Genomic DNA, 57,671 nt, shown 5'->3' with positions numbered 1-57,671 from the left:
GTCGCTGGGCTGGAAGAAAAGCTCAGAACTCCAGAAATGGCAGATTCCGTCCTGTGTACGTCGAAAGACGTTCAGGATGGGCAATTGGCTTCCGTTTTCGGCTTCGGCCAGATAGTCGCGCTGGTACTCGGTGCCCAGCGCGGACAATAGCGGCAGTTCATGCCAACCGATCTTTGCTTGTAGGGCTGTTAGCTTTTCCGGTGTATTCTGGGCAACCACGGCAAAACTGATCTTCTTTGAAAGGTGCGCAATCTGCCCGTTCAGCCCGTCCAGAAAGGCCGAGCACATCGGGCAGGGTAACTCTGCATTTGGGCCGTACATCAACGAATAAATCGCAAGCGTATCATGTGAACCAAAGAGCGAGGACAAAGGCGCATCATCGCCCTGAAGGTTTCGGAACGCGTAATCCTGCGGAATCTGGCCACCCGATGGAAGTTTGCGGCGCAGATTGGCGACATCTTCTATCTTGGCGCGCAATTCTACTTCGGCGGCCAGCAGGCGGTTTCGCGCCTCGCGATACGCGGGGCTTTCGTTGGGCAAGGAAACGGTCATGGCACCCTCCTGACTCAATAATTTAACTTATATGTTAAATAATGGATGATTTGAAATCAAGGTCGGGTTTTCTTTGCGGGGAAAGCCGGTGATTTTTCCCTTTGTTCAATTCCGTCTGCCCATTACCGTGATTGGGGTGATGGGGAATTTGAAATCTACCCAAATCAGGAGATGACTATGGGAAAGCGCGATGAGCTGATTACCAAGTATGCAGAGGACCTGAAATCCAAATGCGGCATGGACGCGGATATGGATTTGCTGACCAAAGTCACCATCGGTTGTGGACCGGCGATCTATGACGCTGATGCGTCAACGGTTGCGGCCACTCAGGAAGGTGAGCTTGAAACGGTCAAGAACAACTTTTTGATCAAGAAACTGGGTTTGTCCGACGGTCCAGAACTGATGGACGCGATCAATAAGGCCCTGGACACCTATGGCCAGTCCGAGCGCAATAAATATCGCGCAGTCGTCTATTACATGCTGACCAAGCATTTCGGGAAAGAGTCGGTTTACGGGTAAGCGTCCGCGCCGCGGTCGCGCCCGCCGTACTAAAAGGGCGACTTAAATTTTAGATACTTGAGGTTTGAACTGCGCCCAAACCTTCGGCTAATGTCAGGGTGTGACCAGGACGGTCAGAACCAGACATTTCCATACGCGTGTGGTGAGTAGGGAGCACGCGGGGTAGGGAAGGTTCTGCATCCGTCAGAGCCTTCCCTTTAATTATTCCGCTTGCGTCTGACCCAGATCGCAGATCACTTGCCATTCCGCCTCGGTGACCGGTTGAACGGACAGTCGCGAGTTCTTGACCAAAACCATATCGCCCAGACGCTCATCCGCTTTGATGTCGTCCAAGGTCACCTGCGCCGTGAATGGACGTACCGCCTTGATGTCCACACATTCCCAGCGGTCATCATCCGTGGTGCTGTCGGGATGGGCCTCGGCGCAGACTTCGACGATGCCAACGATCGCCTTGTCTTTTTGCGAGTGGTAGAAGAACCCCCTGTCGCCAACCACCATCTGGCGCATGAAGTTTCGCGCCTGATAGTTGCGCACGCCGTCCCATTCTTCACCTGCGCCCCCTTTGGCGACCTGCTGGTCCCAACTCCAGGTCGAGGGTTCGGATTTGAACAGCCAATACGCCATCAGCCCACGACCTTTTTCCACGCGATCAGGTCAACCGACTGGAACAGACCGGCCTTGGCATATGGGTCATTGTCTGCCCAGGCTTGGGCGACAGCCATGTCCTCGACCTCGAGAATGATCAATGAACCGATCATCGCGTCACCGTCCAGCAAGGGCCCAGCCTGTGCGACAACGCCGGTTTCCTCGATATAGCCGAGATGCGCGGCGCGGTTGTCCAAACGGGTTTGTAGGGCGCCGTCCTTGTCGCGGGCGATAAGGGCAATGAGCATATTATTCCTCCTTCAGGGGTCGGTTTAGCAGGGATTGAATGGCCTCGGGCACACTGTAAGCGCCACGGCTCAAGTCTGCCACTGTTGCGCTTATGGGCATATCCAGCCCTTCTTGTGTCGCGATGTCGGACATCGCACGCGCTGTAGCGACGCCTTCGACTGTGGTCGCAGTGTCGAAAGGCAGATTTCGACCCAAAGACAGGCCAAAACGGTAATTTCTGGACAATTCGGACGAGCAGGTCAGGACCAGATCACCCAAACCAGACAGCCCCATCAGCGTGTCGACCTGCGCGCCTCGCATAAGCGCAAATCGCTGCATTTCAGCAAAGCCCCGCGTCAAAAGGGCGGCACGGGCGCTGTCACCCAGTCCCGCACCGATGGTGGCGCCGCATCCGATGGCTATCACATTTTTTAATGCTCCGCCCAGTTCGGCTCCGGTGACGTCTGTTGTGCGATACAGGCGCAGGTTGGCCGTTGTCAGGGCGTGCTGCAATTGTTGGCTCAGATTTTGATCGGCACAGGCCAGCGTCAGGGCGGTCGGCAGCCCGCGCGCGATGTCGTCGGCGAAACTCGGGCCGGTCAGCAAGGCCGGACGCGCATCTGGAACAACCTGTTGAATGACCGAGATCGGCCCAAGCCCAGTTGATAATTCAATGCCTTTACAACAGGCCACCAAAGTCTTGCCCACAAAAGAAGAGGCGTGATCCAAAAGGGCGCTGCGTAGTTTCTGCATGGGCACGGAAACCAGCAGAATCTCGTTCGTTGCTGCCTCTGCGATGTCAGAGGTAACGGTGATCGCGCTGGGCAAGGACACGTTGGGCAACCGCGCCGTGTTTTCGCGGTCTCTTTGCATCGAACGCGCTTGATCCACGTCGCGTGCCCAAAGTGTGACTGGCCCGTTCCCGGCTAATGAAATCGCCAACGCTGTCCCAAAGGCACCGGAACCCAGAACGGAAATACTCATGCCTTGGCACCTTTCTTACCGCTGCCCAGCATGGCAGGGCTGGTTTGGTCCAGAGGCCAGCGCGGACGTGCGGTCAGGTCCAGTCCGTCGCGGGCACCGGTGCGAAACCGCTCGATCCCGGCGTAGGCGATCATTGCGGCATTGTCGGTACAAAAACGCAGCGGAGGTGCGGTAAAGCGGGCCCCGTTTTCGGCCGCAACAGTCTCTAACGCGGATCGAATGGCAGAATTGGCCGCGACCCCGCCCGCAACGGCGATGACGGGATCAGGCGGGCTTTGTTGCAGATACAAGTCGATGGCCCTGCGGGTCTTCTCAGCCAGCGTGTCCACGACCGCTTGTTGAAACCCGGCGCACAGGTCCGCCCGATCCTGACGGGTAAACCCACCTTTTTCCGCGGCGATCTGGTCACGCATACGCATAAGGGCCGTTTTCAAGCCAGAAAAGGACAAGTCACAACCGGGCCGATCCAGCAAGGGCCGGGGAAAACGGAACCGTTTCGGGTCACCTTTACGCGCTTCGGCTTCGACCGAAGGGCCGCCGGGCTGCGGCAGACCCAAAAGCCGCGCGGTTTTGTCGAACGCTTCGCCGGGTGCATCGTCAATCGTACCGCCCAGCCGCGTGAACTTTTCCGGTCCATGGGCGATCAGATACTGACAATGCCCACCCGACACGAGCAGCATCAGATAAGGAAACGCGATCCCGTCTGTCATCCGAGGGGTCAGCGCGTGACCGGCCAGATGGTTCACTCCGATCAGGGGCAGGCCGGTTGCAGCGCTGATGCCCTTGGCGCACATGACACCGGACATGACCCCGCCGATCAGACCCGGACCTGCGGTAACGGCAACGGCGTCGACGTCATCCAGGGTCATCCCAGCGGATTCGAGTGCCTGCAACACGCAGGTATCCAGTTTTTCGGCATGGGCGCGGGCGGCGATCTCGGGGACGACGCCGCCAAAGGCGCTGTGCAGATCCGTCTGGCCAAAAACAACCGATGACAGCACCTCGGCCCCGGCGCCATCACGTTGGCGCACGACTGCGGCGGCTGTGTCGTCACAACTGCTTTCCAGCCCGAGGACAGTAAGTGTTTGCACCATTGGCCTGATCCGTTACACCTTGATTGCAAAGCGGGGTATCACCCTGCGCGGATGCAAACAATCCCAAGGCCAGGGGCACCGCCGTTGTATTTGTTGATGACCCGCCCTCGCGCCGCCTCGGAAAGGTTCGTTGCGCAATTGCCAACCCGGGTCAGGTCACGGGTTCAGGTCATCTATTCCCCGATCCTCGAGATCAAGCCCTTGCCGGTTCAGGTAAACGACACGGATGTGCGCGGTCTGATATTTACGTCGGCCAATGCGGTTAATGCCGCGGCGTCTATGGGCGTGGATCGCGCTCTGCCTGCTTATTGTGTTGGCCCTGCAACCACTGGAACGGCCAAAGGTGCAGGATGGCAGGCGCAGATGGTGGGCCAGACTGCCGAAGAACTGGTTGCCGCCCTGCTGCAAGCCAGACCCGACAGCCCGCTTCTGCATCTGCGCGGAGAACACACGCGTGGAAGTGTCGCTGAACGGCTGACCGAATCCGGCCTGACTGTGCGCGAACTGCCCGTGTATCAGCAGCGATTGTTACCGCTGACATCCGAAGCCGAGGCCGCCGCGTTCGAAAAAGAGCCCGTAATTGCCCCTATTTTTTCACCCCGAACAGCGCGACATTTTGCCGACATCTGGCATGGAACGGCACCCTTGATGCTGGCTGCAATCAGCGCTGCCACAGCCGAACCCCTTTATTCCTTGGGCTCTGAACGCCTGAAGATTGCCAAGGAACCGACTCCGAAGAAAATGCGGAAAGCCATTAAAAAGCTTGTGAAACATGCGTTGCGGGTTGAGGGCGACGAGGCCACAGATTAACTTAGTTGGGTCTGTAGTTCAGGTCATTTCGGATTCGATAAAGGGAATATTGCGTTGGCTGGTAGTAAGAAAACCGATCAAAAGCCGGTGGATGACCCCAAGGTCGACGACGTAGCCGATGCTGCTGCGACGGCCGAGGAAACACCGGTTGACGAGGTTAAGCTCGTAGAAGAACCGGTTTCCGAAGCCGAAGCCGAAGCCGAAGCCGAAGCCGAAGCCGAAGCCGAAGCCGAAGCCGAAGCCGAAGCCGAAGCCGAAGCCAAGCTTGAACGGTTCAAGGAAAAAATTGCTGAGCGCAACACCAAGAAGCGTGGTGGGTTTTTGCCCGCGTTGCTGGGCGGCGTATTGGCCGCAGCCATCGGGTTTACGGTTGGTGACAGCAACATGTTCTCATCCGACGGGTCAGATCAGATCGCGGCGTTGGAGGCCAAGCTAGCCGAACAGGCCAGCCAGATTGAATCCCTGACCAAGTCGGTTTCCGGTGGCTCGGAACTTGCCTCAAAAGTCGATGCGTTAACTGGGCAACTGGCCCCTATCACCGCTGATCTGGATACCGTTAAGTCCAGTCTGGCGGGATTGGCCGAGAAGATTGAGCCGCTGACCGCCCGGTTGGGTGAGATTGAAAGCGGGGCCTTGACGCAGGGCGCGTCACCCGAAGCAACGGCTGCGTTTGAAGCAGAGTTGAAGAAATTACAGGATTCTCTGGCCGCCCAACGTGCAGAAGTTGAAAAGATGGTGGCAGACGCGCAGGCGCTTGAGGCGAAAGCCTCGGCCGAGGCGATGGCCGCAACAAATGCCGCGATTCTTTCAAAGCTGCGCGGTGAGCTGGACTCGGGCCAGCCTTACCCGGACCTGATTGCCGAACTCTCGGCCGGTGGTGTTGACGTGCCCGAGGCTTTGAGCGCCGCGGCGGATAAGGGTGTCGCAACACTTGCGGAGCTGCGCGAGTCGTTTGAACCATCTGCGCGCGCGGCGCTTGCTGACGCACGAGAGGCTGACAAAGGCGTCGGACTGGTTGCCTTCCTGCAGCGCCAGACAGGCGCGCGTTCTGTGACGCCGCAGGATGGGGATGGCCCGGATGCAGTACTGTCCCGTGCGCAGGCCGCGTTGTCAGACGGTGACCTGTCCGGCGCGTTGAATGAACTCAAGTCCCTGCCAGAGGCGGCAAAAGCTGCGATGGCCGATTGGGAACAGGCGGCACAAACGCGGGTTGCCGCGGTCGACGCCGCAGATGCGCTATCCTCTGGCGCGAACTCGAACTGAAGGACCTGCCATGCTGTGGTCACTTTTTAAGATTCTTGTTTTTGTAGCGATCGTCGGCTTGCTGGCTGTGGGCGCGGGCTTCCTGATGGAAACCAGCGGTGGCGTGCAGATCACCGCAGGTGGAATGGAATATACGCTGGGACCGTTGCAGTCGGTCATCGCGCTGGGCGTGATGGTTGTTGCGATCTGGCTGTTCTTCAAGCTGCTGACCCTGTTGATTGCCACGCTGAAATTTCTCAACGGTGATGAAACCGCGTTGTCGCGGTATTTCGACCGCAGCCGGGAACAGCGCGGGTATCAGGCATTGGCTGACGGGTTGATGGCGTTGGCCTCGGGTGAAGGCCGCGTTGCCATGAACAAGGCGACCAAGGCTGAAAAACTGCTGAACAAACCTGAACTGACGAACTTGCTGGTGGCGCAGGCCGCCGAGATGAACGGCGACACCAAGAAAGCGTCCGAGACCTATCGCAAGCTGGTCACAAATAACGCCACGCGCTTTGTGGGTGTGCGCGGTATCCTGAAACAGAAGCTGGCCGAAGGCGATGATGACACCGCCCGCAAGCTTGCGGAAAAGGCACTGGCGATCAAGCCGCGGCATCAGGAAACACAGGATATTCTACTGGGTCTTCAGACCAAGTCGCAGGATTGGGCAGGGGCCCGGTCTACCCTGACCGCCAAGCTGAAGGCCGGTCATTTGCCGCGCGACGTGTACAAGCGTCGCGATGCGGTGCTGGCACTGTCCGAAGCCAAAGGGATTCTGGACGAATCCGCAACGGTTGAACAACGCGAACACGCGATTGAAGCCAACCGTTTGTCCCCTGATCTGGTACCAGCGGCAGCAATGGCCGCGCGCGCGTATATCGAAAAGGGCAAACCACGTTCGGCAACCAAGATCCTGAAAAAAGCGTGGGAGGTTCAGCCCCATCCAGATCTGGCCCATGCCTTCGCCGAGATCGTTCCGGATGAAACCTCAGACGAGCGCATCAAGCGCTTTACCGCGCTGACCCGTGTGCACCCCGAAGATATTGAAACTCGCCTGATCCTGGCTGAATTGAACATCGTGGCCGAGGATTTCCCCGAAGCCCGGCGTGCGCTGGGTGATGTGGTCGAAAAGCAGGGGGATGCGCGGGCCTATACTCTGATGGCCGCAATTGAACGCGGCGAGGGCGCATCGGACGCGGTTGTGCAGGGGTGGCTGGCCAAAGCCCTGAATGCGCCGCGCGGACCGCAATGGGTCTGTGACAACTGCCATGACATTCAGCCCGAGTGGGCCCCTGTCTGTCAGAACTGCCACAGCTTTGACACGCTCAGTTGGCAAACACCACAAACGCCCGAGATCGCCTCGGCCACCGGGGTTCACATGTTGCCGCTGATCGTGGGTGCGCTTGAGGACAAACCCGAGCTAGAGGTTGACGAACCGGAAGCAGAGGCTGAGTCCGAGGTGATTGAAATGGAGGCTGAACCCGTGCGCCCAGATATCGAGCCTGCAATCGAAGAAAAGGTCTGAGAGCGCGGTTCAAAAGACCCTTTAGAACCCTGTTACCCTTCAAGTGTCGTTGGGCCGATACGTCCAGCGGTACTTTGGTGGGGTCGGACCCTTGTTTCGGCCACCCTGCTGAGTTTGCTCCCAAGCGTGTGCCAGAATGCCGACAGATCGGGACAGGCAAAAAAGGCCGCGCGCCAGCGGTGCGTCAAAACCAAGCTCGGCATAGATCACCGCTGTGGCACCGTCGATATTCATCGGAACGGGCTTGCCTTTGCGCCGGGCCAGGTCCTCTTCGATGTCATGCGCTACGGACTTGTAGCGCCCGTCACAGGCACCTGCCTCAATCGCTTCGTCCACAAGATGCATTAAACGCGGGGCGCGCGGATCGGTTGGGGTGTGAAAACGGTGGCCAAACCCGGGCAGAATTTTCCCCTGCGCGGCGATCCAGTCATCCAGTGCCGGGCCAACGGCGGATGAGTGCGCGTTGACGAACTGATACAGGTTCACCGCTTGCTCACCAGCACCGCCGTGAACGTCACCCAGCATATTCACCGCGCTTGCCATGGCGTTGTTGAGCGGCAGACCGCACGTCACCGCCATACGCGCCGTAGCAATTGAAGGGGCTTGCGGCCCGTGATCCACGGCAGCAACCAGCGCGGCCTCGAACAATTTCAACTGTGCGGGGGATGGTCTGTCGCCGCGCACCAAGAACCAGATCATTTCCGCAAAACCAAGGGTGCCGATAAGGTCCTGAATGGGTGTGCCCCGCAGGTCTATTCGTCCGGGTTCCATGTCGATGATGGATGTTGTCCACCAGTCGGCGACATCGCTCATATGACCCCCTCCTTCACCAATGCGTTGATTTCATCACGAGTCAGGCCAAGCTCTGACCAGATCGCGACATTATCCGCCCCTAATTCCGGTGGCGAGGTCTGGGGCATTCTGCGTTGACCGTCCATTACGACAGGGTTGCCGGTCAGTTTCAGTTCTTCGTTCTGAACCGGCAGAGTGCCAATCAATCCGCGGCCTGCAAGCTGTTCGTCGTCCAGCGCCTCGGGCACGGTCATTACCTGCCCGGTCGGGACGCCTAAGGCGTTCAGCTCACCAACCCACTCCCCGGCGTGTCGGGTGCGCAGAGTGGCTTCCAGATCGTCCTTTAGGGTGTGGCGGTTCCTCTTGCGATCTTCGCGCGTGGCATAGTTAGGGTTGTTCAGCAAATCGTCCCGCCCAAGGTGCCGGGCAAGCGCCTGCCATTGTTCGTCGCGGTTGGCCGCGATGTTGATCGGATTATCCGCTGTGGCAAAAGTTCCTGACGGGGCAGACGTGGTGTTTTCGTTTCCATGCGCCCCCGGCGTGACGCCCCCGATCAGGTAGTTCGACACCACCCAACCCATAGTGGAGACCACGGCCTCGGACATTGCGATATCCAAAAACGCGCCGCGCGGCCTCGCGTTCAGGGCGGCACTGATTGCAAAGGCAGCCGTCAGCCCTCCGACGGTATCGGCCAGCGGGTAACCGACGCGATAGGGCGCTGTATCGGCTGCTCCGGTGATCGACATGACACCGCTGATACCCTGCACGATCTGGTCGTAGGCCGGGTCATTTTTGCGAGGACCGTCCTGCCCAAAACCGCTGATTGCGCAATAGATCAGGTTGGCATTTTCAGCGCGCAGAACGTCATAGCCAAGGCCAAGCCGGTCCATTACACCGGGCCGGAAATTTTCGACCAGCACGTCGGCGGTTTGCACCAGCTTCTTCAGCAAGGCTTTGCCTTTGGCGGATTTCATATTCAGTGTGACGGATTTCTTATCCGCGTTTTGTGCAAGAAAGCTGATCCCCATCCCGGCCGTGTTTCGATCCGGGTCAGCCCCCAACACCCGAGCAAGGTCGCCACCCTGGGGACGTTCGACCTTGATCACTTCGGCGCCCATCAGGGCAAGTTGATAGCAGCAATACGGGCCTGCCAGAACATTCGTCAGGTCAAGAACCCGTATCGCTGCCAGAGGCTCAGTCGCCATCAGCGATACCGGCAGCCCGTGCCCGCGCGCGGCGCGCGCGATAGCTGGGCAGCAGCACCAGCAGCGCGGCGATGACCAGCAGGCCCAGCGTCATGGGACGTTCCCAGATAAACGCGATTCCGTCATAGAGCTGCATGGACCTTGCAAAGTTGTCCTCCATCATTCCGCCGAGGATGAACCCAATCAGAAGCGGGGCCAGCGGATAGTCGGCAAACTTCAAAGCCGTGGCGCAGACGCCGAAGCCAACAAGGATCAACAGCTCGGTCGCATTGTTCTGCCCGATATAGGCCCCCATCAGGGTAAAGAACAAAATGAACGGGATCAGGTAGTTGCGGGGAACCGACAGCACCTTGGCGATGTAGGGGATCAGCGGCAGGTTCAGGATCAGCAGAACAAGGTTACCGATGAACATCGACATAATCACCGCCCAGAAGATCTGCGGTTCGTCCAGCATCAAGCGTGGTCCGGGTGTCACGTTCAAGGCAATCAGCGCGCCCAGCAGGATCGCAGTTGTGCCGGAACCGGGAATACCCAGCGTCAGCAGCGGAACGAATGATCCGGTACAGGCGGCGTTGTTTGCTGTTTCCGGGGCTGCCAGACCCTTGATCGAGCCTTTGCCGAATTCTTCCTGTTCCTCTTTCGGGGCAATGTTGCGCTCAACAGCGTAGCCAAGGAAGCTGGCGATTGTCGCGCCCGCGCCGGGAAGAACACCGATGAAGAAACCTTGTACGGACTGCCGTCCCACAACTGGCGCAATTGCCTTGGCTTCTGCCTTGGTGATGCGCAGGTCTTTGATCTCGCCATCATCACCTTTCAGATCTTTTGGCTTCAGGACCAGAAACAGCGCCTCGGGCAGGGCGAACATGGCCATGGCCAGCGTGATGAACCCAAAACCGGATTGCAGGTCCATAATCCCCATGGTGAAACGGGGTAGGTTGAACAATGCGCCTTCGCCTACGGTTGCCATGATCAGCCCAAGAACGGTCATGATGACGGCCTTGGCGACTTGCCCGCTTCCAGCAAAGGCAGCGATGGCCGACAGACCGACAACCATCAGCGCGAAATACTCGGCTGAATGGAACAAAAGCGCCACTGATGAAAGGGCAGGGGCAAACACCATCAACAGCACGGCACCCAGCGTGCCGCCTGCGAAACTGGCGATCGCGGCGATTGTCAGCGCCTTGCCTGCTTTGCCTTGTCGCGCCATCGGGTAACCATCGAAACTTGAGGCCACCGTCCCCGCGACCCCCGGCGCGTTGAGCAGGATCGAGGATGTCGAGCCACCAAAGATCGCGCCATAGTAAACCCCGGCCAGCAGGATCAGCGCGGCGGACGGGTCGCCCATCGAGATCGCAACCGGGATCATGATAGCGATGATCGACATGGGTCCAAGACCGGGCAACATCCCGATGAATGTGCCGATCAGACATCCCGCGATGACCATCAGAAGGTTTTGGATTGAGAATGCCGTTTGCAGGCCGATCAGAAGTCCTTCAAGCATGTCAGCCTCCGAAAAAGCCCGGCAGCGGGCGCATGTAGATGCCAAGAACTTCCTGGACCAGATACCAGACAGCACCCGTCGCAATGAAGGCAACAGGCAGCATGATGTGCCACTTGCGCTCGCCCAGAATGAATGAGCCAAGGATCAGGAATGCCGACGTCGAAATCAGGAAACCGACAGGACGCAGGCACAGGGCATAGATCACCATCAAAGCCAGCAGCATCAGCGCCTGATCCAGGTGGTATTCGCCCAGACGCCGATAGTCGATATCGGCCTCTTTCACCTCGGACTTTTCAAAGCCCAGCAGGATGATCGTTGTGGTGATGATCCCCAGAATGGACAGCACTTTGGGAAAGGTGCTTGGCCAGATGGGATTTCGTTGCATGAAAGGGGGAAGGCTACTGTCCATCGTGAACCAGGCGGCGTAGCCATATGTTAAACAAACACCCAGCAGAACGAGCGCAATCCAGCGATCCAACGCCATGATGCCCCCTCCTATTTTGTTGTCTTTGGGGAAGGCAGAGCGGCGGTCCGCTCTGCCAGTTTTCAGTTAGAGGAAGCCCAGCTTCTTCATCAGATCACCGATCTGCTGTTCCTGCTGCTCAAGGAACGTCTGGAAGTCAGCGCCCGAGTTATGGATGTTCACCCATCCGTTGCGCGCCCGAACCTCTTCCCATTCAGGAGTGTCGTACATCTTGGCGATTGCGTCTTGATATGCCGCCAGCTTGTCTTCCGGCAGGCCGGGTGCTGCGAAGAAACCGCGCCAGTTGACGAAGGTGGTATCAATACCCTGTTCCATCATGGTCATCGCATCAGGAGCGGCGTCAACGCGTTCTTCCGCGGTTACGCCGATGATCTTGACCTCACCTGCATTTGCCAGATCGACGGCTTCCGAGAAACCGGTCGACAGCGCCGCAATCTCACCGGACAGCAGGGCTGCCATGGCTTTGCCACCTGCGTCATAGGGGATGTATTTCACGGCCAGAGCGTCTTTGCCCGCCGCTTCCATCACCATAGCCGCCACCAGATGGTCCATACCACCCGGAACCGAGCCACCGCCGATTGCCGTCCCTGCGGGGTCAGCGTCAAAGGCAGCCAGCAGATCGTCCATCGAGTTGATGGGGCTGTCCTTGCCCACAACAATCGCCGCATAGTCGCCGATTGTGCCGGAAACCAGAGTCAGGTCGCGGAAGTTATGCGGGAACACGCCGGTCAGCGAACGGATCACGATGGGGGTCGAGTTGACCATCAGCGTGCCGTGATTGCTGTCGGCGTTTTCGATTAGAAAGCCGATGGCTTTGCCGCCGCCGCCACCTGACATGTTTTCGTAGGATGCGGTTCCGACCAGACCTGCGTTCGTCAGCGCTTCGCCCGTGCCACGGGCCGTGCCGTCCCAGCCGCCGCCAGCGCCACCGGGAATCAGAAAGTGGATACTGTCTACGACCTGATCTTCGGCCAGCGCCGGACCGGTCAGGCCGATAGCGGCCACAGCTGCGATTAGGGCGCGACGGCCCAGTTTGAATGTCGTCATGGTTTCCTCCCGTTTGACAACCGGCCGCATGGCGGCTCAGATTGGACGGAACAAAAACACACCAACCTGACATCAACCTGTCACGCGGCAAAATACTGTTTGGGCCCGATGAAATTTCTGCTTGTCGAAGACAATCTGGATCTCGCGAATGCGGTCAGTTCGCGCATGCGGCTGGACGGCCATGTCATTGATCATGCATCGAATTTGGAAGACGCCACTGCCTTTGTCGAAACCGAAGAATACGACCTGATTCTGTTGGACATCATGCTGCCGGATGGGGATGGCCGGGACTTTCTGAAACGGCACCGGGCCAGCCGTCTGGACACGCCGGTGATCGTTTTGACTGCGCGCAGTCAGGTTTCGGATCGAATCGGTTCACTTGATCTGGGGGCGGATGACTACGTGACCAAGCCGTTTGATCATGCCGAGCTTGAGGCCCGCTGCCGCGCCGTCCTGCGCCGGAAATCCGGCAGCGCCAAATCCACGATCGAGATCGGCGGTGTCGTGTTTGATCCTGTGGCCGGTCATTTAACCGTGGCCGGGGAAACCCTTTCGCTGCGCAATCGGGAACTGCGCATGATGGAGTTGTTCATCAATGCGCCCGGCCACGTGTTTTCGAAACAGAAACTCGCTGACAGGCTGTTTTCTTATGATGACAGCGTGACGGATAACGCGATTGAGGTTTATGTAGGTCGCCTGCGCAAACATCTTGAGCCTTCGGACTTGAAGATAACCACGCTGCGTGGTCTGGGGTACAGGTTGGACCATGACCACTAATCCCAACGTTTCAGGGTCGCTCAGAAACAGGCTTGTTCTGACCCTGATCGGCGGTGCAGCGGTTCTGGCCGTGTTGTTGTTCTTTGCGGTTCGGAACTATGCCGCACAGGTGGCCCAACAAGGTCAGGACAACATCCTCGAGGCGTCCGTGACGTCCATTCTTGATGCCGCCGCGCTGCGGGATGGGGTGCTGGAGGTGGATATTCCCTATGCCGCGTTCTCGATGCTGACTACCCCAACTGATGATAGGGTGTTTTATGCCATTTATCAGGACGGTGTGTTTCTGTCCGGCTACGAAGATTTGCGGCTGGCAGCGGCCCCAGCCCAAAGCGATTGGTCCTTTACATCCGGTGAATTGCGCGGCGAACGCATTCGACAGGTCAGCGCAAGCCGAACGCTTGTGGGGCTGGGCCGGCAGACTGAAATCGAAGTTGTACTTGGTCAGACGCAGGACGCACTTTCACGGACCCTCGACCAGATCTCGCGCAATGCCGCATTTCTGGGGCTGGGGTTCTTTCTTTTGACGGCGGCGCTGTCTTTCTGGATCACGTCGACCACGATCGGACAGCTTAACAAACTGACGACATCCGTCACGCGGCGGGGTCCTCAGGACCTGAGCCCTTTCAAAAAGCCGGTGCCACGTGAAATGGCACCTTTGGTCATGTCTCTGAACTCTCTGATGGGGCGCTTGGATCAATCGCTCAGCCAGTCCGAGGATTTCATCGCTGAGGCCGCACATCGTGTGCGCACCCCATTGGCAACCGTGCGGTCTTATGCCGAAGCGACGCTGCACCGTGTTGAGCGCAAGGAAAACCGCGAGGCGCTGCGGGCGATGGTGAGGGCAATCGACGAAAGCTCGCGCGCGGCGGGGCAGCTTTTGGATCATGCCATGATTACATTCCGCACGGACCACCTTGTGCGAGAGGATGTGGATTTGGTCGAATTGATCCGTGACCTTGTTCAAAGACTGACACCAATCGCGGAAATGAAGGAGCTGTCTTTGTCCATGACAGGTGATCCTACGGTCCCCTATTCCGGCGATCCTATTCTGATCCAGAACGCGGTGCGAAACATGATCGACAACGCGTTGAAATACGCTCCGTTGGACAGCACGGTCGAGATTGAGATTACCGGAAAGCCCGAAATCAAGGTGAGCGATTCCGGCCCCGGTTTTCTTCCTGAAGAGATTGAGACACTGACCCGCAGGTTCGAACGCGGCAAAAACGCGGCCGGAACAATCGGCTCGGGTCTGGGGCTGACAATCGCTCAGGACGTGGCGATTGCACATGGCGGCACGCTTGTTCTGACAAATCAGCCATCGGGGGGTGCATGCGTTATCTTATCGCTTTAGTTCTGCTTGTCCTGCCTGGACTCGGATGGGCCCACGATTGGGAAGATCAATTGATCTTCAACGAAGGTGCAGACGGTCCGCGCCTGCGCGTCATTTCCAGCACGGACACGGTATTGTTCGCCCCTTTGATTGATGGATTTGTCGCACAGAACCCCAATATCAGTGTCGAATACCTTGTTTCGGGGACTGCCGATATCAATCAACGCGTCCGCGCCACGCCGGATGCCTTTGATATTGTCGTTTCAAGCGCGATGGACCTGCAGTTAAAGTTGGCAAATGACGGGTTTGCCCTGCCATTAAAGGATATCGAGACACCATCGTGGGCCCAGTGGCACCAAAGCCTGTTTGCCTTTACGACCGAACCCGCGGCCATCGTGATCAACCGCGCAGCGTTCGAGGGTCAGGACATTCCGCAGACGCGTCAGGGCCTGATCGAAGCGCTGCGCAAGCGGCCCGAAGAGTTTCGGGGCAGGATCGGAACCTATGATGTGCGCGACTCGGGTCTTGGCTACCTTTTTGCAACTCAGGACGCACGTGCGTCCGAGACATTTTGGCGCTTGATGGAGGTCATGGGTGGCCTTGATGTGCGCCTGTATTGCTGTTCCGGCGAGATGATCAACGATCTTGCCGATGGTACAATTCTGGTGGCCTACAATGTCCTTGGCAGCTATGCCGCCGTTCGCGCCGAGCGCAAGGATGCCCTTGAAGTGATTTTTCCGACCGACTTCCAAACGATCATGATGCGCACCGCGCTAGTGTCCAGGGCGACACAGCAACCGGACGCGGCCGAGGCTTTTATCCAGTACCTTGTCGAAGAAAAGCCAGTGGCGCAGGGCAGCCAGTTATCTCTTCCTCCGCTCATGTCTCAGGGTGAGTCAACGGATCATGAGACAATCGGGTTGAATCCGGCCTTGCTGACATTTCTGGATGATTTGAAACGAAAAAAGTTTCTGTCTGCGTGGGAAAATGCGGTCATCCAGTAGGCGCGCCGTTGTAACCATGACGTGCGCATGAATGGTTTGTTTTCCACCTTTCAGCCAATTGTCCCAATCAAATCCGTTTGCTAACGTCGCCCTCGCGTCGAGGAGGGCGCGTAAACCGAAATGCTGGACTATTCGCATAACGCCTGGCTTGTGGCGGCGTCGTTGGCCGTGGCGCTGATGGCGGGCTTCACTGGCCTATACCTTACGCACGGCGCGTCCAAGTTGGATGATCAGAGGCGCAAGATTGTTGTCGCTCTGGCTGCGGTTGTTCTGGGTGGCGGGATTTGGTCGATGCATTTCGTGGCCATGCTGGGCCTGCAATTGCCTATCCTATTCTATTATGATGCGCTGATCACACTGATCTCGGCTTTGGTGGCGATCCTTATGGTCGGCCTGGCGCTGTTGCTGCTGCATTTCAGGCCACGCTCGGTGCAAACGATTGTTGGCGCGGGCGTCATCGTCGGCCTTGGCATCGTGGTGATGCACTATATTGGCATGGCTGGGATGGAGCTGTGCCGCCCGGTCTATAACGCCTGGGATGTTGCGATCTCGACCTTGGCCTCGGTGGGGCTGTCGGTGGTGGCAATCTGGGTAGCTTATGACAACCGCACCCAGCGCAATATCCTGCTTGGTACGGCTTGTTTTGGGCTGGCCGTGTTTTCAATGCATTTCGTAGCCACCGGCCTCACGGACTTTGTTGCCAGTGACAGCGCCGGCGGTGCAGGTCCCGCGCTGAACAATCAGGTTCTGGCGATGGGCGTGACCGTCGCCGTGTTCCTGATCTGCGGTGCCTTCCTGCTGACCGGCGTCAGTTTCCTTGAGCCGGCTGTGGCGGAGCCTGCGCCTGCCCCAACCCCGGAACCCGAGCCTGCGGTGCTTCGGGCGGGGGTTCCGTTTGAACGGGAAGGCCAGACCTTTTTCGCCGAACCCGCCCGTATCGCCGCCATCCGTGCCGAAGGGCATTACACCGTCTTGTACATGGGTGCGGAAAAGCTGTTCTGCCCGTGGTCGATCACCGAAGCAGAATCCCGACTTGCGCCCGACGGCTTTCTGCGCGCCCACCGCAGTTATCTGGTGAACCCCAAACATGTCTCAAGTTTCGAGCGGCACAAGGACAACGGCACCTGTTACTTTGACGATGTTGATGCTTTGACCAAGGTCCCTGTCAGCCGATCGCGACTTTCTGATATTCGCGACGCGCTGGGCCTTTGATCGCAACTCGTGCAGCCCATTCGCATTTCGTGAAACAACCTGCGCGCCCCGTTCCCCTTAACTGGAACGGCTGATGTGACCGTTCTTTCCTTACCCTAGGTCCCCCAAGGCATATCGCTTCGGACCCAGGGAGGAAAAACATGATACCAGCCGGTTTTGAGTATCACCGGCCAGGCGACATCGCCTCGGCCATCGGCATTCTACAGGAACACGGAGACGAGGCGCGGGTGATCGCGGGCGGGCACAGCCTGATCCCGATGATGAAGCTGCGTATGGCAGAGATGGGCCACTTGGTCGACCTTCAGGCCATTGATGAGCTGAAGGGCATCCAGATCGGGTCCGACACCGTCACGTTGGGCGCGATGGTCACGCAGCATGAGCTGATCACCCATGACGGTCTTGCCGCCGCTATTCCGCTGATCCGCGAGGCGGCGTTGCAGATCGCCGATCCGCAGGTGCGGTATATGGGCACTGTCGGTGGCAACGTGGCCAATGGCGATCCGGGCAATGACATGCCGGGGTTGATGCAGTGTCTGAACGCGACGTTTGAACTGTCCGGTCCCGATGGCAACCGCAGCGTGGCTGCGCGCGAATTCTATGAGGCCGCGTATTTCACAGCGCGCGAGGATGAGGAAATCCTGACACGTATCTCGATCCCGGTTCCGGGCGCTGGCGTCGGTCAGGCATATGAAAAGCAAAAGCGCAAGATCGGGGATTATGCGACGGCTGCGGCTGCGGTGATGGTGGGCAACGGAACGGCGTCGGCCGCGATGACCAACCTGGCTGACACGCCGATCTGGTCCGAAAGCGCAAGCGCCGCGTTGGCGGACGGTGATGTAAACGGGTGCGTCGCGGCGATGCTGGATGCGATTGAACCTGTGGCCGACAACCGCGGCCCCGTCGAATTCAAGAAACATGTGGCCGCTGTGATGCTGCGCCGCGCCATCGACCGCGCGCAAAACCGCGCGGGTTGAGGAGGGGATAACATGTCAAAAATGCACGTCAAACTCACCGTGAACGGGCGCGAGGTCGAAGGTCTGGCCGAGCCGCGCACGTTGCTGATCCATTTCCTGCGGGAAGATCTGAAAATCACCGGCCCCCATATCGGTTGCGAGACCAGCCATTGCGGCGCTTGCACCGTTGATATCGATGGCAAGTCCGTCAAGTCCTGCACCACCTTTGTGGCGCAGGTGAACGGGTCCGATATCACTACCGTCGAAGGGCTCACTAACGACGATGGCAGCCTTGGTGTCTTGCAGGAAATGTTCCGCGAACATCATGGTCTGCAATGCGGCTTCTGCACGCCGGGCATGATCACCCGCGCGCATCGCCTGCTTCAGGAAAACCCCAACCCAACCGAAGAAGAAATTCGTTTCGGGATGGCAGGGAACCTGTGCCGCTGCACCGGGTATCAGAACATCGTCAAGGCAATCTCGGCCTCGGCTGACATGCTGAACGCTCAGAAGGAGGCCGCGGAATGAACGACCAAACAATGACCCCCGAAGAACGCGCCGCCAACCTCAAGGGCATGGGCAGCTCGCGCAAACGCGTCGAGGATGTGCGCTTTACCCAAGGCAAGGGCAATTATGTCGATGACATCAAGCTGGATGGAATGCTGTTCGGCGACTTTGTGCGCTCCCCCTACGCACATGCCCGCGTTGTCAGCGTGAACAAAGAGGCCGCCTTGGCGCTGCCCGGTGTGATCGCTGTTCTGACGGCCGAAGATCTGGCCCCGCTGGGCCTGCATTGGATGCCAACGCTGGCCGGTGACAAACAAATGGTTCTGGCCGACGGAAAGGTGCTGTTCCAAGGACAGGAAGTAGCCTTTGTCGTGGCCGAGGATCGCTATATCGCGGCGGATGCTGCGGAACTGGTTGAGGTCGAATACGAAGAACTGCCCGTTCTGACCGACCCATTCGAGGCGCTGAAGTCCGATGTGGTCCTGCGCGAAGACCTTGAGGGTCAGACCGAAGGTGCGCACGGGCCGCGCAAGCACCACAATCATATCTTCACCTGGGAGCAGGGCGACAAAGAGGCGACCGAGGCCATTCTGGCCGAGGCCGACGTAGTCGCTGAAGAGATGGTCTATTACCACCGCACCCATCCTTGCCCGCTGGAGACCTGCGGGTCGGTCGCGAGCATGGACAAGGTAACCGGCAAGCTGACGCTCTACGGTACGTTTCAGGCCCCGCACGCGATCCGGACGGTTGTGTCGCTGATCTCGGGCATTGCCGAGCATAATATCCGCGTCATCAGCCCGGATATTGGCGGTGGCTTTGGTAACAAGGTTGGGGCTTATGCTGGCTATGTCTGCTCGGTCGTGGCCTCAATTGTCACTGGCAAGCCGGTGAAATGGGTCGAGGACCGGATGGAAAACCTGATGTCCACCGCCTTTGCCCGCGATTACTGGATGCAGGGCAAGATCGCCGCCACCAAGGACGGCAAGATCACCGGTCTGTGGTGCCACACCACGGCGGACCATGGCGGGTTCGACGCCTGTGCTGATCCAACCAAGTTCCCGGCGGGGTTCATGAATATCTGCACAGGGTCTTATGACATCCCGACCGCCTATCTGGCCGTGGATGGGGTCTATACCAACAAGGCTCCGGGCGGGGTGGCTTATCGCTGTTCCTTCCGTGTGACCGAGGCGGCCTATTTCATCGAACGCATGATCGAGGTTCTGGCGATTAAGCTGAACATGGACGCGGCTGAACTGCGCCGGATCAACTTCATCAAGGCCGATCAGTTCCCATATCAGTCGGCGCTGGGCTGGGAATATGACTCGGGCGATTATCACACCGCTTGGGATAAGGCGCTGAAGGCCGTGGACTATGAAGGTTTGCGTGCGGAACAGGCGCAGCGGGTTGAGGACTTCAAGGCAGGTAAAACCCGCAAGCTGATCGGTATTGGACTGACGCATTTCACCGAGATCGTAGGCGCTGGTCCGGTGAAGAACTGTGATATCCTTGGGCTTGGCATGTTCGACTCGTGCGAAATCCGCATCCACCCGACGGGTTCGGCCATCGCGCGGCTGGGGACGATCTCTCAGGGTCAGGGCCACGCCACGACCTTTGCGCAGATCATTGCCAGTGAGATCGGCCTGCCTGCGGATGACATTACGTTGGAGGAAGGCGACACTGACACCGCGCCTTATGGTCTTGGGACTTATGGGTCTCGGTCGACACCGGTTGCCGGGGCGGCAACGGCAATGGCAGCGCGCAAAATCCGCGCCAAGGCGCAGATGATCGCGGCTTATTTGCTTGAGGTCCATGACGACGACGTTGAGTGGGATGTGGATCGGTTCTCGGTCAAGGGCGCGCCCGAGCGGTTCAAGACGATGAAAGAAATCGCCTTCGCCGCCTATAATCAGGCGATCCCAGGGCTGGAGCCGGGTCTGGAGGCCGTCAGCTACTATGACCCGCCGAACATGACTTACCCGTTCGGGGCCTATATCTGCGTCATGGAGATCGACGTGGACACCGGCGAATGGGACGTTCGGAAGTTCTATGCGCTGGACGATTGCGGCACCCGGATCAACCCGATGATCATCGACGGGCAGGTTCATGGCGGCGTAACCGAGGCGTTGGCTATCGCGATGGGGCAAGAGATTGCCTATGACGAGATGGGTAACGTTAAGACTGGCACGCTGATGGATTTCTTCCTGCCGACCGCGTGGGAGACGCCGAACTATATCACCGACTATACGGTGACGCCGTCTCCGCACCATCCAATCGGTGCAAAAGGCGTCGGAGAAAGTCCGAATGTTGGGGGCGTGCCTTGTTTCTCGAACGCGGTGCATGATGCGTTCCGGCCCTTTGGGTTGGTGCAGAGCCATATGCCGCATGACCATTGGCGGATCTGGAAGATCGCCAATGGGTTGGGGATGCATGGGTGATTGGGTTCGGACCGGCCTGGGCCGGTCCGACCGGACGGAGGGGGCCAGCCCCCTCCGAACCTCCCCCGGGATATTTTTAGCCAGATGAAGAATGGATCCTGGTTTTGACTTTGAGTGATGTGCAGAACGGATTGGCCGCGCAGGGCTATGTTGCTGATAATCGGTTGGCAATGGCGCTGCACTTGGCGCAGGCGTTGGGGCGACCATTATTGCTGGAAGGGCCAGCAGGGGTTGGCAAGACCGAGGTCGCCAAGGCGATGGCCGCATGGCGGGACACGCGTCTTATTCGGTTGCAGTGTTACGAAGGGCTGGACGCCAGTCATGCCATCTATGAATGGAACTATCAGCGTCAGTTATTGGCCATTCGCGCGAGTGAAGCGCAGGGCGGAGCCAGCGAAGCACAATTATTTTCGGACGAGTATCTGCTGAAAAGACCTTTGTTAGAGGCTATTGGGGAAGAAAAACCACCGGTTTTGCTGATTGACGAAATTGACCGGGCGGATGAGGAATTCGAAGCTTATCTATTGGAAATCCTATCTGACTTTCAGATCACGATTCCGGAATTGGGAACGATTAAGGCGCGGGTTCGGCCAATCGTAATCCTGACGGCAAACGGCACGCGCGACTTGTCGGACGCGTTGCGTCGGAGGTGCCTATATAGCTTCCTTGATTATCCGTCACGCGAGACGGAACTGGCGATTTTGCAGGCTCGGATGCCTGAGATCGAGGGTGCTTTGGCGCGGCAGATCATTGGTGTGGTGCAGGCGCTTCGGAAAGAAGACCTTGAGAAGACGCCTGGCATTGCCGAAATGCTGGATTGGTCTGCGGCTTTGGCCGGATTGGGCGTGAATGATCTGGCCCAGGCGCGTGATGAGGTTCAGGCAACGCTTGTCTGCCTGCTGAAAACAGCCGCTGACTATGATGCGGCCCCGCCCGAGGTGATGGATCGCTTGATTGGAAAGGTTGCGTAATGCAGGTCACGCGGTTTCCTTCCCGTGCTTCTGGATTTGCGGATCGCATGTCCGGCTTTGTGGCGCATCTGAGGATGAATGGGATGCGGGTAGGGCCAAAGGAAACAGCGGGCGCTTTGAACGCGTTGTCTTTGATTGACGCGACGAATGCGGGTCAGGCCCGGCGTGCTTTGTGCGCCGTGCTTGCAGGAGATGCCGAAGATTGGCGTCGGTTTGATGACTTGTTTGACTCGTATTGGTTCAACGCCGGGAAGCAACGGGAAGGGTCGGCCAAGTCTGCTCATGTTCGCGTCCAGTCGGCCAAACCGATGATCTGGCAGCAACAGGACAAGGCGCAGGACGCTGCGCAATCCGGAACAGATCAACCCACCACGCCGGATCCGGGTGAGGGAGAGGCAGAGGGTATGGACGGCAGGCTGATCGCGACCCGAACGGCGAATCTGTCGCGTCGGGACTTGCGAGAGTTGATGGATGATGAGGCTCTGAATAAGGCCGAAAGGACCGCAACGTCGCTTGCCCGTGCTATCCGTGACCGCCGGTCGCGCAGGCGCAAGCAGGCGTCGAAGGGGCCGGCGCTGGACCTGAGGCGGATACAGCGCGCCAGTCTTGCACGGGGCGGAGAGCCGATTGACCTGTACCGTCGCACCCGCCCACCGCGTCCGATGCGCATTGTTGCGTTATGCGATGTCAGCGGGTCCATGACTGTCTATTCCCGCGTATTCTTGGCATTTTTAAAGGGTTTGATCGGCAGCGGCACGGAGGCGGACGCCTATTTGTTTCACACGCGTCTGATGCGCGTCACCGATGCTCTGCGCGATCACGATAGCCTGCGTGCAGCGGGGCGGCTTTCGCTGATGGCAGAGGGGTTCGGGGGCGGTACCGATATCTCGGGCAGCTTGGAGCGGTTCGTGTCAGGCTATGGTGCACGCGCGCTGAACGGTCGAACGATCGTGTTGATCCTGTCTGACGGGTATTGCAGTTCGGACCCGCAGGCGCTGGGCGCGGCTCTGGCGCGCATCCGGCGAAAGGCGCGGCGGATCGTCTGGCTGAACCCGTTGAAAGGGTGGGAAAACTACCAACCCATCGCGGCTGCAATGCAGGCGGCCGAGCCCTATCTGGACGCCCACCTCCCAGCCAATACGCTTGAAGCGCTTGCAGCGCTTGAACCGCAATTCCGGAAATTGTGAAAGGAGCCCCATGGCAAATTTCGACATATTCGACACGATAGAAGAGCTTCGCCGGACAGGCGACGCGTTTTGCGTGGCAACGGTTTTACGAACGGCAGATGCGACCTCGGCCAAGGCGGGCGGCAAGGCGGCGATCACACGGGATGGGCAGATACTGGGCCATTTGGGTGGCGCGTGCGTTCAGCGGGCCGTCAGGACATCGGCGCAGGATGCATTGTCCAGCGGTGCGCCGCAGATGATCCGTATCAAACCTTCGGACAAGGTGGTGAGCATGACGGACCCGGATGGTGTGCAGACATTCAAAAGCGGCTGCCCCTCGGGTGGAACGGTTGATCTGTTGGTGGAGCCTTATCAACATGCGCCACGTTTGGTGATTTTCGGAGGGTCGCCAATTGCGTCCGCTCTTGCCGATCACGCGGCGCTGGCCGGGTTTCGGGTTTGCGTTACCGAAACGGGCGGGGCACATGCACAGTTCGAACCGGATTTTGTCGGCGATCTTGGATTGGAGGCGCGGGATTTTGTTGTTGTGGCGTCTCAGGGGCGCGGTGATGCTGTGGCGCTTGAGGCCGCACTGAACACACCGGCGCGGCGCGTTTCCATGGTGGCCAGCCGTCGCAAAGCGGACACGCTGATCGACAAGCTGGTGGCAAATGGGCTGGATCCGGCGCGTGCAGGTCAACTGAAGTCCCCGGCCGGTTTGGATATTCACGCTATTGATCCGCATGAGATCGCCCTGTCGATCCTGGCCGAAGTTGTGATGTGGCGGAACACGGACAAGACAAGAGAGGTGTCTGAGGATGAAAAGCTTGCTTAAACGCGTGCGGTCCCTGTGGCCGGCACGCGTCGAACAAACCCCCAAACAAGCGACGGAAACCGCACTTTTGGTTTTCCCGAGATGTTGTTGAACAAAGGAAGTATAAATGGAACTGTCTGACGAAATCCGCATCGCGGCCCCACGTGATGTCGTATACAAGGCGTTGAACACGCCCGAGATTCTGCAGGAATGTATTCCCGGTTGCGAAGAACTGATCCAGCATTCCCCCGAGGAGCTTGAGGCCAAAGTTGTCCTGAAAATCGGACCGGTCAAAGCGCGCTTTGCCGGGCAGGTCACGTTGGATAAATCGAACGCGCCCGGTGGATTTTCTTTGACCGGTGAAGGCAAAGGGGGCGCCGCTGGCTTTGCAAAGGGCGGGGCCGAAGTGACATTGACCGAAGACGGGGCCGAAACTGTGCTGGCTTATACCGCCAAGGTCGATGTTGGTGGCAAGATCGCCCAGCTTGGCAGCCGGCTGATTGCTGGCACGGCCAAAAAGCTATCAGGCAAGTTCTTCACCAAGTTTGGTGAGGTCGTATCGGAACAGGCCGTTTCCTGACGGAATTGGGTTGGTCGGGTCAATTGCCCGGCCAATTCGGACGCAATTCAGTTGACCGTAGGCGCATTCGGCGCAATCACCGTAGTCATGGGCGTGATGCCTGTGGCAGGAGGCTTTGGTGAAAAACAGCGCGGTGCTGGAACAATTGGAAAACTGGATTGCAGTCCGCCCGAATGACTTGCAGGCGATCCGCCGTCTGGTCACACTTTTGGACATGTCAAATAGCGCGCAGGGTGTTTCCGGTGCATTTGGACGGGCCCAATCCAAGCTTGCATCTACACTGCCCAAAGACTGGCAACAGGCGTTTTTGGATCCGTCGGAATGTGCTCTGGCGTACAAAGGATGGCTAAATGTCCTGAAATCCGCAGGCATCAAACACGCGGTGCCGGTCGCTCAGGTATTTTCAGGTCAGGTCCTGAAGGTTCAGGGCAAAGTTCCTTATTGCGACGCGCGTTTGAAGTTCTTTGCAGAAACCAAGGTAATCCCGGCGTTGTGCCACGGTTGTTACAAGGTGCAGATTTTACCCGAATCGCTGGAAAAGATGATCCAGGCGTATCTGGTGCTGTTGAACCTCGACCTTCCCGGTGACAACACCAGAAAGTGCATGATCGAACTTCGTGACGGGATCAAATACCCGTACAAAGGCTACATCTATTGCAACAGCGCGGATGAGGCCAAAGCCTGTCTTGCCGCCTTTGAGGTCAAGTTGGCGGAGTTCGGTGTGTCTGGCCTTCATCAGAAGATCTCTCACGGCTGTTCGGAATACGGGCTTGAGTATCCGGCGTTCAAGTATTCGGAAGACGCAGAGCAGACCGAATTTGAAGCGCCGAAGGATTGGGCCGCAATCGAAGAACAGTACTTCAAGGGCACGAAGTTCCCCAAGCCGCAAATCAAAGCCTACACAAAGCCATTTATCAGTTTGCGTGACGTGTTCGTCTTTCGAACCTGGGCAAAATATGCCCAGTTGATCGGGGATGAAACGGTAACCCCCTACATCGCGCAGGGCGGTCCTGATTTACCAGCTCAGTTCGTGAAACGGGTCAAGGCGCAATCGGCGACACGAAACGCCGAACTGACTGAGCTTGCCGCGATGTCTCAAGGGGCGGCAGGCTGATCCAGAAAGGCAATACGGCCGCCTGATATAGTGGGGTTTTCAAATTTCGGGGGATTTGGTGCCCAGGAGAGGACTCGAACCTCCACGTCCATACGGACACTAGCACCTGAAGCTAGCGCGTCTACCAATTCCGCCACCTGGGCAGGTGTCGTGGAGGGGCGTTTAAGCCTACTGGCGGTGGGCGTCAACCAGATTCGGGAAGTTTTTTGAAAGTTTTTTGACGGACGCCCAAGGTCTGTGGAACAGGGCGCGGATATCCTGAATGCGCGGCGTTATTGCGCCTTGTTTGCTTGGGATTTGAGGGGTAGATCCTGTATGACCCATCAGCAGGAGCCCTCGCATGTCCAAACTGGTCACGATTTTTGGCGGATCCGGATTTGTTGGCCGATACGTCGCCCGGCGTATGGCAGGTGAAGGGTGGCGCGTCCGCGTGGCCGTGCGGCGCCCGAATGAGGCCATGTTCGTCAAAACTTATGGTGTTGTGGGGCAAGTCGAGCCCATATTGTGTAATATCCGCGACGACGCCTCGGTTGCGCTGGCGATGCAAGGCGCTGATGCCGTGGTCAACTGCGTGGGTGTGCTGAATGAGCTGGGCAAGAATGAGTTTGACGCAGTGCAGGCCGAAGGCGCCGAGCGCATTGCGCGGCTGGCAGCGCAGCAGGGGATAGCGCAGATGGTGCATATCTCTGCGATCGGCGCGGATGCGGTATCAGACAGCCAGTATTCGCGGACCAAGGCGCAGGGTGAAGCTGGGGTTCTGGAGCATATGCCGGGCGCGGTCATCCTGCGCCCTTCGGTCATATTCGGGACCGAAGATCAGTTCTTCAACCGCTTTGCCGGTATGACCCGGATAAATCCGTTCCTGCCTTTGGTGGGTGCTGAGACTAAATTCCAACCCGTTTTCGTGGACGACGTGGCCCAAGCCGCCGTGAAAGGTGTTCTGGGACGGGCTCCGGCTGGCGTGTACGAATTGGGCGGACCAGAGGTAAAGACGTTTCGTGCGTTGATGCAGCAGATGCTGGACGTGATTCACCGGCGCCGGGTCATAATTGGAATGCCGTTCTGGGTGGCGCGGATCATGGCCGGAGTGCTGGACATCGTGAAGTTCGTGAGCTTCCAGCTTTTCCCCAATAACATCCTGACCCGTGATCAGCTTAAGAACCTGCGGCGCGACAATGTTGTGTCAGAAGGTGCGATGGGATTTGCCGATCTGGCGATTGAGCCATCGACTTTGGAATCGGTGTTGCCGGAATACCTGTGGAAGTTCCGCCCCTCGGGTCAGTATGACGACATTCAAAACTCGGCGAAGAACCTGAAGATCTGATCAGCTATAGGCGATGATCAGTAATGCTGCGCCCAGAATGACCCGGTAGATCACGTAGGGTGTGAAGCTGACGCTTCGCAACAGGCGCATCATCAGGGTCAGGGCGAGCAGCGCTGCAATGAAGGAAAAGAAGGCAGCGATAGCCCCGTCAATGGCCAGTTGCGCATCAGCTTCGCGGATCACATCGACCGACAGCAAAATCCCCGAAGCCAGAATTGTCGGGATCGACATTAGCATGGCGATCCGGGCACCGTCCTCTCTGGTATAGCCCAGATGCCGCGCGCCCGTGATGGTGATCCCTGACCGCGACGTGCCGGGTATAAGCGCCAATGCTTGCCAAAGGCCCATAATGGCCGCATCCCTGATGCCCCAGTCGCCGGCCTTTTTCGTCTGCGGTCCCTTCTGATCCATCCAGTAAAGCAACAGACCAAATCCCAGCATCGTCCACCCGATTACCGTCATTGAGCGCAGCGATTGGCTGAGGCCCGTCTTGAACAGGATCGCACCGACGATGATTGTGGGAATCGTCGCGATGATAAGGCCCATAGCCAGACGCGCTTCGGCAGAATCGATACGCCCCGTCAGGGCGCGCGGCAGGCCGGAGACCGCCTTCTTGACCTCGGACCAAAAATACAAAACCACAGCACCCAAGGTGCCGACATGGACAGCGACGTCTATGGCGAGACCCTGATCATCTAAACCCGTCAGGCTGGGCAAAAGGATCAGATGACCAGAAGATGAGATCGGCAGGAATTCAGTGATACCCTGAACTATTGCCGTGAGAATCAATTGAAAAAGGCTCATCGAATTGCCCGTGCCACCGTCACGTTTTTATTATGCTCACTGGGTATAAGTGTGATGCGGAAAAGAAAAGAACACAATTAGGTCCGAATCGGAACTAAAAAGGTAAAGTTTTTTCACTCGGATGACTCCCAGCGGCAAAAATTTTCAAAATAGGTCAGTACAATTGACTTTTCATCCGATCATGTATCTCTTAAAGAAGGTCGACCAAGCCAATTCATGGAGTCTGACGCGTGGCCAAGCAACCGATGCTGAAATTTGTGCAAGTCGATCGCGCCATGCCCGAAAAGCGTGCCGCGGACACGCGCAAGGAAGACTTTGACGAAATCTATGCCGAGTTTGCCTCAGCCAAGGCCGAAGAACAGGCCAGCCGCTGCAGCCAGTGTGGTGTGCCTTATTGTCAGTCGCATTGTCCGCTGCACAACAACATCCCAGACTGGCTGCGCCTAACCGCGACGGGCCGCTTGGAAGAGGCGTATCAGACCAGTCAGGCAACCAACACCTTCCCCGAAATCTGTGGCCGGATCTGCCCGCAAGACCGTTTGTGCGAAGGTAATTGCGTGATCGAACAGTCGGGCCACGGTACTGTGACCATCGGCACGATCGAAAAATACATCACCGACACCGCGTGGGACAAAGGCTGGGTCAAGCCTGTTGTACCGGGTGCGGAGCGTAGCGAAAGCGTGGGTATCATCGGCGCGGGTCCGGGCGGACTGGCCGCGGCGGACATGCTGCGCCGTGCAGGTATTCAGGTGACGGTTTATGACCGTTACGACCGTGCAGGTGGCCTGCTGATGTACGGCATTCCCGGCTTTAAGCTGGAAAAAGACATCGTACAGCGCCGCAACGATTTGCTGGCCGACGGTGGCGTAACGTTTGAGCTGAATTGCGACGTCGATGCCGCAAAGTTCGAAGAAATCCGTGGTCAGCACGACGCGGTGATAATCGCAACCGGCGTTTACAAATCGCGCGACCTGTCCATGCCGGGCAGCGGTCTGGGTGGCATCGAAAAGGCCATCGACTTCCTGACTGCCTCAAACCGCAAGAGCTTTGGTGACGATGTCGAAGATTTCGACAATGGCCGCCTGAACGCCGCTGGCAAAAAGGTTGTCGTGATCGGCGGCGGGGATACCGCGATGGATTGCGTTCGCACCTCGATCCGTCAGGGTGCGACCTCGGTCAAATGTCTGTATCGCCGCGACCGCGCTAATATGCCCGGTTCGCAGCGTGAAACCCAAAATGCCGAGGAAGAAGGCGTGGTCTTCGAGTGGCTCAGCGCGCCCAAGGGCTTTGCCGGCGACGACGAAGTCACAGGCGTGATGGTGCAGAAGATGCGCTTGGGCCAGCCCGACGCAACCGGCCGTCAGGCCCCCGAGGTGATCGAAGGCGCGGACTATGTCGAAGACGCCGATTTGGTGATCAAGGCTCTTGGCTTTGAGCCCGAAGACCTGCCCAGCCTGTTCGGCCAGCCCGACCTGCCGGTGACACGCTGGGGTACCGTCAAGGCCGCCTTCCAGACCGGCGAGACCGAAATGGACGGCGTCTATGCCATCGGTGACATCGTGCGCGGGGCCTCTTTGGTCGTGTGGGCGATCCGCGACGGGCGCGATTGTGCCGATGCGATCATCGACCGGTTCAACGCCAAGGCTGCAGTCGCAGCCGAATAGACCCAGCGATCAGGAGCCTCGAAATGCCCGAGTTGCAAGGCCAATGCATGTGTGGCGCGGTCACGGTGACCGCTACGCCCGCGCGCGATGCGCTGGGCGCGTGCCATTGCGACCAATGCCGACGCTGGACAAGTTCGATGCTGGTTACTTTTCAGGCCGAAGAAGGCTACGCCGCGCTTGGGCCGGTCAAGACCTTCACCTCGTCCGATTGGGCCGAGCGCGCCTTCTGCGCCGACTGCGGCTCGGCACTGTGGTACCGGATCACGCTTCCCGGTGAGATGCACGGACACACGCAAATCGCCGCAGGCCTGTTCCCAGATACCGGCCACACGCTGAAACTGGAACTTTATTTCGACAAAAAGCCCGAAGGGTACGCGTTCGCAGGTGAACGCCAGCAAATGACCAAAGCCGAGGTCGAGGCCATGTACGCCCCCTCGGAAGAAGGAGACAGCCAATGACCAAATACGATGCCGATTGGGTGCGCGCCGAAGAAGCCAAACGTCAGTGGATGGCCGAAAACGGTCTCTATTCCGAGGAGGAAGAACATTCATCCTGCGGCGTAGGCCTTGTCGTGTCTGTCGACGGTAAGCCGTCGCGTAAGGTTGTTGATGCAGGTATTGATGCGCTCAAGGCGATCTGGCACCGCGGCGCGGTGGACGCGGATGGCAAGACAGGCGACGGCGCGGGTATACATGTGCAGATACCCGTTCCGTTCTTCTATGACCAAATCCGCCGCACCGGGCACGAACCCAATCTGGATGAGCTGATCGCCGTGGGTCAGGTCTTCCTGCCCCGCACCGATTTTGGCGCGCAGGAAAGCTGTCGGACCATCGTGGAAACCGAAGTGCTGCGCATGGGCTATTACATCTATGGCTGGCGCCACGTGCCGGTTGATGTGACCTGTCTGGGCGAAAAAGCAAACGCGACCCGGCCCGAGATCGAGCAAATTCTGATCTCGAACTCCAAAGGCGTGGATGAAGAGACTTTTGAGCGTGAGCTGTACGTAATCCGCCGCCGGATCGAAAAGGCCGCCGCAGCTTCGGGCATCTCTGACCTTTACTTGGCTTCGCTTAGCTGTCGTTCGATTATCTACAAGGGCATGATGCTGGCCGAGCAGGTTGCGGTCTTCTACCCCGACCTGATGGACGAACGGTTTGAATCGGCTTTTGCGATATATCACCAGCGTTATTCGACCAACACCTTCCCGCAATGGTGGCTGGCCCAACCCTTCCGTATGTTGGCCCATAATGGCGAGATCAACACGCTGAAGGGCAACGTCAACTGGATGAAAAGCCACGAGATCCGCATGGCCTCGGGCACCTTTGGTGACTATGCCGAGGATATCAAACCGATCATCGCTGGTGGGTCGTCGGATTCGGCTGCATTAGACTCGGTTTTCGAGGTTCTGGTGCGCGCGGGCCGCTCGGCCCCGATGGCGAAAACCATGTTGGTGCCGGAAAGCTGGTCCAAGCAAGCGGTCGAGCTGCCTCAGGCCTGGCGCGACATGTATTCCTACTGCAACTCGGTGATGGAACCGTGGGACGGCCCTGCCGCGCTGGCGATGACCGACGGCCGCTGGGTCTGTGCCGGTCTGGACCGGAACGGGTTGCGCCCGATGCGTTATGTGGTGACCGGTGACGGTCTGGTGATCGCAGGGTCCGAGGCCGGAATGGTGCCGATTGATGAGGCCAGCGTTACCGAAAAAGGCGCGCTGGGTCCGGGGCAAATGCTGGCCGTGGATATGAAAAAGGGCAAGCTGTTCCGCGACACTCAAATCAAGGACAAGCTGGCCCGTGCGCTGCCATTTGGCGAGTGGGTCGGCAAAATCAACGATCTGGATGAAACGCTGTCGGACGTGACCGAAAGCGCGAAGTTCAGCGGCGAAGAACTGCGCAAGCGCCAAATTGCTGCCGGTTATTCGGTTGAAGAACTGGAACAAATCCTTGCGCCCATGGCCGAGGATGGCAAGGAATCCATCGCCTCGATGGGCGACGACACTCCGTCTGCGGTTCTGTCCAAACAATACCGCCCACTCAGCCATTTTTTCCGTCAGAACTTTAGTCAGGTTACGAACCCACCCATCGACAGCTTGCGCGAATACCGGGTGATGTCGCTGAAAACTCGGTTCGGAAACCTGAAAAACGTGCTGGACGAAGACAGCAGCCAGACCGAGATCATCACTCTGGGCAGCCCCTTTGTGGGCAACGCCCAGTGGGACAAGCTGGCAGAAAGCTTTGGTTCGCCGCTGGCCGAGATCGATTGTAGCTTTGAACCAGGTCGGGGCGCACTGAATGCCGCTTTGGCCCGCATCAGAGCCGAAGCAGAAGAGGCCGTGCGCTCGGGCGCGGGGCATCTGGTGCTGTCCGACATGAACTCGGGCGAGGGTCGCGTGGCGATGCCGATGATCCTGGCGACAAGTGCCGTGCATTCGCATCTGACCCGTCAGGGGCTGCGGACCTTCTGTTCGTTGAACGTGCGCTCGGCCGAATGTGTCGATCCGCATTACTTTGCCGTACTGATCGGTTGCGGCGCGACCGTTGTGAACGCTTATCTGGCTGAAGATTCACTGGCCGACCGCATTGATCGCGGCCTGCTGGACGGCACGCTGACTGAAAACGTCGCGCGCTATCGCGAGGCGATTGATCAGGGCCTGCTGAAGATCATGGCCAAGATGGGGATTTCGGTGATTTCGTCCTATCGCGGCGGCCTGAACTTTGAGGCCGTGGGCCTGAGTCGTGCCATGGTGGCCGAGTATTTCCCGGGCATGACCAGCCGGATTTCCGGCATCGGTGTCACGGGCATTCAGGCCAAGGCCGAGGAAATCCACGCCAAAGGCTGGGACAGCGGACTGGACGTTCTGCCCATCGGTGGTTTCTACAAATCGCGCAAATCGGGAGAGACCCACGCGTGGGAAGCGACCTCGATGCATATGATGCAGATGGCGTGTAACCGGGCATCCTATGAGCTGTGGAAGCAGTATTCCGCCAAGATGCAATCGAACCCTCCGATCCACTTGCGCGACCTGATGGACTTCAAGCCGCTGGGCAATCCGGTGCCGATTGAAGAGGTCGAGTCGATCACGTCGATCCGCAAACGCTTTGTCACGCCGGGCATGTCGCTGGGCGCCCTGTCGCCAGAGGCGCACAAAACGCTGAACGTGGCGATGAACCGGATTGGCGCGAAGTCCGACTCGGGTGAGGGTGGCGAAGACCCGGCGCATTTCGTGCCGGAGCCGAATGGCGATAACCCGTCGGCCAAGATCAAACAGGTGGCCTCGGGCCGCTTTGGTGTGACCGCCGAGTACCTGAACCAGTGTGAAGAGCTTGAGATCAAAGTCGCCCAGGGTGCAAAACCGGGTGAGGGTGGTCAGCTGCCGGGCATGAAGGTCACCGACCTGATCGCGCGTCTGCGGCACTCGACCAAAGGCGTGACGCTGATCTCGCCGCCGCCGCACCACGACATCTACTCGATCGAGGATCTGGCGCAGCTGATCTATGACCTGAAACAGATCAACCCGCGCTGTAAGGTGACGGTCAAGCTGGTGGCGTCCTCAGGCGTGGGCACGATTGCCGCCGGTGTGGCCAAGGCCAAAGCGGATATTATCCTTATTTCGGGTCACAACGGCGGCACGGGCGCCTCGCCCGCGACCAGCATCAAATATGCCGGTCTGCCGTGGGAAATGGGCCTGACCGAGGCGCATCAGGTTCTGGCAATGAACAACCTGCGCGACCGCGTGACCCTGCGGACCGACGGTGGTTTGCGCACCGGGCGCGATATTGTGATGGCCGCGATGATGGGGGCCGAGGAATACGGCATCGGCACCGCTGCCCTGATCGCGATGGGCTGTATTATGGTGCGCCAGTGCCAGTCGAACACCTGCCCGGTTGGTGTGTGCACGCAGGACGAATCCCTGCGTGCCAAGTTCACCGGCAACGCGGACAAAGTCGTCAACCTGATCACCTTCTACGCGCAAGAAGTACGCGAGCTGCTGGCCAGCCTTGGCGCGCGCTCGATTGATGAGATCATCGGTCGCGCCGATCTGCTGGCGCAGGTCAGCCGGGGTTCGGCGCATCTGGACGATCTGGACCTGAATCCGCTGCTGATCACCGTCGATGGCGCGCAGGACATCGTCTATAACCGCGGTAAGGATCGCAACGCAGTGCCCGATACGCTGGACGCTGAAATCGTGCGCGATGCGGCGCGGTTCCTGAAAGACGGTGAGAAGATGCAGCTGTCTTACGCGGTGCAGAACACGCACCGCACAGTGGGCACACGGGTTTCCAGCCATATCGTTCAGAATTTCGGGATGCGAAACACATTCCAGGACGACCACCTGCATGTGAAACTGCAGGGGTCTGCCGGTCAGTCGCTGGGGGCCTTTGCTGCTCCGGGGCTCAAGCTGGAAGTGTCGGGTGACGCCAACGACTATGTGGGTAAGGGTCTGTCGGGCGGCATGATCGTTGTGCGTCCGCCGCAGGTCAGCCCGCTGAAGGCAGATGACAACACCATTATCGGCAACACGGTTCTGTACGGCGCTACCGATGGGCACCTGTTTGCAGCAGGCCGCGCGGGCGAGCGGTTCGCAGTCCGCAACTCGGGTGCCAAAGTGGTGATCGAAGGCTGTGGCTCGAACGGATGTGAATACATGACCGGCGGAGTGGCGGTGATTTTGGGCAGCATCGGTGCCAACTTCGGCGCGGGCATGACTGGAGGCATGGCCTATCTGTACGACCCCGACGGTAAGGCGCAGGCGCTGATGAACATGGAAACGCTGGTGACATGCCCGGTCACGGTGGATCATTGGGAAGACCAGCTCAAAACGCTGATCGAAACCCATCAGGCAGAAACCTTCAGCCGCAAGGCCGCCGATATTCTGCAGCATTGGGATGTGGAAAAGGCCAACTTCCTGCAGGTCTGCCCCAAAGAGATGCTGAACAACCTCAGCCATCCTCTGACCCACGAGGCGGAAGCGGTTCCGGCGGAATAATTCGCAAGCATAGACAAACGAAGCCCGCGCGCCCTGTCGGCGTGCGGGTTTTCTTATGCTGGTGACGCCCCAGCCGTTTCAAACCGCGATCACTCGTCGTATAGCTGGGATATGGCAAAGAAAGCAGTCCGCAAGAAAAGCGGTAAGAAAAAGAAGGCGTCTAAGGCTAAAACGCCGATCCTGATGCAGATTCGCCGCTGGGTTTTACGCGGTGCTTTGGGCTGTGTGGTGTTTGTGGTTGCGCTGGTCGCGCTGTATTCGGTGGTGAACCCGCCAGTGACACATACGATATGGTCGGAATGGCGCAGGTTGGGCAAGGTTGAACGCGATTGGGTGCCGATCGAAGAGATCTCGCCCATTATGGCACGGTCGGTCGTGGCGGCCGAAGATGCGAATTTCTGCCTGCATTGGGGCTTTGACGTCGAAGCGATCCGCGACGCGCTGGAGGATGGCGGATCACGCGGGGCCTCGACCCTGTCACAGCAGGTGGTCAAGAACGTGTTCCTGTGGCAGGGGCGTAGCTGGGTGCGCAAGGCGTTAGAGACTTCGATTACGCCGGTGGTCGAAATATTCTGGAGCAAACAGCGTATTCTTGAGGTTTACCTGAACGTGGCCGAGACCGGGAATGGAGTTTTCGGGGTCGAAGCAGCAGCCCAGCGCAATTTCAACATTCCAGCGTCAAAACTGTCCTCGGTGCAGGCCGCGCGGATTGCGGCGATCCTGCCGTCGCCGCGCAATCGCTCGGTAACCGATCCCTCGGTGCGTACACGCAGGCGGGCGGCCTCGATCCTAGATGGAGCGGCCACCATCCGCGCAGATGGTCGCGCGGATTGTTTCGAGGATTGAAAAACAAACCCTCTCGGCGCTAAAGCTGGAGGGTATTCACTGGTTCGATTGGAAGATCATGGCGCGTCTGTTTCACGTTCCCCTGTCCCCGTATTGCCGCAAGGTCCGGTTGTCGCTGGCAGAAAAGAAGATTGAGGTTGAACTGGTGGAAGAGAGATACTGGGAACAAGACCCGGATTTCCTGCGCCGTAACCCTGCGGGAAAAGTCCCGGTTCTTCGGCTGGATGGAAAGACCTTATCCGAGAGCACAGCCATCTGCGAGTATATCGAAGAGACCCGCCCAGAACCCGCGCTTTTGCCGAAAACACCGGAAGACAGGTACGAGGTTCGGCGTCTGGTGGCGTGGTTTGATGACAAGTTTCATCAAGAGGTCACCTCGAAGCTATTGTATGAACGGGTGAACAAGAAAATCACTGGCGAGGGCTATCCGGACAGTAAGAACGTCAAGGAAGGTGCCAAGGCAATCAAGTACCATCTGGATTACATGGCCTGGCTGCTGGATCATCGTCGTTGGTTGGCCGGGGATCAGATGACGCTGGCGGATTTTGCAGCGGCTGCGCACCTTTCGGCTTTGGATTATATCTCGGACGTGGATTGGAATCGATCGGCGGCGGTGAAGGATTGGTATGCCAAGATCAAGTCGCGCCCTGCGTTCCGGTCGATACTGGCGGATCAGGTGCCGGGGTTTCGGCCTCCGCCTCATTACGCTGATCTGGATTTCTGATAGGGTAGCAGGGGGGCTGTCTGCCCCCCATCGCGCCGGGGCGCGATTCCCCCCGAGGATATTTTTAGCCAGATGAAGAGCGGATCGGGTTTGAAGGAGAGGTTGGTGGCGCAGGCCCTGAACAAGGGGTTTGTGTCCTGCCGTGTGTGCCGTCCGTGGGACGTGCCAGCGGTGCCCGCGCGGCTGGAGGCGTTCTTGCAGGCCGGGTACCACGGACAGATGGGCTGGATGGCCGAGCGAACCCATTGGCGTGGTGATCCGGCGGCTTTGTGGCCCGACGCGCGATCGGTGATCATGCTGGCTGAGAGTTACGCGCCGGACCATGATCCGACCGAGGTTTTACGGCACGCGGAACGCGGGGCGATCTCTGTTTATGCCCAGAACAAGGATTACCATGATCTGGTCAAAAAACGCCTCAAACGGTTAGCACGGTGGCTGATCGCCGAAGCCGGAGGAGAGGTGAAGGTGTTCGTCGATACCGCACCTGTGCCGGAAAAGGCGTTGGGCCATGCGGCCGGGTTGGGGTGGCAGGGGAAGCATACCAATCTGGTTAGCCGGGACTGGGGGAATTGGGCTTTTATAGGGTCTGTTTTTACTACTTTGGATCTTCCATCAGATATGTCGGAGGTTGATCATTGCGGATCATGTCGGGCTTGTCTGGACGTGTGCCCGACCGATGCCTTTCCGAGGCCTTACCAGTTGGATGCCCGGCGATGCATTTCTTATCTGACCATTGAACACAAGGGTCCGGTAGATGAAGAACTGCGAGGGAAAATGGGGAACCGGATTTACGGCTGCGACGATTGTCTGGCCGCGTGCCCCTGGAACAAGTTTGCCGTCGCCGCAAGTGATCTGAGATATGCGGCGCGTCCCGAGTTGAAGTCTCCGCCCCTGGCGGAACTGGCCGGTTTGGATGACGCGGCATTTCGCGAAAAGTTTTCGGGGTCGCCCATCAAGCGGATCGGGCGGGATCGCTTTGTGCGAAATGTTCTTTATGCGATCGGGAATTCCGGGCTGCCGGAACTGAGGCCGATTGCGGCGCGACTGGTCGACGATCCTGATCCGGCTGTGGCCGATGCCGCGCGCTGGGCGGTGAAACAACTGGCTTGAGTGCCGCAAACGGGGTGGACGTGTCGCTGCGAACCGCTACACCGATCTTCAGCGAACAGTGAGGAGGTCCCGATGGCGTTGGCTTTGGGGGTAGATACAGGCGGAACTTATACGGATGCAGTCCTTGTTCGGGATGAAAAGGACGTAATAGCATCGGCCAAGTCCCTGACCACACGGGCGGATTTGGCGATTGGTGTGGGCAAAGCTATTTCCACGGTGTTGCAGCGGGCGCAGGTATCGCCCGATCAGATCTCGATGGCGTCGCTGTCGACGACGTTGGCCACAAATGCGCTGGTCGAAGGGCAGGGTGGGCGTGTCGCACTGGTGTATATCGGGTTCAAACAGGCGGATCTGGACAGGCACGGGCTGAAGGATGCCTTGAAGGGTGATCCGGCCGTTGTGTTAAGCGGGGGTCACACGCATGCAGGCGCTGAGGCGGCCCCGCTGGATATTGAGGCGCTTTTATCCTTTTTAGACTCACATTCGGGCGTGTCAGGGTTTGCAGTGGCGGCGCAGTTTGCGACGCGCAACCCGGCTCACGAACTGGAAGCTGCCCGGATCATCGCAGAAAAGACAGGCGCGCCGGTTACGTGTTCGCATCATTTGTCTGCCAAGTTGAATGGCCCAAAACGCGCCGTGACCGCCGTGTTGAATGCTCGGCTGATTGGAATGATCGACCGATTGATCGGGCGTGCGCAGGATCAACTGCTCGACCTTGGTATTTCGGCGCCGATGATGGTTGTGCGCGGTGATGGCGCCTTGATGAGCGCAGAGCAGGCCCGGGATCGGCCGATCGAAACCATTCTGAGCGGGCCTGCCGCATCGATTGTAGGGGCAAGTTGGCTAACCGGGGCTGAAAACGCGTTGGTTTCGGACATCGGGGGCACGACCACGGACATAGCGTTGATCCGGGATGGAAAGCCAGCGATTGATCCGGCTGGCGCGCAGGTGGGCGGGTTTCGCACGATGGTCGAGGCCGTGGCCATGCGAACGCATGGGCTGGGCGGTGACAGTCAGGTGCACGTAAAGACTGAAGGCCTAGCAGGCGGTGTATTCCTTGGGCCGCGGCGGGTTTTGCCTGTCTCTCTGATAGCGGCAGAGCATCCCGAAATTGTTCATCCGGTACTTGACGCGCAACTCCGTGCGACAACGGTGGGAGAGCATGATACGCGCTTCGCGCGTCGCGTGCCTGGCCTTCCTGCCGAAGGACTGGGGCCGCGGGAGGACGCGTTGTTGGACAGGCTCGGGGATCGGGTTGCACCACTGTCTGAGCTGCTGAAAACCCGAATGGAAAGCGGCGCACTGACACGGCTTGTGGATCGCGGGATCGTTCAAGTCAGTGGCGTCACCCCGTCTGATGCGTCCCATGTGCTTGGGCGACTGACTTCGTGGGACAGTGAAGCGGCGCGTAAAGCGCTGGAGCTGGTGGCGCGCAAGCGTGTTGGTACCGGGGATGTTCTGGCTGCAACGCCCGAAGCATTGGCCGAGATGATCGTCGCTCAGTTGACCGAGCAAACCGCATTGACCTTGTTAGAGACTGCTTTTGCGGAAGAAATTGAGGATTTTGGGCTGTCTGCCACAGATCTGGCCCGCCATGTTATGACGCAAAAAGGGCTGGATCGGCACCGCGGTTTGCTGGCACTGGATGCAGCCCTGAATGTGGATGTGATCGGCCTTGGGGCGTCGGCGCCCAGTTACTACCCAGCGGTGGGTGAGCGACTGCATTGCAATATGATCCTGCCCGAACATACCGGTGTAGCCAATGCGATTGGAGCTGTTGTGGGCCGCCTGACCTTGCGCCGATCGGGGACTGTAACGTCACCGTCAGAGGGGCGCTATAGGGTACATCTTGAGAGCGGGCCACAGGACTTTACCGAACCTGAAGAGGCATTGGAGCTTTTACAGACAGCCCTGAAAGATGAGGCCGAAGGCGAAGTCCGTCAGGCGGGTGCCGAAGACATCCGGGTGATTGTCAGCCGCGATATTAGGACCGCACGAATTGAGGCGCAGGACGTTTTTGTCGAAGCGACCGTAACGGTCGAGGCCAGCGGTCGCCCGAGGGTGGCGTCAGGTTAGCCCCAGGCTTGGGGCTATCCATTATTCGGCAGCATCGCGTTTGGGCAGAACCCAGTCAGAGCGCGGGAAATGGCAGGTATAGCCGTTGGGGATACGCTCAAGATAGTCCTGATGTTCCGGTTCAGCGTCCCAGAAATCGCCAACGGGTTCGATTTCGGTAACGACCTTGCCGGGCCAGATGCCACTGGCATTCACGTCGGCAATCGTATCCAGCGCGATCTGTTTCTGGGCATCATCCACATAATAGATTGCGGATCGGTAACTCATGCCGACGTCGTTGCCCTGCCGGTTGACGGTGGTCGGGTCGTGGATCTGGAAAAAGAACTCCAACAGGTCGCGATAGGTGATCTGCGTAGGGTCAAAGAAGATCTCAATCCCTTCGGCATGGGTTCCATGATTGCGATAGGTGGCGTTTGGTACGTCACCGCCCGTGTATCCGACGCGGGTGCGCGATACGCCGGGCAATTTGCGGATCAGGTCCTGCATGCCCCAAAAGCAGCCACCGGCAAGAACGGCGCGTTGTTCGGTCATTGGATATCCTCCACATGGATCAGGTATTCTGCATAGCCTTCATCCTCCATGTCATCGCGATGGATAAACCGCAAGGAGGCCGAATTGATGCAATAGCGCAGCCCGCCATGTTCGCGCGGGCCGTCTGGGAACACGTGCCCCAAGTGGCTGTCCCCGTGTTTCGAGCGGACCTCGGTCCGGATCATGCCCAGCGTGCGGTCGGTGAACTCTTCCACATGTTCGTGCACGATGGGCTTGGTAAAGCTGGGCCAGCCGCAACCGGATTCATATTTATGGGTCGAGGCAAACAGCGGCTCGCCCGAAACAATGTCGACATAAATCCCCGGTTCCTTGTTGTTTAGAAGCTTGCCAGTGCCCGGGCGTTCCGTCCCGCTGTTTTGCGTGACGTGGTATTCCTCGGGTGACAGGGCAGCAATCGCCTCGGGGTCTTTGGTGTATCGGGTCATTGGTCCTCGGGACGTGTGGAAACTGGTCTGACCTAATAAATGGGGTTTGAGCGGCGAAAGCAAAGGGGGTTTTGCCTTCCTCGCGCAGATGTGCGGGTATCAGCCGGGTTTCAACGCGGGCTGTCGGGAAAGCTGAACGGCCAGAATTCCCAATGTGGTCACACCAACGCCGACCGCATCCAGTGGTCCAAGTTTCTCACCAAGTAAGATTGCGGCGATTGTGACGCCGAAGACCGGGTTGAGGAAATGAAACGTGGCAGCCCGTGTTGCTCCGATCCTGTCCAGCAACAGGAACCATATGAAGGTCGCCAGCAGGCCGGGGAAAAGGGTTGTATAGGTAAAGGCCAGCGCCAGTGGGACCGTCGGGTGGATATAGATGGTTTCAAACAGCGGTGCGGCGGCAAACAGAACTGTGGATCCCACCAGCATTTGCAGGCCAACAATCATCATGAAATTCCCGCCCGAGGTTGCCCCGCGTACTGCCAGCGTCGCAAAGGCCAGTGCCAGCGCCCCAATGCCACAAAGCATCACGCCGAACATGTCGACCCCAGCGCTGATGCGGCTGCTCATGATCAACGCGACGCCGGCGAACCCTGCAAACAGACCAAGCACCCCCATTGGACGCAACCTGTCGCCCAGAAACAGCCAACTGGCCAGCGCCACCAGAAGGGGCATGGTCGAGGCGATGATCGCTGCAACCGAGGCTTCGACAGTCTGCATGGCATAAAAATTCAGACCCAAATACAGGGCATTTTGGCAAATACCGAATAGAATGGTTGCGTACCACTGTGATCGGGTCAGCCGCCAGCTTTGGCCCATGGCCCATGCGATCGCGACCCCAATCAGACCAGAGATCAGAAACCGAAGGGCCAAAGAAAACAAAGGTGAGGCATCCGCCACGATAATGCGTGCCGAGGTAAAGGCCGACGACCAGATAAACGCAAATGTCAGCCCCATGGCCATGGCACGCAGATCCACCGCCACTCTCCTTCGTTGATTTCGGGCACTGTTCCTTAAATCGGTAAGGGTCGCAAGATGTTGGGGCCAATCCTCGACCGCCAAGTTCGTACTAATGCGCTGTCTTGGTCTAAACGCTTAGAAGATCAAGCCTATGATGCTGGGGTTCTCTTTCGACAAAACCCAATCACACCTAAGTTTTTCACTGTCTCTTGTTTGCGACGCAGGCAACAAAGCACCGAAATTTTGCATCTGGAAACTTGTGCGAGAAAAAAACGTGTGTCTTGCCCGGACCAGATTTCACAAATTGCATATCTCTGCTGGTTATTTGATGATTGCGAATTCTGGTCTCTGGTCTGTTTGCAAACAGGCTGGCCCAGCCCGGAGTAGTTGGCAACTCTGCGGTTTTACTCGCTCCGTCTTGATAAATACGACAGGCGATTAGTTGACCAAATGCGGTGTTCGGGATTTTGATTTCATAAGGATGCGCCATAATGCGAGGATAAGATTTGACTTCGAAATCGTAAATTTCCTCATATGTGATTTCTGCTTGCAAGCTGTAGGGGTTTGAACGGCTACATTCTGCAACTGCGGAAGAGGGAAGCACAGACAGCAGGCAAAACAACAGCGTGGCGCAGGAAAAAGTTCGGAATAGCATTTGTTGATTTCATGGGTTCGGTTGTTGAAACTGAACCAAGTATAAGCCCGTACTTTGACAGCATTTTGGCGCGACGAAATTAGAAAACACCTGTTGAAGCTGATACGAATTTCTTAATTGTGGAAATATGTGGGAAAAGAAAAAGGGCCCCCGAACGGCGGCCCTTGATCATTTCGCAGTGAAAGCTGGGTTCAGCCGTTTACGCTGTCCTTCAGAGCTTTCGCAATGGTCATCTTGACCACCTTGTCGGCCTCTTTCTTGAACTGCTCACCGGTGGCGGGGTTGCGCACCATGCGCTCGGGGCGCTCGCGGCAGTAGATTTTGCCAACGCCGGGCAGGGTCACTGCACCACCGGCGGATACTTCGCGGGTAATCAGGCCGGTGATGGCCTCAAGCGCGCTGTTGGCGGCTTTCTTGTCTGTCCCCATTTCCTCAGCGAGAGCAGCAACCAGCTGAGTCTTTGTCATAGGCTTTGCCATTTCTTGGTCTCCTTAACGTGCCCGATAAATAGGGCCTCACCGCGTAACTGTAACGGGATATTGTGGCCGAACACAACGAATAGTAGCGCCGAAAACCCTAAAAATATGGGGAAAACGTTGCTTTTTTGCTTCAGAGAAAGGCCGTTTCGTCGAAAGAACGCAATTTCCGGCTGTGCAGGCGCTCTAACGGCATGCCGCGCAGATGTTCCATTGCACGTATTCCGATCGCCAAATGGCGGCTGACCTGCGTGGTATAGAACGCCGAAGCCATACCCGGCAACTTCAATTCCCCGTGCAGCGGTTTGTCTGATACGCATAGCAAGGTGCCATAAGGGACGCGAAACCGATATCCATTCGCCGCTATGGTGGCGCTTTCCATATCCAACGCTATGGCGCGTGACTGGCTGAGGCGTTGCACGGGTCCGGACTGGTCGCGCAACTCCCAGTTGCGGTTGTCGACCGAGGCGACGGTGCCCGTGCGCATGATCCGCTTCAGCTCATACCCCTCTAGTTCCGTGACCTCGGCGACGGCCTGTTCCAAGGCCACCTGAACCTCGGCCAGCGGAGGGATCGGCACCCAGACCGGCAGGTCATCGTCCAGTACCTTGTCTTCGCGCAGATAGGCATGCGCCAGAACAAAATCGCCCAACGCCTGCGTGTTGCGCAGACCAGCACAGTGACCGACCATCAGCCATGCATGAGGCCGCAGAACCGCGATATGATCAGTGGCGGTTTTGGCATTCGAAGGCCCGACCCCGATATTGACCAGCGTAATGCCCGACCCATCCGCGCGCTTCAGGTGATAGGTCGGCATCTGCGGCAGCTTCAACGGTTGTTCCAGAGTTCCATCCGCCGTGGTGATCTGCACATTTCCGGTCGATACGAAGCTGATGTAGCCGCTATCGGGATCGGCCAGTTGTTCGCGCGCGTAGTTTTCGAACTCGGACACATAGAACTGGTAGTTGGTGAACAGCACGTGGTTCTGAAAATGGCTGGGATCGGTTGCCGTATAATGGGCCAGACGCGCCAGTGAATAATCGACTCGTTGGGCGGTAAACAAGGCCAGCGGGCCATCTTCGTCTTCGTGATCGTGAACGCCATTTACAATGTCGTCATTTGTGGTGGTCAGGTCAGGAACATCAAAGACATCACGCAGCGTGAAACCGGCCGCACCCTGATGGGGAACAACCAGATCCGGATTGTTCGCCACCGCGAAATGAACCGGGATCGGCGTATCTGAGGCTCCGATCGTCACCGGTTGTTCGTGGTTCTTGATCAGCAGCGCGATTTGCTGGGTCAGGTAGGACCGGAACAGATCAGGCCGCGTGACGGTGGTTGCGTGCATTCCGGGCTCGGAAACATGGCCAAAGCTCAGACGGCTGTCGACCTGCGCATAAGACGAGGTCTTGATCCGAATCTCCGGGTAAAAGGACCTGTATCGTTCGGTCGGGGTGCCTTGTTCCATCGCCTGGGCAAAGCTGTCGCACAGAAAGCGCGTTGCTTGTTCGTACAGTTGTTCCAGCCGTTCAACGGCAGCAGCCGGATCGGTAAATTTCTCGGCGCTGGGCACGTCGGGTGTTTTTATTATTGTCATGCAAGTGGTTCCAGAAGGTCAATTTTTTCAAATGTACGCACGTCGATCAGGCCGAGGTCGGAAATCCGTAACTCGGGGATCACGACAAGGGCCAAAAGCGAGTGCTGCATATACGCATTGTTAAGGTCACAGCCGCAGGCCTGCATCGCCTCGACCATGCGTTCGGCCTTGGTTGCCACGTCAGATGCAGGACTGTCGGACATCAGTCCGGCAATGGGCAACTCGACCAAGGCCAGTTCCGCGCCATCGCGGAAAATGGTGATCCCTCCCCCGACCTCGGCCAGTCGATTTGCGGCCAAGGCCATCTGCTCGCGGTCAGTTCCCACAACGATCATGTGGTGGCTGTCATGCGCCACGGTAGATGCCATAGCCATCTTGCCCTGATAGCCAAACCCTGAGACAAAGGCGTTCGTGACCCCTCCGGTCGCGCGGTGGCGCTCGACAAGCGCGATCTGGCAAACCTCACCTTCGCCTTCCACCAACCCTTCGATGATCGGCAGCTCGGCCTTGAGCGCCTTGGTCGGCGCCTGATTTTCAACCACTCCAATCACGTTGGCCTGTACGCGATTGGCTCCGGCGGGCGCTGTGATCTCAAAATCAGCAGCGGCGAGCGTATGCCCCAGATGGACGGTGTTCCGTGCGGTCTCGGGCCAGTCAAGATGTGGGCAATTCACCGTGATTGCCCCGCCTTCGGCCACAACCTGACCGCGGGCGATGACCGTTTCAATCGGCAGTTCGGTCAGGTCTGAGCTGAGAATGATATCGGCCCGCCGCCCCGGTGTGATCGAGCCGATCTCACGTTCAAGTCCGAAATGGGTCGCTGTGTTGATCGTGGCCATTTGCAATGCGATCAACGGATCGCACCCGCAGGCGATCGCATGTCTCACGACCCGGTTCATATGACCATCATTGACCAACGTCCCCGAGTGGCAATCATCCGTGCAAAGGATGAAGTTCCTTGGGTCCAGCCCTTTCTCGGTAACGGCCGTGATTTGGCTTTCCACGTCGAACCATGCCGACCCCAACCGCATCATGGATCGCATACCTTGTCGAACCCGCGCGATTGCGTCGGCTTCGCAGGTTCCTTCGTGATCGTCTGCCGGTCCGCCTGCCACGTATGCCGCAAAATCAGGCCCTAAATCAGGCGAAGCGTAGTGTCCGCCTACTGTTTTTCCCGCATTTTGCGTTGCTGCGATCTCGGCAAGCATCTTGGGGTCGCCATTGATCACACCCGGGAAGTTCATCATCTCGCCCAGTCCGATTATGCCGGGCCAGGACATCGCTTCGGAAACGTCCTGTGCGGTGATTTCGTATCCCGTTGTTTCAAGGCCGGGCGCAGACGGTGCGCAGGATGGCATCTGGGTGTAGATGTTCACGGGCTGCATCAACGCTTCGTCATGCATCATCCGCACGCCGTCTAACCCCAGCACGTTGGCGATTTCATGCGGGTCGGTGAACATGCTGGTGGTTCCATGTGGAATGACCGCGCGGGCGAACTCGGCCGGTGTCAGCATCCCCGATTCGATATGCATATGGGCATCGCACAAGCCGGGCAGCATGAAGCGACCGTTTGCTTCGATGATCCGGGTGTCTGGCCCGACGCAATGCGACGCATTTGGTCCCACAAAGGCAATGCGCCCGGATGCAATGGCAATATCGTGACCTGGCAGAACTTCGCGGCTGTGCACATTTACCCACGACCCGCCGCGGATAACCAGATCTGCGGCTTCGCGTCCTGCAGCGACAGCGATCAAACGGGGGGCGACTTCGGGCCAACTTGGGAAAGGTGTGTATTCCATGGCCCAACTTTCCTGAATGCTGGGAAAGGTTCAACCCCTGCTGAACAGCTATCATGAAACCGTCACGCAGCGCGTCAGCGCTGCCCGGCCCAACCAGAGAAGATGCCCCTTGGGCATCGCCGATGGGCGGGAGTGTTCCGCTATGCCTGCAAATCGCTTTCAATCTCGCGGCGCACCCAATCGGCAAAGGCCAAAGCTCCGGGTGTTTCTTCGGCCTGAGGCGACAGCAGTAGGTAGTAAGCTTCGGGCATTGCCGCGCGATGATCGAAAGGCGCGATGAGTTTGCCCTCGTCAATTAACCTGCGGGCGATGGTGTCATGTGTCAGGCACAGCCCACCGCCTGCCATCGCCACCGAGAGGCTGACCAGATAGGTCGTCGAGTAAGTGATGGGCGGTTTTTCCCAAATTAGACCCTGTTCTTCGACCCAGCTCTCCCAATTCGACAGCAGGTTGGAGCAATCGAACAACGGATGTTGCTGCAAAGTTTCCAGGGTAACCTGATACCCCGGCGCGCAGACTGGATAATAATGATCGGTCCTTAATAACTCGGTGCGTACCGTATCTGAGGGACGCAGAGAGTACCGGATCTCGACCGCAGCGCCTTCGGCCATTTCCCGCGGTTCCCAGAGTTCTGTGAAGATATTCAACTGAACCTCCGGGTGTTGTGCCCGAAATTTCGGAAGTCGCGGGGCAAGCCAGTTCACGGCGAAAGATATGTTGCTTTGGACCTGTACTGCGTTCTGCTGCGTCCCGGTGACGGCCTGTGTGCCCCGAACCAGAGTTCGAAACGCATCTCGCACAACCGGCAGGTAAGTAATTCCGGCTTCCGTCAGTTCCAGTGCGCGGGGCCTACGCAAGAATAAGGGCTGACCCAGATACCCCTCCAGCGATTTGATTTGCTGACTGACCGCGCTTTGCGTCATGTTCAGGTCCCGCGCGGCACCGGTGAACGAAAGATGGCGTGCCGCGGCCTCGAACGTGCGCAGCCACCCCAGCGGAGGAAGAGATTTCTGCATTGGCATAACTCAAGCATAAGTTTGACTAATGCATTACTTGCGTTTTTTTCGTTGGTCAAACATCCCCGGCGAAGGCAGGCTTTTTGTAGTTCGAATTCACCCGACAGGAGCCTGACATGAGCGTCACCAATCTGCGGCCCAATATCGACCACTGGTCCGAGCGCGTGAACCTTGCCGCGACTTTCCGGTGGACGGAACGGTTGAACATGCATGAGGGCGTGGCCAACCATTTCAGCTTGGCGGTCAATCCGGAAGGAACGCAATTCCTGATGAACGCCAACCAGATGCATTTTGCGCGGATCAAGGCGTCAAACCTGTTGCTTTTGGACGCGAATGATCCTGATGTGATGGCCCAACCCGGCGCTCCGGACCCGACAGCATGGGGTTTGCATGGGTCTATCCACCGGCGCTGCCCTCATGCGCGCTGTGTGATGCATGTACATTCCATTTTTGCGACAGTTCTCGCCTCGCTTGCTGACAGCACCCTGCCGCCGATCGACCAGAACACGGCAACCTTTTACGACCGATATGTGGTAGATGAGGAATTTGGCGGACTGGCCTTTGAAAGCGAAGGTGAGCGTTGCGCGGCCATGCTTTCAGACCCGAAAAAGAAGGTCATGATCATGGGTAATCACGGGGTGTTGGTCATCGGCAGCGACCCGGCAGATGCCTTTAATAGGCTCTATTATTTCGAACGGGCGGCCGAAACATATATTCGCGCGCTTCAGACCGGTCAGCCCTTGCGCGTGTTATCGGACGAGGTTGCCGAAAAGACCGCGCAAGAACTGGACGACTATCCCGATCAGGCCGAAGCACATCTGCGAGAGATCAAATCTCTGCTGGATGCCGAAGGCTCAGACTACGCCACATAAGCAGGAGGCCGCGATGACAAACGCGTCTCAGGACCCCGAAGCCGCCCGCTGGCACTACCATCCTGACGGGCCGGTGGGATTGAACCCATTGTTCAACTGGCCACCACGCCCCGCAGCCGTTTTGAAGTGGTACAGCGGCGCTTGGTTGCAGATCACGTCGCTGACGCTTTGCATGGTTCTGGCGGTGATGGCTTACGTGTTTTTCTTTCCTGCGTTGGAAACGATGCAGAGCTTCGCGCCCGGCTGGATGTTCCGCATCTGGTTGCTGAACATGGTGCCGCAGATCCTGGTCGCCGGCGGGCTTCATTGGTGGCTGTACATGCGCAAAGGGCAGGGCATGTACAAGAAATTCGATCGCCGGGACCTGACTCGCGACAACGGCAACTTCACATTCCGCAATCAGGTCTGGGATAACATCTGGTGGACGCTGGGCAGCGCGATGACGGTCGCCACCGTTTATCAATGGGTGATCTACTGGGCGATGGCGAACGGATATGTGCCGACCGTGTCATGGGCCAGCGCGCCGGTCTGGTGCGTGGTGTGGATGCTGTTCATCCCGATGTGGTCAGGGCTGCATTTCTACTGGGTTCACCGGCTGGAACATCATCCGAACCTTTATAAACACGTCCACGCGGTTCACCACCGCAACGTGAACATCGGGCCATGGTCGGGCATTTCGAACCACTGGTACGAGAACCTTTTGTACTTCACGACCTATTTCATTCACCTGATCGTGCCGTCGCACCCGCTGCACCTGCTGTTTCATACCTATTTCCAGCAGATCAGCCCGGTGCTGTCGCATTCGGGGTTCGAAAAACTCAGGGCAGGCGAGACGGATGCTGCCCGTGCCGGGGATTTCTTTCACCAACTCCACCACCGGTATTTTGAATGCAACTATGGCACGTCCGAAATCCCGTTCGACAAGTGGTTTGGCACGTATCACGATGGATCGGCTGACGCGACGACCCGAACGCGTGCCTTCAAGAAACAGATGTATACCTAACCGGCCCGCAACGTGCGTGGCGTAACGCCGAATTCGGCCCGGAATGCACGGGTCAGCGCGCTGGGATCGTCATAGCCTGACCGCAAGGCGACCTCTGCAATCGTCAGGTCGGTTTCGGTGACAAGTTTGCGCGCAAGGTTCAGGCGCAGGCGGCGGTAAACTTGCGCTGGGCCCGCGCCCAGTTCCGCGTGCATCCGAACGGACAGAGCTTTGTGTGATCGTCCAACGCGGCGGGCGATTTCGGTGATAGCCAGCGGCGTTTCCAGATTCTCCTGCATCAATGCCAGCGCTTTGTTCACGTATCCGCTGGTCGCACCCGCGCCACCGGAATGCGAGCGCGCGGAATTGCGGGTCATGAAAAGCTGCGCCACCTCCAGTGCCAGGGCTTGCCCGTGATCCTGCCCGACTAGGTGCAGGACCAGATCAAAGGCGGCCATGGCACCGGAGCAGGTGATGCGCTTGCGGTCGATGATGTAACGCTCGCGCCTTGTGTCGATGTCGGGGAACCGCTCGGTAAAGCTGTTCAGTTCTTCCCAGTGGATCGTGGCGCGGTGACCGTCCAGCAACCCCGCAAGCGCCAGCAGCCAGCTTCCGGTGTCCAATCCGGCCAGTTTCGCATAGCGCCCCGCAGAAGCGCGCAACCCGGCCAAGGTGCGCCATCCGCCATGCGCCTGGAACCCGTAAGAGGGCATGACGAACAGAATATCCCCGCGGGCATCTTGAAGCGTCTGGTGCGGTGCGACCTGCAAACCTGAAGAAGACGTCACGGGCGTGCGGTCCAGTGACAGAAAGTTCCAATCATACAGTTTTTGTCCTGCAATCGTGTTTGCCGCACGCAGGGGCTCGACCGTGTTGGCGAGGCAGTGGTTTGAATACCCGTCGAACAGAAGCACCCCGAATTGCTGCGGCGCGGAGGGGGATTTGATCCATTTCTGCATGCTTCATGACTATTTCTGCACGACTGAAAGATCAACCCGCGTCAGGATATGTTCAGATTCAGACGTGGAGACTCCAAATGCAATACGGCCTGTCCGACGAACAAGAGATGATCGTATCGACCGTTCGCAGTTTCGTCGAAAATGAGATTTACCCGCATGAAGACATGGTTGAGCGCACGGGCGAGGTTCCGCAGGAGATCGCCAACGAGATCAAGCGCAAGACGATCGAGTTGGGGTTTTATGCCTGCAATTTTCCCGAAAGCGTCGGCTGCGCTGGCCTGAACCATTTGGAATTCGCACTGGTCGAGCGTGAACTGGGCCGGGGGTCGATGGCTTTGAACCATTTCTTCGGGCGGCCTCAGAACATCTTGATGGCCTGCGAGGGCGATCAGATCGACCGCTATCTGATGCCCGCCGTGCGTGGTGAAAAGATGGATGCGCTGGCGATGACCGAACCGGGCGCGGGCTCGGACGTGCGGGGGATGAAGTGCGCTGCTGTGCGGGACGGTGGTGATTGGGTGGTCAATGGCACCAAACATTTCATCTCGGGCGCAGAACACGCGGATTTCATCATCGTCTTCATCGCAACCGGCGAGGATCAAACACCCAAAGGCCCCAAGAAGCGCATCACCGCCTTTTTGGTGGATCGCGGCACTCCGGGTTTCACGATTCGTGACGGATATAAGTCGGTCAGCCACCGCGGCTATAAGAACATGGTGCTGGATTTCGACGATTGCCGCCTGCCGGATGCGCAGGTATTGGGCGAGGTCGATGGCGGGTTTGAGGTGATGAACACATGGCTCTATGCAACGCGGATCACCGTCGCCGCCATGTCGGTTGGGCGTGCGCGCAGGGCGTTCGACTATGCACTAGACTATGCCGCCACGCGTGAACAGTTCGGTCAGAAGATCGGTAAGTTTCAGGGCGTGTCTTTCCAGATCGCTGACATGATCACCGAGATTGATGCCGCCGACCTGCTGACCCTTGCTGCCGCGGATCGCTTAGATCAGGGGTTGCCCGCAAATCGTGAGATCGCCTCGGCCAAGCTTTATGCCTCGGAAATGCTGGCGCGGGTGACGGATGCGGCGATTCAGGTGCATGGCGGCATGGGTCTTATGGATGACTACCCGCTGGAACGGTTCTGGCGCGACGCCCGTGTTGAACGCATCTGGGACGGCACCAGCGAGATCCAACGCCACATCATCAGCCGCGATCTGCTGCGGGCGCTTGGCGCATGACCGCAGCGCTGACCCGTGCGCTGAACCCTGAATCCATCGCTGTGATCGGGGGTGGGGCGTGGTGTGCCTCGGTCATTCAGCAGGCGCGAAAGTTCGGGTTCAAGGGCGATATCTGGCCCGTTCATCCCAAGGCGGCTGAGGTTGCTGGGGAAAAGGCGTTCGGTTCACTGGAGGTGCTGCCCTCATCGCCTGATCTGGCATTCGTGGGGATCAACAGGCACGCCACAATTCAAACGGTTAAGGTTCTGTCCGCGATAGGCGCGGGGGGCGCGGTCTGTTTCGCCTCGGGCTTTACTGAGGCGCAGGCCGAAGATGACGCAGGAGCGGACCTTCAGGAGCAGTTAATCGCAGCGGCTGGGGATATGCCGATCCTTGGCCCCAACTGCTATGGGTTTGTGAACGGCTTGGATCGTGTGGCTGTATGGCCCGACCAGCATGGAATGCGGCCTGTGAATCGTGGTGTTGCGATCCTGACGCAAAGTTCGAACATCGCCATCAACATGACGATGCAGCGCCGTGCCCTGCCGTTGGCTTTCATGCTGACCTGCGGAAATCAGGCTCAGACGCATCAGGCCGATATTGCCCTGGCTCTGTTGGACGATGATCGCATTACTGCCATTGGCGTGCATATCGAAGGTTTCGGTGATCTGCGCAAATGGGAGGCTTTGGCCAGAAAAGCGCGGGTTCGGGGTGTGCCGATTGTTGCGATCAAGATGGGTCGCTCTGCCCATGCGCAGGCGGCGACGATCTCGCATACGGCGTCCTTGGCTGGTGGCGATGCCGGTGCGCAAGCTTTTTTGGACCGGTTGGGAATTGCACGGCTGGATGACATTCCGAGCTTTTTGGAGTGTCTCAAGCTGCTGCATGTGACCGGACGGTTGAATAGCAATGGTCTGGGTACCATTAGCTGTTCGGGAGGAGAGGCCAGCCTTGCCGCAGATATGGCCACAAGCCGGGATGTGCATTTTCCGCCGCTGTCTTCGACGCAACGGGCCGAATTGCGGGATGCCTTGGGGCCGATGGTGGCATTGGCCAATCCGCTGGATTATCACACCTATATCTGGCGCGACGCGGCGGCCATGACGCGGGCATGGGCCGCCATGATGAGTCCAGAGCAGGGTTTGACCATGGCAATCGTCGACTATCCACACACGGACTCGACAGATTGGGATTGTGCAACGCAGGCTGCTTTGAATTGCGTGGCGCGTTCGGGTCGTCCATTTGCCGTGACAGCAACTTTGCCGGAATTGATGCCTGAGGACGTTGCCCAACGGCTGCTGGACGGAGGGGTGGTACCGTTTGCAGGGTTGCATGAGGCACTGGCGGCAGTCGAAGCCGCCTCGCGATCATTCGGCGCCCAAGCGGATTCTGTTCTGATGCCATCCTCTGCTGAAACGAACATTGTTCTGACCGAGGCAGAGGCGAAACTGGCCCTTGAGGAATACGGTGTACGAGTGCCGAAAAGCGTCGTGGCGCAGCCTGAAGCGGCACGGCAGTCTGTAGAAAAACTGGTCGGTCCATTTGCGGTCAAAGGTGTGGGGCTGGCGCATAAATCAGACCAAGGGGCCGTTCGGCTGAATGTGAACCTTGAGGATGTGGACCGCACTGCGTCCGAGATTGGCACGGCGGAAATTCTGATCGAAGAAATGGCACCAAGCGGGGTTGCCGAACTGCTGATCGGCGTGACGCGCGATCCGGCCCATGGCTATGTACTGACGTTGGGCGCAGGTGGGGTTTTAACGGAAATTCTGAGGGACTCGGTGTCTTTGTTGATCCCGTCGTCCCGTCAGGCGGTTCACAAGGCGCTGGACCGACTGGCCTGTGCGCCCTTGCTGGCGGGCTACCGCGGCAAATCCGCAGCGGACATGCAGGCAATTCTGGATACGATAGATGCCGTGCAAGCCTATGTCATTGCTAATGCAGCCCATGTCAGCGAAGTTGAAATCAATCCGCTCATTTGCGGCCCCGATGGGGCGGTTGCGGTGGATGCCCTGATCCGAAAGGCAAGCTCATGAATCCGGTCAAAACCAAGCGCGAGGGCGCGATCCTGCAGGTCACTCTGGACCGGCCAAAGGCAAATGCGATTGATCTCGCCACCAGCCGCGTGATGGGGGATGTGTTTCGCGACTTTCGCGACGACCCGGATTTGCGGGTCGCCATTATTACAGGGGGTGGAGACAAGTTCTTTTGCCCCGGTTGGGACTTGAAAGCAGCAGCGGACGGCGATGCGGTAGACGGTGATTACGGCGTCGGCGGCTTTGGCGGTTTGCAAGAGCTGCGCGATATGAACAAACCGGTCATCGCGGCCGTCAATGGCATTGCGTGTGGGGGTGGGCTGGAATTGGCCCTGAGCGCGGACATGATCATCGCCGCCGATCACGCAAGCTTCGCGCTGCCGGAAATCCGGTCCGGTACGGTGGCGGATGCCGCCAGCGTCAAGCTACCGAAGCGTATCCCTTACCATGTCGCGATGGAACTTCTTCTGACCGGGCGCTGGTTCAACCCGGAAGAAGCAAAGAACTGGGGCCTGATCAATGAGATCGTGCCGTCCGATCAGTTGATGGATCGCGCTTGGGAGTTGGCGCGCCTTTTGGCCAGCGGTCCCCCGCTTGTTTATGCGGCGATCAAAGAGATCGTGCGAGAGGCCGAGGATTCCAAGTTCCAGGATGTCATGAACCGGATTACAAGGCGGCAGTTGCCAACCGTGGATACGCTCTATGGGTCTGAGGATAATCTGGAAGGGGCGCGTGCTTTTGCTGAAAAGCGCGATCCGGTCTGGAAAGGACGTTAGACACGCTCGAAAAGGGCGATCAGGGCTGTGTCGTCCTTGTTTGGACCAACTGCCAGATCGCCATAGATGGGGACTTCGGACAGAGTCAGGTTCTGTATCTGACCCTGCGCCATCTTGTGCAAGGCTTCCGCGAAACCCAATTTCTCATAGTGCTGCGCATTGATGGACAGTGCGAACTGCGCCCCATGCCGGGCGACGCGTAGCAATGCAGGAAGAGCTTCTGGCCCAAGGTGGCCGTGGGTGAACGTGCCGGATGATACAACGCCGGAGTAGCTTTCGCGCGGCACGGGGATACCTTTGTTCAGATCAGCTTCGATCGCATCGCGGTAGATATCCTTGCGCATGGCGCGGTCCAGCATTTCGGCGCTGATATCTGTGGCGTCTATGGGACCCACGCCCAAACCGGCAAGAACGGCACCGCACAACCCGGTGCCTGCGCCGACATCCAGAACCGGACCCTGGCCTCCGGCGCTGACAAAAGCCCGAGCGGTGTGGACATGCAGTTGATAGTCCTCGCGCGCGGCGAACCCTTCGTCGTAATCGCCGGCCCATTCCGCATAGAGCCGCTTGTGATCCTCTGGAGACTCCAGCGCATAGGCGGCGTGCAGGTCGGGTGTTTTGGTACTCATGCCCAAAAGAAAGGCGCATTGAGGGATTCGAATCAAGTATCTCGGCACCCAAGCTTGCATCTGCCGAGATTGCAGATCATCAAGGGCGGCATGACAGGCACTCTTTTTTCGTTTGGTCACGGTTATTCGGCACAGGAAGTTTCCCGGCTGTTGAAGCCGAAGGGCTGGCGGGTTCTGGGCACCACGCGGGACCCTGCGCAGTCACCGGCTCTGAAGGCATCCGGGGCCGAACCTGTTGTCTGGCCTGGACAGACACCCGACCTGAACGGGGTCACGCATTTGCTGATCTCGACAGCACCAAATGCGCAGGGCGATCCTGTTCTGGCGGCCCTGCGGGATAAGATCGCAGCGTGCGCTTCGCAGTTCAAATGGGTTGGGTATCTATCCACCACAGCGGTTTATGGCGATCATCAGGGTGATTGGGTTGATGAAATGACCCCACCTGCACCAACGGCCGAACGCGGCAGGTGGAGGGTGCGGGCCGAGTCTCAATGGCAGGACATTCCGGGTCTACCGACCCATATCTTCCGTCTGGCTGGTATTTACGGACCGGGCCGCGGCCCGTTTTCCAAGCTCAAACGCGTTGGGATGCGTCGCATTATCAAACCCGGGCAAGTCTTTTCCCGTATCCACGTCGCAGATATTGCGCAGGTGCTTGTGGCGTCGATGGCGGCCCCAAATCCCGGCGCAATCTACAATGTTTGCGATGACGAACCCGTTCCGCCGCAGGACGTGATCGCCTATGCAGCCGAGCTGCAAGGCTTGCCCCTTCCCCCAGCCGTGCCGTTTGATGAGGCTGATCTGACTCCGATGGCCCGCAGCTTTTACAACGAAAACAAGCGTGTCAGAAATGACAGGATCAAGGATGAGCTTGGCGTGACCCTGCGCTATCCGAATTACCGGGTAGGGCTGAAGTCTTTGATGCAGGATGAATGAATTATGATAATTTTTAGTTATCACAATCATCCATAAACAAAACTTAAATGCATTGCTGGTCTTTGTTAGAACGGTTCTCGACAAGACCAAAGAGTCGCTCTTGCCTATCCCGCCTGCGCGAATTTTCACCGTGCGTTTAGGGTAGATAAAAACGTCATCTATATGTGTTCTTGATCGACCGAGTTTTTAACCGCGCAAGATTGCCGGAATTTAGCCAGGATTGGAGATCGACATGGACGGAAGTGATAACCCCAAGACAGGCGGATGCCCTGTAATGCATGGCGCCGGAACCCGCTCGAACCGGGATTGGTGGCCGAACCAGTTGAACCTCTCGATTCTGCACCAGAACGCGCCAGCCTCGAACCCGCTGGGTGCCGATTTCGATTATGCAGAGGCGTTCAAGAAGCTGGATATGAAAGCGTTGAAGGAAGACCTCTATGCGCTGATGACGGATTCGCAGGATTGGTGGCCTGCTGACTACGGTCACTATGGCGGCTTGTTCATTCGTATGGCATGGCACAGCGCCGGGACATACCGGACCGCAGATGGCCGCGGCGGGGCGTCGACCGGGAACCAGCGGTTTGCGCCGCTGAACAGCTGGCCGGATAACGGCAACCTTGATAAAGCGCGCCGCCTGCTGTGGCCGATCAAACAGAAATACGGCAACCAGATTTCCTGGGCCGACCTGATGATCCTGGCGGGCAATTGCGCCATCGAATCCATGGGTGGCAAGACCTTTGGTTTTGCTGGTGGCCGCGAAGATATCTGGGCCCCCGAGGAAGATATCTATTGGGGGACCGAGACTGAATGGTTGGCCCCCACCGACAACCCGCACAGCCGCTATTCAGGCGAACGTGATCTGGAAAACCCGCTGGCCGCCGTGCAGATGGGCTTGATCTATGTAAACCCCGAAGGCCCGGATGGAGAGCCGAATGTCTTGGCCTCGGGCCGCGACATCCGCGAGACATTTGGCCGGATGGCGATGAATGATGAAGAAACTGTTGCCTTGGTCGCCGGTGGTCACACCTTTGGCAAGGCGCATGGTGCGGGCGATCCTGATCTGGTTGGACCCGAACCCGAAGCCGCCCCGATCGAGGAAATGGGCTTTGGCTGGATCAACAAATTCGGTTCGGGCAAGGGTGACGACACCACCACCTCGGGCATCGAAGGCGCGTGGACCGCGAACCCGATCAAATGGGACAATGGATATTTCGACCTGCTGTTCGGCTATGACTGGAACCTGACCAAAAGCCCCTCGGGTGCAAATATCTGGGAGCCGGTGAACGTCAAAGAAGAAGACATGGCCCCGGCTGCTCACGACCCGTCCAAGAAGGTCAAGACCATGATGACCACCGCTGATATGGCGATGCGCATGGATCCGATCTATGGCCCGATCTCGAAACGCTTCCACGAAAACCCGGACGAGTTCGCTGATGCCTTCGCCCGTGCCTGGTTCAAGCTGACCCACCGCGATATGGGCCCGCGTTCGAACTATATCGGCGAAGAAGCCCCCACTGAGGAGCTGATCTGGCAGGATAACGTTCCCGCCGTGGATCATGACCTGGTGGATGATGCGGATGTGGCCGACCTGAAAGCCAAGATTGCTGCGACTGGGCTGTCGGTGTCCGAGCTGGTCTCGACCGCGTGGGCCTCGGCCTCGACCTTCCGTGGGTCGGACAAGCGTGGCGGCGCCAATGGTGCGCGTATCCGTCTTGCGCCGCAGAAAGACTGGGACGTCAACGAGCCCATGAAGCTGTCCAATACATTGGCCACGCTTGAGGGCGTTCAGGCCGCGTACAACGATGCACAGTCGGGCAGCAAGAAGGTCTCGCTGGCGGATGTGATCGTTCTGGCAGGTAGCGTGGGCATCGAAAAGGCGGCCAAGGCGGGCGGTCAGGATGTTGAGGTTCCGTTTACTCCGGGTCGTACTGACGCGTCGCAGGACCAGACGGATGTCGATAGCTTTGCCGTAATGGAGCCCGCAGCGGATGGGTTCCGCAACTACCAAAAAACCGACTATACTGTTTCACCCGAGGAACTGTTGGTTGACCGAGCGCAACTGCTGAATCTGTCCGCGCCGGAGATGACCGCGCTTGTCGGTGGTCTGCGTGTGATGGGCGCCAACTTTGGCGACAGCACACACGGCGTGTTCACGGATCGGGTTGGTACGCTCAGCACCGACTTCTTCACCAACCTGCTGGACATGGGCACCGAATGGAAGCCCGCGGGCAAGGGTGTCTATGAGGGTCGCGATCGCAGTAGCGGTGAGGTCAAGTGGACCGGTACCCGTGTCGATCTGGTCTTTGGCTCGAACTCGCAACTGCGAGCGCTGGCCGAAGTCTATGGTCAGGCAGATGCAGGCGGGAAATTTGTCTGCGACTTTGTCTCGGCCTGGAACAAGGTGATGAACGCAGACCGCTTCGATCTGAAATAATCCTGTAGCCTTTGAAGTGTCATGCGCCGTCCGAGTCTCTTCGGGCGGCGTTTTCATTGGTCCGACTCCCTGCGGCATACCAAGCTTTGGGTACGATTCCGTTGAGGTGCAATTCAAACCCTCTTAATCAATGCGCAATAAATGGGGTTTGCGGGGATAAGTTTGAAGGTAACCTGTTGTTTTTATTAAGATGAGCAGGTTTCCGCAGAGAAATATGAAGTTTTTTCAAAATGGGGGTTGCAGGTCCCAGACCTAATCCGTAAATACCCCTTCACCGGCGCTGCTGAGGCGGTGCTGACGGATCGGAGAGACGGTCGGACG

52 protein-coding genes and 1 tRNA gene (1 of these 53 running past the window's edge) are annotated in these 57,671 nt (G+C 58.2%); 31 read left to right on the top strand and 22 right to left on the bottom strand.

Going from position 1 to position 57,671, the window contains the following annotated elements; genetic code table 11:
* Window positions 1-552: the 5' portion of a DUF899 family protein gene (locus GOX73_RS05905; RefSeq protein WP_171123706.1), read on the bottom strand. Its footprint begins 96 nt before the window's first position; 552 of the gene's 648 nt are visible here — the first part of the coding sequence; it begins with the start codon at window positions 550-552; its stop codon lies off the left edge, out of view.
* 177 nt (window positions 553-729) lie between these two features.
* On the opposite strand from GOX73_RS05905, the gene GOX73_RS05900 reads away from it, so the two are divergent.
* On the top strand, window positions 730-1,071 hold the full coding sequence (locus GOX73_RS05900) for a DUF2853 family protein (RefSeq protein WP_171123704.1): 342 nt from the start codon (window positions 730-732) through the stop codon (window positions 1,069-1,071).
* Window positions 1,072-1,272: 201 nt separating this feature from the next.
* Here the strand turns inward: GOX73_RS05900 and GOX73_RS05895 are convergent, their stop codons facing one another.
* Genes GOX73_RS05895 through tsaD form a run of 4 tightly spaced genes read right to left on the bottom strand, consistent with a single transcriptional unit; the run spans window position 1,273 to window position 4,022 of the window.
* Window positions 1,273-1,695, bottom strand: coding sequence for an EVE domain-containing protein (locus tag GOX73_RS05895; RefSeq protein ID WP_171123702.1), 423 nt, complete (start codon window positions 1,693-1,695; stop codon window positions 1,273-1,275).
* Window positions 1,695-1,964 carry a YciI family protein gene (locus GOX73_RS05890; protein WP_171134821.1) on the bottom strand — a complete coding sequence of 90 codons (270 nt, stop codon included), beginning with the start codon at window positions 1,962-1,964 and terminating at the stop codon, window positions 1,695-1,697. Before GOX73_RS05890 ends, GOX73_RS05895 begins: the two co-directional genes overlap by 1 nt.
* A gap of 1 nt (window position 1,965) precedes the next feature.
* Window positions 1,966-2,928 carry an NAD(P)H-dependent glycerol-3-phosphate dehydrogenase gene (locus tag GOX73_RS05885; protein WP_171123700.1) on the bottom strand — a complete coding sequence of 321 codons (963 nt, stop codon included), beginning with the start codon at window positions 2,926-2,928 and terminating at the stop codon, window positions 1,966-1,968.
* Window positions 2,925-4,022 (bottom strand): tRNA (adenosine(37)-N6)-threonylcarbamoyltransferase complex transferase subunit TsaD, encoded by a 1,098-nt coding sequence (gene tsaD / locus GOX73_RS05880; RefSeq protein ID WP_171123698.1) that lies wholly within the window; start codon window positions 4,020-4,022, stop codon window positions 2,925-2,927. The genes GOX73_RS05885 and tsaD overlap by 4 nt, the downstream gene beginning before the upstream one ends.
* A 96-nt stretch (window positions 4,023-4,118) precedes the next feature.
* Between tsaD and GOX73_RS05875 the strand changes: the two genes are divergently transcribed.
* The 3 genes from GOX73_RS05875 to GOX73_RS05865 are packed head-to-tail and all read left to right on the top strand — an operon-like array spanning window position 4,119 to window position 7,602.
* A complete protein-coding gene (locus GOX73_RS05875; RefSeq protein ID WP_171123697.1) occupies window positions 4,119-4,832 on the top strand; it encodes a uroporphyrinogen-III synthase in 714 nt (237 codons plus the stop codon).
* A 54-nt stretch (window positions 4,833-4,886) separates the two neighbouring features.
* Window positions 4,887-6,095, top strand: a complete 1,209-nt coding sequence (locus tag GOX73_RS05870; protein WP_171123694.1) for a COG4223 family protein — start codon at window positions 4,887-4,889, stop codon at window positions 6,093-6,095.
* Between the two features lie 10 nt (window positions 6,096-6,105).
* On the top strand, window positions 6,106-7,602 hold the full coding sequence (locus tag GOX73_RS05865) for a heme biosynthesis protein HemY (protein WP_171123692.1): 1,497 nt from the start codon (window positions 6,106-6,108) through the stop codon (window positions 7,600-7,602).
* 39 nt (window positions 7,603-7,641) lie between these two features.
* Here the strand turns inward: GOX73_RS05865 and GOX73_RS05860 are convergent, their stop codons facing one another.
* The 5 genes from GOX73_RS05860 to GOX73_RS05840 form a co-directional block, all read right to left on the bottom strand.
* Complete coding sequence (locus GOX73_RS05860; RefSeq protein WP_171123690.1) at window positions 7,642-8,415, bottom strand: citryl-CoA lyase; 774 nt, start codon at window positions 8,413-8,415, stop codon at window positions 7,642-7,644.
* Complete coding sequence (locus tag GOX73_RS05855; protein ID WP_171123688.1) at window positions 8,412-9,599, bottom strand: CaiB/BaiF CoA-transferase family protein; 1,188 nt, start codon at window positions 9,597-9,599, stop codon at window positions 8,412-8,414. Before GOX73_RS05855 ends, GOX73_RS05860 begins: the two co-directional genes overlap by 4 nt.
* On the bottom strand, window positions 9,589-11,100 hold the full coding sequence (locus GOX73_RS05850) for a tripartite tricarboxylate transporter permease (RefSeq protein ID WP_171123686.1): 1,512 nt from the start codon (window positions 11,098-11,100) through the stop codon (window positions 9,589-9,591). Before GOX73_RS05850 ends, GOX73_RS05855 begins: the two co-directional genes overlap by 11 nt.
* Before the next feature lies 1 nt (window position 11,101).
* Window positions 11,102-11,584 (bottom strand): tripartite tricarboxylate transporter TctB family protein, encoded by a 483-nt coding sequence (locus tag GOX73_RS05845; protein ID WP_171123684.1) that lies wholly within the window; start codon window positions 11,582-11,584, stop codon window positions 11,102-11,104.
* 66 nt (window positions 11,585-11,650) lie between these two features.
* Entirely contained in the window at window positions 11,651-12,631 is a 981-nt protein-coding gene (locus GOX73_RS05840) for a tripartite tricarboxylate transporter substrate binding protein (RefSeq protein WP_171123682.1), read from the bottom strand.
* Between the two features lie 108 nt (window positions 12,632-12,739).
* On the opposite strand from GOX73_RS05840, the gene GOX73_RS05835 reads away from it, so the two are divergent.
* The 12 genes from GOX73_RS05835 (at window position 12,740) to GOX73_RS05780 (ending at window position 25,494) form a co-directional block, all read left to right on the top strand.
* The gene (locus tag GOX73_RS05835) at window positions 12,740-13,408 is read left to right on the top strand and encodes a response regulator transcription factor (RefSeq protein ID WP_171123680.1); all 669 of its coding nucleotides are present in this window, start codon (window positions 12,740-12,742) and stop codon (window positions 13,406-13,408) included.
* Entirely contained in the window at window positions 13,398-14,759 is a 1,362-nt protein-coding gene (locus GOX73_RS05830; RefSeq protein ID WP_171123678.1) for a sensor histidine kinase, read from the top strand. Before GOX73_RS05835 ends, GOX73_RS05830 begins: the two co-directional genes overlap by 11 nt.
* Window positions 14,738-15,742, top strand: coding sequence for an ABC transporter substrate-binding protein (locus GOX73_RS05825; RefSeq protein ID WP_171123676.1), 1,005 nt, complete (start codon window positions 14,738-14,740; stop codon window positions 15,740-15,742). Before GOX73_RS05830 ends, GOX73_RS05825 begins: the two co-directional genes overlap by 22 nt.
* Before the next feature lie 120 nt (window positions 15,743-15,862).
* Window positions 15,863-16,954, top strand: a complete 1,092-nt coding sequence (locus GOX73_RS05820; RefSeq protein ID WP_171123674.1) for an MHYT domain-containing protein — start codon at window positions 15,863-15,865, stop codon at window positions 16,952-16,954.
* Between the two features lie 140 nt (window positions 16,955-17,094).
* A complete protein-coding gene (locus tag GOX73_RS05815) occupies window positions 17,095-17,928 on the top strand; it encodes a xanthine dehydrogenase family protein subunit M (protein ID WP_171123672.1) in 834 nt (277 codons plus the stop codon).
* A gap of 12 nt (window positions 17,929-17,940) precedes the next feature.
* Entirely contained in the window at window positions 17,941-18,435 is a 495-nt protein-coding gene (locus tag GOX73_RS05810) for a (2Fe-2S)-binding protein (RefSeq protein WP_171123669.1), read from the top strand.
* A complete protein-coding gene (locus GOX73_RS05805) occupies window positions 18,432-20,849 on the top strand; it encodes an aerobic carbon-monoxide dehydrogenase large subunit (RefSeq protein WP_171123667.1) in 2,418 nt (805 codons plus the stop codon). The genes GOX73_RS05810 and GOX73_RS05805 overlap by 4 nt, the downstream gene beginning before the upstream one ends.
* Window positions 20,850-21,019: 170 nt before the next feature.
* A complete protein-coding gene (locus tag GOX73_RS05800) occupies window positions 21,020-21,820 on the top strand; it encodes an AAA family ATPase (RefSeq protein ID WP_370456771.1) in 801 nt (266 codons plus the stop codon).
* The gene (locus tag GOX73_RS05795; RefSeq protein WP_171123663.1) at window positions 21,820-23,007 is read left to right on the top strand and encodes a VWA domain-containing protein; all 1,188 of its coding nucleotides are present in this window, start codon (window positions 21,820-21,822) and stop codon (window positions 23,005-23,007) included. The genes GOX73_RS05800 and GOX73_RS05795 overlap by 1 nt, the downstream gene beginning before the upstream one ends.
* Before the next feature lie 10 nt (window positions 23,008-23,017).
* A complete protein-coding gene (locus GOX73_RS05790) occupies window positions 23,018-23,821 on the top strand; it encodes an XdhC family protein (protein WP_171123661.1) in 804 nt (267 codons plus the stop codon).
* Window positions 23,822-23,927: 106 nt separating this feature from the next.
* The gene (locus GOX73_RS05785) at window positions 23,928-24,380 is read left to right on the top strand and encodes a CoxG family protein (protein WP_171123659.1); all 453 of its coding nucleotides are present in this window, start codon (window positions 23,928-23,930) and stop codon (window positions 24,378-24,380) included.
* 118 nt (window positions 24,381-24,498) lie between these two features.
* Window positions 24,499-25,494, top strand: coding sequence for a hypothetical protein (locus tag GOX73_RS05780; protein ID WP_171123657.1), 996 nt, complete (start codon window positions 24,499-24,501; stop codon window positions 25,492-25,494).
* Window positions 25,495-25,550: 56 nt separating this feature from the next.
* Here GOX73_RS05780 and GOX73_RS05775 read toward each other — a convergent pair.
* Window positions 25,551-25,637 (bottom strand) — tRNA-Leu (locus GOX73_RS05775).
* 197 nt (window positions 25,638-25,834) lie between these two features.
* Here GOX73_RS05775 and GOX73_RS05770 point away from each other — a divergent pair.
* Window positions 25,835-26,818, top strand: a complete 984-nt coding sequence (locus tag GOX73_RS05770) for a complex I NDUFA9 subunit family protein (RefSeq protein ID WP_171123655.1) — start codon at window positions 25,835-25,837, stop codon at window positions 26,816-26,818.
* On the opposite strand, the gene GOX73_RS05765 is transcribed toward GOX73_RS05770, so the two are convergent.
* The gene (locus tag GOX73_RS05765; RefSeq protein WP_171123653.1) at window positions 26,819-27,622 is read right to left on the bottom strand and encodes an undecaprenyl-diphosphate phosphatase; all 804 of its coding nucleotides are present in this window, start codon (window positions 27,620-27,622) and stop codon (window positions 26,819-26,821) included.
* A gap of 230 nt (window positions 27,623-27,852) precedes the next feature.
* Between GOX73_RS05765 and GOX73_RS05760 the strand changes: the two genes are divergently transcribed.
* The 7 genes from GOX73_RS05760 (at window position 27,853) to GOX73_RS05730 (ending at window position 39,029) form a co-directional block, all read left to right on the top strand.
* Entirely contained in the window at window positions 27,853-29,286 is a 1,434-nt protein-coding gene (locus tag GOX73_RS05760; RefSeq protein WP_171123652.1) for an NAD(P)-dependent oxidoreductase, read from the top strand.
* A 23-nt stretch (window positions 29,287-29,309) separates the two neighbouring features.
* Window positions 29,310-29,744, top strand: a complete 435-nt coding sequence (locus GOX73_RS05755; protein WP_170786066.1) for a GFA family protein — start codon at window positions 29,310-29,312, stop codon at window positions 29,742-29,744.
* Entirely contained in the window at window positions 29,741-34,273 is a 4,533-nt protein-coding gene (gltB, locus tag GOX73_RS05750) for a glutamate synthase large subunit (RefSeq protein WP_171123650.1), read from the top strand. Before GOX73_RS05755 ends, gltB begins: the two co-directional genes overlap by 4 nt.
* A 111-nt stretch (window positions 34,274-34,384) precedes the next feature.
* The gene (gene mtgA / locus GOX73_RS05745) at window positions 34,385-35,119 is read left to right on the top strand and encodes a monofunctional biosynthetic peptidoglycan transglycosylase (protein WP_171123648.1); all 735 of its coding nucleotides are present in this window, start codon (window positions 34,385-34,387) and stop codon (window positions 35,117-35,119) included.
* Between the two features lie 58 nt (window positions 35,120-35,177).
* Window positions 35,178-35,843 carry a glutathione S-transferase family protein gene (locus tag GOX73_RS05740; protein WP_171124273.1) on the top strand — a complete coding sequence of 222 codons (666 nt, stop codon included), beginning with the start codon at window positions 35,178-35,180 and terminating at the stop codon, window positions 35,841-35,843.
* Between the two features lie 72 nt (window positions 35,844-35,915).
* Window positions 35,916-36,953, top strand: a complete 1,038-nt coding sequence (queG, locus tag GOX73_RS05735; RefSeq protein WP_171123646.1) for a tRNA epoxyqueuosine(34) reductase QueG — start codon at window positions 35,916-35,918, stop codon at window positions 36,951-36,953.
* A 72-nt stretch (window positions 36,954-37,025) separates the two neighbouring features.
* Window positions 37,026-39,029, top strand: coding sequence for a hydantoinase/oxoprolinase family protein (locus GOX73_RS05730; RefSeq protein WP_171123644.1), 2,004 nt, complete (start codon window positions 37,026-37,028; stop codon window positions 39,027-39,029).
* A gap of 21 nt (window positions 39,030-39,050) precedes the next feature.
* On the opposite strand, the gene msrA is transcribed toward GOX73_RS05730, so the two are convergent.
* The 8 genes from msrA to GOX73_RS05690 form a co-directional block, all read right to left on the bottom strand.
* Window positions 39,051-39,560 (bottom strand): peptide-methionine (S)-S-oxide reductase MsrA, encoded by a 510-nt coding sequence (gene msrA, locus GOX73_RS05725; protein ID WP_171123642.1) that lies wholly within the window; start codon window positions 39,558-39,560, stop codon window positions 39,051-39,053.
* Entirely contained in the window at window positions 39,557-40,006 is a 450-nt protein-coding gene (gene msrB, locus GOX73_RS05720; protein ID WP_171123640.1) for a peptide-methionine (R)-S-oxide reductase MsrB, read from the bottom strand. Before msrB ends, msrA begins: the two co-directional genes overlap by 4 nt.
* Window positions 40,007-40,105: 99 nt before the next feature.
* On the bottom strand, window positions 40,106-40,984 hold the full coding sequence (locus tag GOX73_RS05715; protein ID WP_171123638.1) for a DMT family transporter: 879 nt from the start codon (window positions 40,982-40,984) through the stop codon (window positions 40,106-40,108).
* A gap of 181 nt (window positions 40,985-41,165) precedes the next feature.
* Entirely contained in the window at window positions 41,166-41,621 is a 456-nt protein-coding gene (locus GOX73_RS05710) for a hypothetical protein (protein WP_171123635.1), read from the bottom strand.
* Between the two features lie 191 nt (window positions 41,622-41,812).
* On the bottom strand, window positions 41,813-42,100 hold the full coding sequence (locus tag GOX73_RS05705; protein WP_068341148.1) for an HU family DNA-binding protein: 288 nt from the start codon (window positions 42,098-42,100) through the stop codon (window positions 41,813-41,815).
* Between the two features lie 130 nt (window positions 42,101-42,230).
* Entirely contained in the window at window positions 42,231-43,694 is a 1,464-nt protein-coding gene (locus GOX73_RS05700; protein ID WP_171134820.1) for an AMP nucleosidase, read from the bottom strand.
* Window positions 43,691-45,493: an adenine deaminase gene (ade, locus tag GOX73_RS05695; RefSeq protein WP_171123631.1), complete on the bottom strand. Its 1,803-nt coding sequence runs from the start codon at window positions 45,491-45,493 to the stop codon at window positions 43,691-43,693. The genes GOX73_RS05700 and ade overlap by 4 nt, the downstream gene beginning before the upstream one ends.
* Before the next feature lie 140 nt (window positions 45,494-45,633).
* Window positions 45,634-46,509: a LysR family transcriptional regulator gene (locus tag GOX73_RS05690; RefSeq protein ID WP_170620986.1), complete on the bottom strand. Its 876-nt coding sequence runs from the start codon at window positions 46,507-46,509 to the stop codon at window positions 45,634-45,636.
* Window positions 46,510-46,625: 116 nt separating this feature from the next.
* Here GOX73_RS05690 and GOX73_RS05685 point away from each other — a divergent pair, with 116 nt between their 5' ends.
* Together GOX73_RS05685 and GOX73_RS05680 are read left to right on the top strand one after the other, a co-directional pair.
* Entirely contained in the window at window positions 46,626-47,381 is a 756-nt protein-coding gene (locus GOX73_RS05685; RefSeq protein WP_171123629.1) for a class II aldolase and adducin N-terminal domain-containing protein, read from the top strand.
* Window positions 47,382-47,394: 13 nt separating this feature from the next.
* Window positions 47,395-48,384: a sterol desaturase family protein gene (locus GOX73_RS05680; protein WP_171123627.1), complete on the top strand. Its 990-nt coding sequence runs from the start codon at window positions 47,395-47,397 to the stop codon at window positions 48,382-48,384.
* Here GOX73_RS05680 and GOX73_RS05675 read toward each other — a convergent pair.
* A complete protein-coding gene (locus GOX73_RS05675; RefSeq protein ID WP_171123625.1) occupies window positions 48,381-49,322 on the bottom strand; it encodes a GlxA family transcriptional regulator in 942 nt (313 codons plus the stop codon). The genes GOX73_RS05680 and GOX73_RS05675 overlap by 4 nt on opposite strands.
* A gap of 77 nt (window positions 49,323-49,399) precedes the next feature.
* On the opposite strand from GOX73_RS05675, the gene GOX73_RS05670 reads away from it, so the two are divergent.
* From GOX73_RS05670 to GOX73_RS05660, 3 genes are read left to right on the top strand one after another with little or no spacing between them, the layout of a single operon-like run.
* Complete coding sequence (locus GOX73_RS05670) at window positions 49,400-50,560, top strand: acyl-CoA dehydrogenase family protein (RefSeq protein WP_171123623.1); 1,161 nt, start codon at window positions 49,400-49,402, stop codon at window positions 50,558-50,560.
* Window positions 50,557-52,575 (top strand): acetate--CoA ligase family protein, encoded by a 2,019-nt coding sequence (locus GOX73_RS05665; protein WP_171123621.1) that lies wholly within the window; start codon window positions 50,557-50,559, stop codon window positions 52,573-52,575. Before GOX73_RS05670 ends, GOX73_RS05665 begins: the two co-directional genes overlap by 4 nt.
* Window positions 52,572-53,351, top strand: a complete 780-nt coding sequence (locus GOX73_RS05660; protein ID WP_171123619.1) for a carnitinyl-CoA dehydratase — start codon at window positions 52,572-52,574, stop codon at window positions 53,349-53,351. The genes GOX73_RS05665 and GOX73_RS05660 overlap by 4 nt, the downstream gene beginning before the upstream one ends.
* Here GOX73_RS05660 and GOX73_RS05655 read toward each other — a convergent pair.
* Window positions 53,348-53,980, bottom strand: a complete 633-nt coding sequence (locus GOX73_RS05655; RefSeq protein ID WP_171123617.1) for a class I SAM-dependent methyltransferase — start codon at window positions 53,978-53,980, stop codon at window positions 53,348-53,350. The genes GOX73_RS05660 and GOX73_RS05655 overlap by 4 nt on opposite strands.
* Window positions 53,981-54,070: 90 nt before the next feature.
* Between GOX73_RS05655 and GOX73_RS05650 the strand changes: the two genes are divergently transcribed.
* A complete protein-coding gene (locus GOX73_RS05650) occupies window positions 54,071-54,916 on the top strand; it encodes an SDR family oxidoreductase (protein WP_171123615.1) in 846 nt (281 codons plus the stop codon).
* 232 nt (window positions 54,917-55,148) lie between these two features.
* Window positions 55,149-57,350 carry a catalase/peroxidase HPI gene (gene katG, locus GOX73_RS05645; protein ID WP_171123614.1) on the top strand — a complete coding sequence of 734 codons (2,202 nt, stop codon included), beginning with the start codon at window positions 55,149-55,151 and terminating at the stop codon, window positions 57,348-57,350.
* The last annotated feature ends 321 nt before the right edge of the window (window positions 57,351-57,671 follow it).

It is taken from the genome of Ruegeria sp. HKCCD7221, assembly GCF_013031225.1.
GTDB lineage: Bacteria > Pseudomonadota > Alphaproteobacteria > Rhodobacterales > Rhodobacteraceae > Ruegeria.
This window is presented reverse-complemented; position numbering and strand designations above follow the sequence as displayed.

Coding starts and splice junctions, on each gene's coding strand:
- GOX73_RS05900 (WP_171123704.1), top strand. CDS start 730: ATGGGAAAGCGCGATGAGCTGATTACCAAGTATGCAGAGGACCTGAAA.
- GOX73_RS05895 (WP_171123702.1), bottom strand. CDS start 1,695: ATGGCGTATTGGCTGTTCAAATCCGAACCCTCGACCTGGAGTTGGGAC.
- GOX73_RS05890 (WP_171134821.1), bottom strand. CDS start 1,964: ATGCTCATTGCCCTTATCGCCCGCGACAAGGACGGCGCCCTACAAACC.
- GOX73_RS05885 (WP_171123700.1), bottom strand. CDS start 2,928: ATGAGTATTTCCGTTCTGGGTTCCGGTGCCTTTGGGACAGCGTTGGCG.
- tsaD (WP_171123698.1), bottom strand. CDS start 4,022: ATGGTGCAAACACTTACTGTCCTCGGGCTGGAAAGCAGTTGTGACGAC.
- GOX73_RS05875 (WP_171123697.1), top strand. CDS start 4,119: ATGACCCGCCCTCGCGCCGCCTCGGAAAGGTTCGTTGCGCAATTGCCA.
- GOX73_RS05865 (WP_171123692.1), top strand. CDS start 6,106: ATGCTGTGGTCACTTTTTAAGATTCTTGTTTTTGTAGCGATCGTCGGC.
- GOX73_RS05860 (WP_171123690.1), bottom strand. CDS start 8,415: ATGAGCGATGTCGCCGACTGGTGGACAACATCCATCATCGACATGGAA.
- GOX73_RS05855 (WP_171123688.1), bottom strand. CDS start 9,599: ATGGCGACTGAGCCTCTGGCAGCGATACGGGTTCTTGACCTGACGAAT.
- GOX73_RS05850 (WP_171123686.1), bottom strand. CDS start 11,100: ATGCTTGAAGGACTTCTGATCGGCCTGCAAACGGCATTCTCAATCCAA.
- GOX73_RS05845 (WP_171123684.1), bottom strand. CDS start 11,584: ATGGCGTTGGATCGCTGGATTGCGCTCGTTCTGCTGGGTGTTTGTTTA.
- GOX73_RS05840 (WP_171123682.1), bottom strand. CDS start 12,631: ATGACGACATTCAAACTGGGCCGTCGCGCCCTAATCGCAGCTGTGGCC.
- GOX73_RS05835 (WP_171123680.1), top strand. CDS start 12,740: ATGAAATTTCTGCTTGTCGAAGACAATCTGGATCTCGCGAATGCGGTC.
- GOX73_RS05830 (WP_171123678.1), top strand. CDS start 13,398: ATGACCACTAATCCCAACGTTTCAGGGTCGCTCAGAAACAGGCTTGTT.
- GOX73_RS05825 (WP_171123676.1), top strand. CDS start 14,738: ATGCGTTATCTTATCGCTTTAGTTCTGCTTGTCCTGCCTGGACTCGGA.
- GOX73_RS05820 (WP_171123674.1), top strand. CDS start 15,863: ATGCTGGACTATTCGCATAACGCCTGGCTTGTGGCGGCGTCGTTGGCC.
- GOX73_RS05815 (WP_171123672.1), top strand. CDS start 17,095: ATGATACCAGCCGGTTTTGAGTATCACCGGCCAGGCGACATCGCCTCG.
- GOX73_RS05810 (WP_171123669.1), top strand. CDS start 17,941: ATGTCAAAAATGCACGTCAAACTCACCGTGAACGGGCGCGAGGTCGAA.
- GOX73_RS05805 (WP_171123667.1), top strand. CDS start 18,432: ATGAACGACCAAACAATGACCCCCGAAGAACGCGCCGCCAACCTCAAG.
- GOX73_RS05800 (WP_370456771.1), top strand. CDS start 21,020: ATGGCGCTGCACTTGGCGCAGGCGTTGGGGCGACCATTATTGCTGGAA.
- GOX73_RS05795 (WP_171123663.1), top strand. CDS start 21,820: ATGCAGGTCACGCGGTTTCCTTCCCGTGCTTCTGGATTTGCGGATCGC.
- GOX73_RS05790 (WP_171123661.1), top strand. CDS start 23,018: ATGGCAAATTTCGACATATTCGACACGATAGAAGAGCTTCGCCGGACA.
- GOX73_RS05785 (WP_171123659.1), top strand. CDS start 23,928: ATGGAACTGTCTGACGAAATCCGCATCGCGGCCCCACGTGATGTCGTA.
- GOX73_RS05770 (WP_171123655.1), top strand. CDS start 25,835: ATGTCCAAACTGGTCACGATTTTTGGCGGATCCGGATTTGTTGGCCGA.
- GOX73_RS05765 (WP_171123653.1), bottom strand. CDS start 27,622: ATGAGCCTTTTTCAATTGATTCTCACGGCAATAGTTCAGGGTATCACT.
- GOX73_RS05755 (WP_170786066.1), top strand. CDS start 29,310: ATGCCCGAGTTGCAAGGCCAATGCATGTGTGGCGCGGTCACGGTGACC.
- gltB (WP_171123650.1), top strand. CDS start 29,741: ATGACCAAATACGATGCCGATTGGGTGCGCGCCGAAGAAGCCAAACGT.
- mtgA (WP_171123648.1), top strand. CDS start 34,385: ATGGCAAAGAAAGCAGTCCGCAAGAAAAGCGGTAAGAAAAAGAAGGCG.
- GOX73_RS05740 (WP_171124273.1), top strand. CDS start 35,178: ATGGCGCGTCTGTTTCACGTTCCCCTGTCCCCGTATTGCCGCAAGGTC.
- queG (WP_171123646.1), top strand. CDS start 35,916: ATGAAGAGCGGATCGGGTTTGAAGGAGAGGTTGGTGGCGCAGGCCCTG.
- GOX73_RS05730 (WP_171123644.1), top strand. CDS start 37,026: ATGGCGTTGGCTTTGGGGGTAGATACAGGCGGAACTTATACGGATGCA.
- msrA (WP_171123642.1), bottom strand. CDS start 39,560: ATGACCGAACAACGCGCCGTTCTTGCCGGTGGCTGCTTTTGGGGCATG.
- msrB (WP_171123640.1), bottom strand. CDS start 40,006: ATGACCCGATACACCAAAGACCCCGAGGCGATTGCTGCCCTGTCACCC.
- GOX73_RS05710 (WP_171123635.1), bottom strand. CDS start 41,621: ATGCTATTCCGAACTTTTTCCTGCGCCACGCTGTTGTTTTGCCTGCTG.
- GOX73_RS05705 (WP_068341148.1), bottom strand. CDS start 42,100: ATGGCAAAGCCTATGACAAAGACTCAGCTGGTTGCTGCTCTCGCTGAG.
- GOX73_RS05700 (WP_171134820.1), bottom strand. CDS start 43,694: ATGACAATAATAAAAACACCCGACGTGCCCAGCGCCGAGAAATTTACC.
- ade (WP_171123631.1), bottom strand. CDS start 45,493: ATGGAATACACACCTTTCCCAAGTTGGCCCGAAGTCGCCCCCCGTTTG.
- GOX73_RS05690 (WP_170620986.1), bottom strand. CDS start 46,509: ATGCAGAAATCTCTTCCTCCGCTGGGGTGGCTGCGCACGTTCGAGGCC.
- GOX73_RS05685 (WP_171123629.1), top strand. CDS start 46,626: ATGAGCGTCACCAATCTGCGGCCCAATATCGACCACTGGTCCGAGCGC.
- GOX73_RS05680 (WP_171123627.1), top strand. CDS start 47,395: ATGACAAACGCGTCTCAGGACCCCGAAGCCGCCCGCTGGCACTACCAT.
- GOX73_RS05675 (WP_171123625.1), bottom strand. CDS start 49,322: ATGCAGAAATGGATCAAATCCCCCTCCGCGCCGCAGCAATTCGGGGTG.
- GOX73_RS05670 (WP_171123623.1), top strand. CDS start 49,400: ATGCAATACGGCCTGTCCGACGAACAAGAGATGATCGTATCGACCGTT.
- GOX73_RS05665 (WP_171123621.1), top strand. CDS start 50,557: ATGACCGCAGCGCTGACCCGTGCGCTGAACCCTGAATCCATCGCTGTG.
- GOX73_RS05660 (WP_171123619.1), top strand. CDS start 52,572: ATGAATCCGGTCAAAACCAAGCGCGAGGGCGCGATCCTGCAGGTCACT.
- GOX73_RS05655 (WP_171123617.1), bottom strand. CDS start 53,980: ATGAGTACCAAAACACCCGACCTGCACGCCGCCTATGCGCTGGAGTCT.
- GOX73_RS05650 (WP_171123615.1), top strand. CDS start 54,071: ATGACAGGCACTCTTTTTTCGTTTGGTCACGGTTATTCGGCACAGGAA.
- katG (WP_171123614.1), top strand. CDS start 55,149: ATGGACGGAAGTGATAACCCCAAGACAGGCGGATGCCCTGTAATGCAT.